The sequence below is a fragment of the Paraburkholderia ferrariae NBRC 106233 genome (assembly GCF_000685035.1).
GTDB classification, from domain to species: Bacteria; Pseudomonadota; Gammaproteobacteria; order Burkholderiales; family Burkholderiaceae; genus Paraburkholderia; species Paraburkholderia ferrariae.
Genome location: NZ_BAYB01000021.1, coordinates 1 through 57671 on the forward strand (window position 1 = coordinate 1; position 57671 = coordinate 57671).

The following is a 57671-nucleotide window of genomic DNA, read 5'->3' on the forward strand; positions in this document are numbered from 1 at the left end:
GCACCGGCGGGCCTTGCAGCCAGCCTTGCCGCCGGCTTTCCCGGCGCGGCGCAAGCCGCCGCCCATGCTGCTGCAGCGCAGGCTGCCCGTGCCGCCCACGCCAGCGCGGCCGACAGCGACGCCGCCGACCTCGATCTGCCGAGCCTCGACGCCAACGAAGCCGCCGCCGGCCGCCGCACGTGGCGCCCGGGCCAGGGCGCGGCGGCAGCCGCGTCGAGCAACGAAGCCGACCCGACCTACGAGCGCTCGAAGCTGAACCCGGTGCTCACCTTCGACAACTTCGTGACCGGCAAGGCGAACCAGCTTGCCCGCGCGGCGGCCATCCAGGTGGCCGACAACCCCGGCATCTCGTACAACCCGCTGTTCCTTTACGGCGGCGTGGGCCTCGGCAAGACCCACCTGATCCACGCGATCGGCAACCAGCTGCTGCTGGACAAGGCCAACGCGCGGATTCGCTACATCCACGCGGAGCAATACGTCTCCGACGTGGTGAAGGCCTACCAGCGCAAGGCGTTCGACGACTTCAAGCGCTACTATCACTCGCTCGACCTGCTGCTGATCGACGATATCCAGTTCTTCTCGGGCAAGTCGCGCACGCAGGAAGAGTTCTTCTACGCGTTCGAGGCGCTGGTGGCCAACAAGGCGCAGGTGATCATCACGAGCGATACGTACCCGAAGGAAATTTCGGGGATCGACGACCGCCTGATTTCGCGCTTCGACTCGGGCCTCACCGTGGCGATCGAGCCGCCCGAGCTGGAAATGCGCGTGGCGATCCTGATGCGCAAGGCCCAGTCCGAAGGCGTGAGCCTGAACGAAGACGTGGCGTTCTTCGTGGCCAAGCATCTGCGCTCGAACGTGCGCGAGCTGGAAGGCGCGCTGCGCAAGATCCTCGCGTACTCGAAGTTCCACGGCCGCGACATTTCCATCGAGCTGACGAGAGAAGCGCTGAAGGACCTGCTGACGGTGCAGAACCGCCAGATTTCGGTCGAAAACATCCAGAAAACGGTCGCCGACTTCTACAGCATCAAGGTCGCCGACATGTATTCGAAGAAGCGCCCCGCGAACATCGCGCGGCCGCGCCAGATCGCCATGTACCTCGCGAAGGAACTGACGCAGAAGAGCCTGCCGGAAATCGGCGAGCTCTTTGGCGGGCGCGACCACACCACGGTGCTGCACGCGGTGCGCAAGATCGCGGACGAGCGCGGCAAGGACGCCCAGCTCAACCACGAGCTGCACGTGCTGGAGCAGACGCTCAAGGGCTAAGGGGCGGGCAGCGCCCCACCCGGGCGGTCCGGGCCTCGCCGGCCTGTTTATTTCGCGGATCAGCCCCAATTTAGGGAAACGGGCCGTTTTCAGGCACAATATGGGTTTAACCGTCCGGCTTTCCCCGGGCGGAATTCACGACGCGGCCAGTGCCATGGGCGGCTGCCCGGAATGACGCAACGGCTCACGCAACGGCGTGCGGCGAGGCGCTTCGGGACGGGGTGCGCAGGCCGTCACTTCAACGAAGGAACTCTATGCAACTGGTCAAGACCGAACGCGATAACCTCCTCAGGCCGCTGCAAACGGTGAGCGGCATTGTCGAACGCCGCCACACGTTGCCGATCCTCGCCAATCTGCTGATCACCAAGAACGGTTCCGACGTTTCGTTCCTCTCGACGGATCTCGAGCTGCAGATCACCACGCACGCCGACTTCGGCGTAGGTAACGACCAGGTCGCCACGACCGTGGCCGCCCGCAAGCTGCTCGACATCCTGCGCGCGATGCCCGACGGCCAGGTCACGCTGTCGCTTGCCGACAAGCGCCTCACGGTGCAGTCGGGCAAGAGCCGTTTCGCGCTGCAGACCCTCGCCGCCGACGAATTCCCCACGGTCGCCCAGGCCAAAGACTTCGGCGCGAACCTCGCGGTGCCGCAAAAGACCTTCCGGCAACTGCTCGGCATGGTGTATTTCGCCATGGCGCAGCAGGACATCCGCTATTACCTGAACGGCATGCTGCTCGTCGTGGACGGCGACCAGCTCATGGCTGTCGCGACCGACGGCCACCGCCTCGCGTTCTCGTCGATGAAGATCGAAGGCTCGTTCGCGCGCCAGGAAGTCATCATCCCGCGCAAGACGATCCTCGAACTCCAGCGCCTGCTGGAAGACATCGACGACGCGCTGAAGATCGACATCGGCTCGACCCAGGTGAAGTTCACCTTCGGCCAGGTCGAACTCGTTTCGAAGCTCGTGGAAGGCAAATTCCCCGACTTCCAGCGCGTGATCCCGAAGGCGCACAAGAACACCTTCCAGATCGGCCGCGAAGAACTGCAGCGCTCGCTCCAGCGCGCGGCCATTCTCACGTCGGACAAGTTCAAGGGCGTGCGCTGCATCATCGAGCCGGGCCAGCTCAAGATCATGTCCACGAACGCGGACCAGGAAGAGGCTCAGGAAGAACTGGAAATCGCCTACCAGGGCGACACCATCGACATCGGGTTCAACGTCACGTACCTGCTCGACGTACTCGCGAACCTGAAGGTCGACACGCTGGAAGTGAGCCTCGGCGACGCCAGTTCCAGCGCACTCATCACGATTCCCGAGAACGAGGAATTCAAGTACGTGGTGATGCCAATGCGCATTTAAAAAGCGCGACAGAAGAAAAACTCCAGGGGGCGCAGCGCCCCTTTGGCGTTTTTATGGCTTTTCGAAAAGCACCGAGCAGTAACGCTGGCAGTACAGCAGAACCGGAAAAATTCCATGACTGATACGAACAACTCGCAACCCGACAACAGCTACGGCGCATCGTCGATCCAGATCCTCGAAGGTCTGGAAGCCGTGCGCAAGCGGCCCGGGATGTATATCGGCGACACGTCGGACGGCACCGGTCTGCACCATCTCGTCTTCGAAGTGCTGGACAACTCCATCGACGAAGCGCTCGCAGGCTACTGCAACGACATCCACGTCGTGATTCACGCCGACAACTCGATCTCCGTCACCGACAACGGCCGCGGCATTCCCACGGACGTGAAGATGGACGACAAGCACGATCCGAAGCGCAGCGCCGCCGAAATCGTGATGACCGAGCTGCACGCGGGCGGCAAGTTCGACCAGAACAGCTACAAGGTCTCGGGCGGCCTGCACGGCGTGGGCGTCTCGTGCGTGAACGCGCTGTCGAGCCTTTTGCGCCTCACGGTGCGCCGCGGCGGCAAGAAGTACTTCATGGAATTCCACCGCGGCGTGCCGCAGAACCGCGTGCTCGAAGAGCGCGACGGCGTGATGGTCTCGCCGATGCAACTGCTGGGCGACACCGAGCAACGCGGCACCGAAGTGCACTTCATGGCCGACGAAACGATTTTCGGCAGTGTGGAGTACCACTATGACATTCTCGCGAAGCGCATTCGCGAACTCTCGTTCCTGAACAACGGCGTGCGCATCCGCCTGACCGACCAGCGCACGGGCAAGGAAGACGACTTCGCGTTCGCGGGCGGCGTGAAGGGCTTTGTCGAGTACATCAACAAGCAAAAGCAGGTGCTGCACCCGAACATCTTCTACGTGCAGAACGAGAAGGACGGCGTGGGCGTGGAAGTGGCGATGCAGTGGAACGACAGCTACAACGAAAGCGTGCTGTGCTTCACGAACAACATTCCTCAGCGCGACGGCGGCACCCACCTGACGGGCTTGCGCGCGGCGATGACGCGCGTCATCAACAAGTACATCGCCGACAACGAAATCGCCAAGAAGGCCAAGGTCGAAACCTCGGGTGACGACATGCGCGAAGGCCTCTCGTGCGTGCTCTCCGTGAAGGTGCCGGAGCCGAAGTTCAGCTCGCAGACCAAGGACAAGCTGGTGTCTTCGGAAGTGCGCGCGCCGGTGGAAGAAGTCGTGGCGAAGGCGCTCGAAGAATTCCTGCTGGAAACGCCGAACGACGCGAAGACCATCTGCGGCAAGATCGTCGATGCGGCCCGCGCGCGCGATGCCGCGCGCAAGGCTCGCGAAATGACGCGCCGCAAGGGCGTGCTGGACGGCGTGGGCCTGCCCGGCAAGCTCGCGGACTGCCAGGAGAAGGACCCGGCGAAGTCGGAAATCTACATCGTGGAGGGCGACTCGGCGGGCGGCTCGGCCAAGCAGGGCCGCGACCGCAAGTTCCAGGCAATCCTGCCGCTGCGCGGCAAGGTGCTCAACGTCGAAAAGGCGCGCTACGACAAGCTGCTGTCTTCGGAGCAGATCGTCACGCTGATCACCGCGCTCGGCTGCGGCATCGGCAAGGACGACTACAACCTCGAGAAGCTGCGCTACCACCGCATCATCATCATGACCGACGCGGACGTGGACGGCGCGCACATCCGCACGCTGCTGCTCACGTTCTTCTATCGCCAGATGCCGGAGATGATCGAGCGCGGTTACGTGTATATCGCGCAGCCGCCGCTCTACAAGCTGAAGGCGGGCAAGGACGAGCGCTATCTCAAGGACGACGCCGACCTGAACGCGCACATGCTGCGCCTTGCGCTGCTGGGCTCGGAACTCGTGCCGTCCGAAGGCGAGACGCCGATCGCCGGCGACGCACTGGGCGAACTCGCGCGTTCGTACCAGCTCGCGCGCGGCGTGGTGGATCGCCTGAGCCGCCTGTATGACGAGCGCGCACTCGAAGCGATCATGGACGGTGTGTCGATCGATCTGTCGAGCGAAGAATCGACCGAGGCTTCGGCCCGTGCGCTGGAAGCGCAACTGCGCGACGATCCGCTCAAGCCGGAAGTCTCCGTGGTGCCGATGTACGACGCGGTGCGCGAGCAACGTTCGCTGCGCGTGGAGCGGCGCCATCACGGCAACGTGAAGGTCTCGGTGATCGACGAGGAGTTCCAGCTCACCGCCGATTATCAGCAGCTCGTGAACACGTCCAATACGTTCAAGGGGTTGATCGGCAAGGGCGCGGTGATCAAGCGCGGCGAGCGCAGCATGGCGGTGAACGACTTCAAGAGTGCGATGAAGTGGCTCATTGCGGATGCCGAGCGCAATGTTTCCAAGCAGCGCTATAAGGGCCTTGGCGAGATGAATCCCGGGCAGCTTTGGGAAACGACGATGGACCCGGCGGTGCGGCGCCTGCTGCGCGTGCAGATCGAGGACGCGATTGCCGCGGACGGGATCTTTACGACGCTGATGGGCGACGATGTGGAGCCGCGGCGCGCGTTTATCGAGAGCAATGCGCTGCGGGCGGGGAATATTGATGTTTAAGGGCTTGTTGGTATCGTAGGGCGCCAGAGTAAGTGCGACTGGCGCCACAGTTTTGCGACTGCGCGACGCAGTTAATGCTACTGCCCTACAAGTCGGCCAAGTAGGACACTAGAGGACTTGCGACGGTCCTACCTGCTGCGAGCTCCAGTCCTGCTGGCCTTGAGTCCGTTGGCCACAGCTGCGGATCTCGTACGGTCCACCAAGCAATTCAAAGGGTTACAGTGCATTTCGGCTGTAGCCCTTCGTCGTTTTTGGAGACGTGTAAGGACTGCCTAGGCAGTTCGTCGGGTGGACGCCCGACACTATCGGGGCTGACGCCATTCACAATTCTCTAGCTGTCGCTTCGAACCGGGCATGGTGTAATCGAATCTGCCCTGTGTGGTTTCGGTTCGGAAAGCGTAATCTTCCGGCCTTAACCGAACCGGATCATGCCAACTACTCAATCAGAGGTGGGCGCCGGTATTGAGCCAGACTAGCTAGACGCGCCTTCGGCGGATTGCAGCAGCTGAAAATCCTCCCATCGGTCGGAAAGTGCGGCCGGATCGGGACCAGATGTGCCATTTAGGAAAAGGGGCTTGCCGTCAAATTCCTCATAGCCCGCTGCCAGCACGTCAGGATGCAACTTGACGGTCAGGTTCGCGGGATCGATAGCCAGCAGGTCGAGATCGAACAGGGTGTGCAGGTCACTTCTCAGTAGCAGTCCGTTGTGCGCTCCGTTGTCATGCGTCTCGGCATATGGCCGAATGTGAGCGGCTTCTACCAGTCCCGGGAAAGCGCAACGGCTTATCTGACAGGCGGCGTCGTATCGGGCAATAAGCCGATTTCGAAACTTCATCTGTCCGCGTCTCTGATTCACTTCCCGAAGTACCCGTCTCCGCGCTTCGATGACCGAGTGCGGTGGATCATCGTCCGTAGCGTTGCCCACGGTATCAATGTCGATGCCGGTGACGAACTTTTTCACCAACGCGTTGCAATCGGGATCATCTCGTAGCCACGGTTCTATCCGCGACAAGTCGATTTCTTTAATCGACATCTGGTCGTTGGGTCGAACTACCGCGGCAGCCAACCGGTCCAGCGTCAGACCGGATGGTGCGGGCCGGAACGTGTCACCGTAATGCGCAGCGAATGTATCGACTGTCACTTTCTCACGCGCCGGTTCCACGAATTCGTGCCGGTTCCGGCAGATCCACGGCGGTTCGATTGTCGTCCGACGCTTGATATCGCTGACGGCACAGATTGGACAACGCTGCCGCTCCTTCTCACCCTTTCCGGGTTCAATGTCGGTGATCTGCGCGACGCCAAGCACCCCCGACGATGACCGAATGACGACCACGTCCTTTTTTTTGACTTGCTGATGGTTTGCGACGAAGCTGTCGTATCGATACACCTGCGACGGATCGTCTTGGTAGCCGGTGTTGCCGCCGTATTGTCGGGCGCCATCAACGGCGAGTAGGGACCATGCGCGTGGATTACTCATGGATTTTAGCTTCATTGTTCGTGGAATGATGGCGCACTCGTGGCGGCACTCGGCTTACCGTTCGTCTTCGTCAGACTGAGGTAGCGGGCATTCCACCGAGATCAGCCGCTTCCTCGCAACCGCAAGCTGTTCCTCCGTGAACAAATCGCGCCATGGCGTCTGAAGAACGAGATATTCAACGCTCAGGCGGAGATTCTCTCGGCCTCGGAGAAAAAGCTCAGTGAAACCCTCTGACGGCTTGTTCGTCGCGAGCAGCCGGTTAGCCGTTTCCTTGCCGCCGTGTTCGTTCACCATCCGGAGGAAGTAGGCTGCGCGGTATGGTGGCTTCAATTTTAGGGCCGCGTCGTAGATGCCGCGCATCGCTTGGTCGAATTGTTCGAGGGTCCGGTCAGTCATGGTCTCTCCCGCTGTTGATGGTCAGTACGATCTTATCGCGACAGGCATGCAACGACATGGCAAATCAAGTTGCTGCCGCAATGCGGAAATCGATGTTCGGGGAGTGCCTTCCCGGTGTGTGGTGTAAGCGAACTTGTGCGGTTCCGGTTCAGAGCGCGTAATCTTTCGGCCTTGTCCGTTGTGGGACGTACATATCCAGTCCGATTTCAGTGCGTTCGGTGCGGACGAGTCCGGCGACATCATGTCCGAAATCGTTAAGACACAATGACTTTCCATGAGGCGGAGGCTCGCCGCGAGCGGCAGCACGCGACCCACAATGGCCGATGCCTACCGCGCACTTCCAACGGCCACTTGCAAGGTAGAACTGCCGTTCGTTTCCGATTCGCCACACGATAGGCTTTCCCCGGTGTAAATAACGCAGTGGTCACCCGATGTAAGGCACAACGTAAGAAGATCGAATTCCCGACTGCTGCCACCGCGAAGCAGGTGCATAACTTCACCCTGCCGTACCGGTTGATCCGAAGCGACAAATCCGCTACCGTTTGCCGGATCAACCAATGCGAGTTACGTAGACGGAAATGACGTAAGACACTGAGCGCAACGGGGTAACGTCGAAGTCCAATGGTCCGTGATTTTGTGAGCAACTTATAACGAGAAAATGGCGATGCAAGAGATTCATTTCACAGATCCAATAGCTGCAACCAACATTGCAACGCTTTTTAAAGGTTCGCGACTTATCCCCTTTTTAGGGGCGGGTTTCACCAAGGGGTTCCGTGCAAAAAATGGCAAGGTCCCTGACGCCAACGCTTTGACAAAAATTATCACAGATGTTGCCAGCGAAAAATCGGGGTTGTCTGCGAATGATATCGATCAAATTAAAGAAATTAAAGATTTAAAAACGGCTTTCGAATTGCTTGCCGATCCGGAGTACATTTCCGCGAATCAGGCGCAAGCCCTATTGGGAAGCCTATTCTCCAAGGTCGATATTGCCGACAACTCAAAAAAGACGTTTCTCAAGCTAGATTGGCCTCACATTTTCTCTTTCAATATCGACGACGCCATCGAAGGCTCTACGAACCGGTATCGAATCTTGGTGCCAAATCGCGAAGTATCGCGTGAATTTATAAATTCAAACGCGTGTTTATTCAAAATACATGGCGATATCGAAGAATTTTTGGCTTACAAAGATCCAAATTTAGTTTTTACATGGCGCGATTACGCTCACAGCATCGAGAAAAATAAGGCGATGCTTACATTTCTTGAGAATCAGGCGAGACATTCAGCGCTCATGTTTTTAGGCTGCAGTCTGGACACCGAAGTCGATTTGCTTCACCTCTCTCACTTAACAAATTTTTCGGGTTCGATATATTTAAAACGAGGAAAACTTTCGATCAAAGAGAAGTTAGTCTTGAAGACTTACGGCATAGAGCAAGTCATTTTCTTTGATACCTATGATCAAATTTGCCCTTGGATTAATGAAACGCTGAAGGGGATTGTTAGAGAGAACCCGTTTCAAGATATTTCAATTGACGACGCGGTCGTCAAAAACAGCGATGCTATAACCCTAATTGCGAATGGCGGCCCCTTACTTGTAACCGAGTCGAATGGTCACAGAGTGGCGAGAAAACCAAAAAATTTCGCAAATCGAACTGCGCTAGCAGCGGCACTCGCACAACTGAGAACGCATGAGTGCTTGCTAGTGACAGGGCGGCGATTCAGCGGAAAGTCGATCTTTCTTTATCAACTGATGGATTCGCTGAAGCAATATGGTTCCAACTATTATGCTTCGACAGACATATACTACCCCGGAGTTCGGCGACTTGTCGCAGGCAGCGAGAACACTGTTTTCTTTTTTGATTCAAATTATCTCAACTCGCAGAGTCTCGAGGAAATCTTGACGGCGCAATTGCCCTCCACCAGCAGACTGATAATGTGTGCGAGTGGCGGTGACGCGGAGATCTTCCGCTTTAAGCTGGAGGGGAAAAACGTCAAGTTTAGCGAAATAAAGCTTCCCAGCGTGCTCGACGATGACGAGACTGCCGAGCTCAACGCCGGGCTGACAGCACAAGGGTTGCCGAATTATATAAAGCCAGAAACGTTGCTGAGCTTTGCGTTTCGGTATTACAACGAATTTAAGACAAAGCTTAAACGCTCAGAGATTTTTTATAAGAATATAGACGGGGCATTTTTATCTGTTCTGGTTCTTATCGCGGCATTTGGGAAGGCCGAAGGCGCTCAGATGGAATGCCTGCATGGTTATTTTGATTCGACCGCTTTCGTCAGTCAAAACGAAAAAATATTCGAAAAGGAGTGTGCCTCTGGATCCACTGACTACGTTATTACGTGCAACTCCTCGGCGTGGCTAATTACTACCCTCGGAAAATACATTGCCCGCGAGAAGGAATCGGTCGTTCGCGTTTCAAGGATAATTAAAGCGCTTTCGAAAGATGGATTTCATGTTGCTGCTCGAAACTTGATCAGTTTTGACAAGCTCAATGAGCTTGGGGGGACGAATAACGTCGATTCTTTTATCCGCGGCGTGTACGTCGAAATCCAAGACACTTACAGTCACGAGCAACATTATTGGCTCCAGCGGGCAAAATGTGAATTGATCTCCGGTCGCTCGTTGGAAGATTTTGAATCTGGAATGCGTTATGCCAGTAAAGTTAGACTCGATTGCGGCGAGGAACGCAATCAGACTTACTTCAGTGCGACGCTGGTGATGGCTCAGCTGTGCGTGCGATCGTATAAATTCAGTACGGATAAAATTTATCTTCTTCATATGTTGGACTATTTTTTGGAGTCCGCGAAGAATTATCACAATAATAAACGGCATATGGACAAAGCAATCGCTCCTTATTTTAGCCATCATAGTGACTTACACGCGGCGCTCATCGCGCTTTTTAATGGAAGCGGGCTCGAATTTCTCGCGCGACGGAACGACATTGACGAACTTCGTAGCTTCCTTGAGTTACATCGCCACAGATAGTGCCCGGGCTGGGATTGCCGGGGCGAGGCGCGCGGGTTCGTCTGGGTCGTCTCGGACGATCAAGAAAGCTCGCGATTCGGTGGCGTTCCGGAATCAGCTGGTAGCGGTGCATTGTCAAGGAATTGGCAGCAAGGCAAGATAGTGTCCACCGGCTTTGGGCATCTTGGACTGTCTAGGCCGCTAATTGCTGTCTGCGTCCAAACGTTCCCGATGACGATCCTTGGAATGACATGAGCAATCGATGTGAAATATGCGATCGGAGTTCACTGCCATGCAGCGTCCCTCAAGCATACCGGAATTCGGGGGCTGGCACCTCAAGCCACTGGGATGGCCAATCCCGTACCCGCCGGTTAGTACCGGCGATCGAATCACGCAGTTCGTCGCTCATTCGGGTTGCCGAAAGAATGCAAGATGAGACGTTTCACAGCCCATATTTCCGTAGGCAAAGTGAAATTTGTCGACTTGTGCGGCAAGGACTCCGTTGGGCGTGGCCAGATAACAGCTATATGGTCGCGCCTACCCTGTGAGGCGAATGACATGCTAGTCGATAGGCGATGAAACCTCTTCCATCATGAAGCGACCACCTATGGCAAGGATACGACTCGCAGCCGGTTGATTCTTTGCTCAATGCGGGCTATGCACCGAGGTAGATCTGACTTGATTTCATGTTCCCAAACGCGCACTACTGACCAGCCTTCTTTGCGTAGCCTCGCCGTGTGTCTGAGATCGCGCGCGCGGTTGCCTGCAATTTTCTCTTTCCAGTATGGGGCTAGCTTCATCTCCCATTCGTCGAATCTCCATCCGTGCCAGAAGTCTCCGTCGACAAAAATCGCGAGCTTGATCCGGGTGAAGACAATGTCCGGTTTTCCCGCGAGCCACGTTGCATTAACCCGGAAGCGGTGTCCGCGGCGATGAAGTTCGCTTCTAACGAGCAGCTCCAGTTTGGTGTCGCGTCCTCGAATCTTCGACATCGTGGCGCGCCGTTGCTCGGGCGTCATGTTGTCTGCCATCGCGTCTCTCAGTTTGGTTTCTGCGTCGTCGCAAACAACTCCGCGACCTTTTCAAAAATCTGGGCAACGTGCAGGTCAAGGCTTTCCGCTGAGATCGATTCTAAGCTCACGAACGACGACAGTCGAAGGAGCCGCTTTTGCGCTTCACGCATCAGGTGCCGCCGGGCAAGCCCCTCGTATTTGATGCGTGCATCTAGCATACCGGCGGCCACGGCTGCCGCAAGCCCCTCGATGCCTGCCAGCGATGGCCGTTCTGTAACTTGGACCAGTTCGTCTTCGCCGAGTGCATGTACGAGGTGTTCGACGCTGTAGCTCGCGTGCGGGCGTGTGCCGAGATAGAACGCTCGCCACCATAGTCGTTGAAACGTATTTCTGCGGCCAGACAGGTAACGCTCAAGAGACGTTGCCGAGTCGGCACTGCCGAAGCGCCAACGCACAATGTCCGGTAGGACGATGCACGCGAGGAATGTCCATACCCCACCTCTTGCCGCTTCAGCAGCTGCGATGTGCATGCGCGCGAAAAGCATCAATGTGACTCTAGCATCGAACGTTGCGGCCTGAAGCTGATTGGGAAACTTTGGGTAGCCGTGCGCCCTGGCCAAATCAAGGACCTCAGTGCGCAGGGCTGTGATGACTTCAACCGTCGCGCGTGATCCGCCCGTAGGGGTATATTCGCACTCGTCGCATTCAAAGTGCGCCTGCGCAGCCAATTCTTCGACGCTGGTATTGCAGATCGCTGTGGCCGTCTGCAGTGCAGCGTGATGGGGCAATTGTGGAAAGAGAAGGGTGCTCAAGGGTAGAAAACCCGAAGTTTGCCCTGCAGATCGCTGCCAAACTGTTCTGGTCGCTGTTCTGCGGCGCTTTTCAGCCCGTCAAGCCCGTCGCCTGGGAAGAGGAGCTGGAGAAGTGTATAAATCGCCCGACCACAGGTGCCATCGCCGTAATTTCCTTCCCGAGACACAAACTCGTCGTTCCTCAGCGCTCCGAAGATAAGGCTCCTTGCCACATCGAAATAGATGGCGTCACGGATGGCTTTTGCTTCGGGCGAAGGAGGTTCGCCGGACACTGCTTGAACAACACGTGCGTGGCCCGCATTGACGAAAAGCCGAACCGACCGAAGAAACGGGGCCTCCATATCAAGGCTGTTCCAAGAAAGGCGCCAACCTGCCTCGGGGTTGGCCCCAAAGCCCCCGCTGAAGTCGACGATTTCAACCGGGAAACGGGATGTCGATTCGTCCAGACACACGGTGTGGCGATCACGTACCAATACGCTTCCTGCGTATTTCGCGATGAGAGCAGCAGCCTGCTTGTTGTCGCGCGCGAGCATGATCGACGTCTCAATCTGAAGAGTTCCGGCGACCTCAGATCCCGGTATATCACCAGATAAATCGATGTGCTGATGAATATCCTGGTCGCTGAGCTCGATTTGCGCGAGGCGCCGTTTGACAAAAGTGCCGGCACTTGACCAGCTTGCCGAAACAAGCAGGGGCACGTGCTCGGTGAGGCCACAATCTCGCCGCACTCCCTCTGCATCAACCGACAGTTGCCGTCGAACCTGGATCGTCGACAGGTAGTCTATTTCAATTGGGCTGGACGCGGTCGCTCCCGGGGTACCGGCAGAGACGATTTCCCACGAACCACCGCTAAGCCGGGCGGAGTTGGCGCGTCGATAGGGCGTAGTTGTGGCGGCCTTCATGATCCAGCCTCGATCTCGAGTGCAAGCGTTGTCATTGCATCGGAAGGTATACTGACTTCCACGCTCCACGTCCCGCTGGCAACCTGAACGGTACAGCTTGATTCCGTTGAGCACACTGAGCCATCGGGTGTCCGCCAGGCCAGCACGCGAGGAATATCTGCTCCTTCGGGAGGTTCTGTTTCAAAGCCGTCAGCAACCATTACGCGGGAAAGAGCCTTGATAGTGGCGGTCCGCCCGGGCCTGCCAAGTACTTCGAATCGGGCCACCATCGCCGGGATACCATTTATCAAGGCAAGTTCGGGTTCGCCGACGAAGTTTGTGCGCGCATCGATCGGGGAGGCAGAAGGATGCCGCCGCGGCGTTCTGCCATTCCTTGATGCAGACGGGGAATCGTCATCGTGGAGGGAAGGCACCAGCCCACCCAGCATGCTGGAAAATCCAAGCACTGAGCGTGCGTCAGTCGTTCCTGGCTCAACGCTGAACGGCGCAGCGAAAGCCTCAACGAGTTCCTTGAGGCGACGCTGCGCTACGCGGACGTACGTTCTTTCCGCCGTAGCCTCCAGCAGGTCAGGCACCCAGTCATCGTGCGTTGGCGGCTCCGACCGCGCAAACGCAGCATCAGCGCCGGAATCCACACGGAATACGCCAGCGTATTCTGCAAGACCATATGGAGCGGGAGGTCCCTCGATGTACTTGACTACAAAGTTGGGCGCCCGCATGAGCGCAATATGGCGGAGTGGAAAATCGACAACTCGCCTGCGAGATATTGGCTCCGCACTTTCACTGGTCGTGCGGCCACCGACGCTGACCGAATTGGCGGGCCTACGCATCAACGCAAGCTTTCCCAAATCCTGTCGGGGCCTTTGCGACGAAATGGAATGCACCTGTCCGAAATCTGTCGACGTGCCACTCGACGCTGCAAGAAATGCTTGGCTTAACAACGTCCATTGAGGCTCGTTGATTGGCAGCGCAATGTCGTGCCCCAGCCACTGCAGGCCGAACGTCATCGAGGGCGTGCCTTCGACCCCGTCAATCAACTTTGGCCAGAAAAACTCGACGATGGTTCGCGCCATTGACGCGAACACGCTCTCGGGCGAGGCATCCCCAAACTCGGGACCCAACACATAGATAGTCGTCCCCGTGGCATTAGACTCCCGAATTGCCGGGTCAAGCAGTCGCGCAAGTTCGTCTGCGTCACGCCCTATGACAGGGTCAACAACGCCGTCGGCCGCTTGCCCGCCCCACCAGTGGCGTCCGGTGTAGCGTCTGCTATCAGGGCCTACCGTCTCGAACTGGGGGCCGAGCGCGGAGGCCATGAACCTGGATTCCACGCCTGTTGCGCCGGTAAAGCGCGTATGAACACAAATCGTGCGGAGAGAACTGGCGAGAAAGTAAGCGGCTTTGCCAAAGCCATATGTGCCGCCCCCGTACGTTCGGTTGGGCGGCCTGCCCGAATAGCGCATAAAGTCAACGAAGTTGGTTGGCTCGCCTGGACGCGGAACGATATTTCCGCGTGTCGGGCCGCCCAGTCCTTTTGTCCCAAAATCGCGGATTGCCAGGACCGGAAAATCTGAGCTGTCGGCCAATCGTGTCCTGACTGGAAGGTTCGTAGGGGCGTCATGGAATATCGTGGCCAGCAATGCTTGCCGCGCATCATGTGGTAAAAGACGACCGGTTATCTCGAACCTTACGCCGCCTGTGGCGTCGAGCCTTGCGTCCCAGCTGTTCTGAATGGCCTCCCGCACAAGAAGCGTGAAGCGGTCGACGCGTGGGCGTCCCAGCTGATTCGATATACCCTCAGCCGAGGCGCCACCCGTTGCTGGAAAAACCTCAGAGTGAAGGCTTAGCGGAAAGGTCATCCGGGGTCCTTGAATTCTTCACCAAGACGTCGAGTAACTCGTCCAAATTGGTGCGCGTCAACGGCGTTGCCGGGTGAGTTGCGAGGTCTACTGTGTAGTCGATCTCCGTGACCCCGGGCGGGGGACCCGAAACGCCGAAGTCGGCGGTCGTCAGTCTTGGAAAGCCATCTACGACCTGGTGCAGTCGCAAATCGAGCAACTCGAACCTGAACTGTTCGTAATGTATCTGGTCCTTCAAATGGTATCCCGCTTCTGCCAGCATGGTGACGAACTCGTGGCGGTCTACACCCAGATCGAGGATATGCTGGACAAGGGCCGGCACAGTGATTCCCGCTGCGCCATTGAGTTCCAGCCGCATGGCACAAAGGTACAGCGATGCACCTGCAGGTACATCAAGCTGTGTAAGGCCGTGAATGCGAAACATCCAGTGGCTGCGGCGTAACGTCGTTTTCACCTCGAGAGCGACGCCTGCCGCGCTGAAATCATGGCGCGCACCTCGCGGCCCTTGCCAGACGCGTAGGCCAGCTGGATCCCGCTCCGCAATTGCCCGCATATGCCACAGCTCGCCGAATAGCCCGCACAGCGCTTCGGTCGTCATGACAGGCGAGGCCTCCCGGTCCATGAGATCGCGCCAACGTTGCAGCGTGCGCCGGCAGGTCTGAAAAGCGTCGTCGGCGTTCGCGCCAAGATCCGCAAGCACCTCGTCTGCCATATGGCCAAATACTTCGTTTAGATGCTCCTTCTGACAGGCCAGGTCGATGTATTGATGTTGCCCTGCGTCATCAAGCAGAGGACGAGTGACAAGATGAACACCGCCGCTGCGCCGGTCGTGTACGGCTTCAAACGCGTCGGGTGCTGGCGTCAGCAGGTGACGAAGGCCCACCCCATCAATGGCAAGGAGCACGTTCCCGTTTGCGGTGGAAATCCCTGTATCGAAAACGCGGAATTCCCCCCTGACCGGAGTCGCTCCCGGCGACTCCAACTGCTTCCATGCGACATCGGTCGGCCATGCAGTGTCACGCGTCATTGCTTAATTTTGTCTATGGTTATTCGGTTTCGCCCATGTCTTCCAGATCGTCTATGTCGATCAGTTCGGCACCTGTATCAGGCAACTCGACAGTTACGTAGTCCTGTGGCGTGAGGTCCTCCTGCGGCACATCGGGGAATGCAAGTGCAATGCCCATGACGTGCTGTACGGCCCCCAGCGGCGCCCTGAACTTACTGTCAGGGTTGGGCTGCGAGTCTTTGCTGATGGGATAGATGATGAGGAGCCCTCGATCGGCGGCGTGCTCATTGCGCAACTGCCTGAGCGCCTCCCGGTCGCGATTGCGTAGCTCAGAAGCCGGTACAGGAACATCAGCTGCTACGTCTGTTTCAGACATCAGGGCCTTGATGTCCACGACCTCCGGGTTCCTGTCGCGCAAAAAGCGCGCGCGGTTGACCAGTGGCACCTCGAGACCCGCTCCCAGATCGATCGTTCCCAGTTCGGGCCGTGGGTTAGCGCGTGTCGCGACGGCCACTGACCATCGGGTGATGTGCCCTCGCTTGTTCTGAGCAGAAATATAACCGCGCAGCAATGCCGCTTCCATTTCACTGTTGCTCGGATCGATGGCATAGCGAGTGAGGAAATCCATGATCATCGACACAGGTACGCCGCGAAACACGTGGTGAGGCTTTCCCGCGAGCGTCGTTGGCTGGATGCCGGCTACCGTCATGTCCTGTACGAGATCTCGAACCGCCTTGATGTTGGTATCAAGCCAGTCCTTATCCTCGTGCCGGAACACGATCGTTTGCACCTCACGTGCGTTGTATGCCATCTTGGCTTTTACCGCGTGCTGCATCTTGAGTTTTGCCGTAACGGCTAACGCAGGATGTGTGCGGATGCGTACGGCAAAGTCGAGCGGCGTTATCGCTCCGCTCTTGTAATGCGTAATATCGGACCGAATCTCCTTTTCGACGCTGGCAAGATCGTAGAAGTAGTCACGAAGCTCCTTGGTTGTCCAGACCCGTGGGAGGTCGGCATACCCAGGTCGATAGCCGAACCACCGGCCCATTTGGAGCAACGTGTCGTAGGCGGACGCAGACCGCACAAAAAAGCTGACGGTCAAGCCCTCGAGTGTCAAACCTCTCGACAGCACGTTGCCGCCGATTACGATGTACACCCGGCCATTGCCTTCGGAGTCTACCTCGTAGTCCACGCGGTCGAGCGTCGGGCTCTTGCCGTTTTCCACCTTGACCTCGGTGAGTTGTACTACCGTTGGCAGATGTGCGAGCACTTCCTCAAACGGGATCGGGCGTTCGCCAAACGTCTCTGCAGACAGCTTCGCCTGCTCGCTCGTCCACAGCTTCTTGAGTTCATCAAGAAGCTGCGCCGAGCCCTTGTCAAGCAACGGACGCAATGCGTCGCGGAAGCTCTCGAGAACCGGCTTCGAATTCAGATGCACAGCGGCATACTGGGTCGTATGGATGAGCATCGAGGCGTGCTTCGACCGCTGGCCACGCGCATATCGCGCAGCCGTCGCCATCCAGAAGTAGAGCATCGCTTGCCGAAGCGTTGGCGTAATCTCAATTGCAAAGTTGAAGCGTGCTTCGCGGCTGGGCGGCTTCAGCAACGGCACCTCGTCGTCCGGCACCTGCCGAAACACGTCGAGTCCGTCGACGGGCTCATCATCCTCATCAATAGGCGCGCGCCCGAAGATCTCTTCAGCACCGAAATATCCTTTGCCTTTGGGCAAGTCGACGATGAAGTCGCTCGGATATAGGTCTTCGGGTGTCGTCGGATCGATGAGCAGATTGGCAAAGGGCGTTGCCGTATAGCCGACGTAAGCCGCCTTGGGAAGGTCCATCAGCAGCTTGACGATCAGCTTGTTGATCTTGGTTCGCTCTTCCGGATCCGGGTGTGCATTGGGGCTTGCCTGATCGGCCTCGTCGTCGACGATCAGAACTGGGCAGCTCCGCAGCACTTCCGGGCGCGCGCCCGTAAGCCACTTGTGAAGGCGGGTGAGCCGGCTGCTGTTTTTCTTGACGACCCCTAGAACCTTCGTTGCGTGCCTGTCAGTCAGGAAAGAATTGACATTCCGATTCGCATTGAAGTCGTCTTCAGTGTCGGTAACGGTGATCCAGTGTTCGGGGTTTGCCGCGATCAGATCCTCGTCGATCCGCATCTGTGTTTGATAGCGCAGAACGTTGTTGAGCCCGGCCAGCACGATGATGAACCGGTAGCCGACATCGGCCGCCTTCGCGACCACCGCGGTAAAGCTCGCCGTCTTGCCACTCTGCACATATCCGATGACAAGTCCACGGGTTCGGATCTGTGCCTTCTGTGGTGGGTCCATCAGCGAGACAATGCGCGTCGATGCATCGTCGATATCCTTGATGGTGTCTTCGCTCCAACCCTTTTCGCGGAGATATTTCGCATAGGAATGCCACAACCGGTCGGACGGATCGGGGCCCAGGTACCATGGGTCGAAATGCTTTTTATGGATACTGCCCGGTTCCTTCATCGTCCAGACGCGCCGGGCGGCGTCGCGGTATCGTTGCAGCGCCTGCTCCACAAGGTCCGCTTTCGCAAACGCCGCAAGGCGCGCAGCAGCTTCTTCAGGCGTACGGCCGGCCCGCACTGCGTCAAAAATTTGCTCCGCCATGAGGCCGATCTGGTCATCGGGTCCATTACTCAGTGGCATATAGCAGTCCTCCCAGTTACAGGTCGAGAATGAATTCAGCAACTGCCTTGGTGACGCTCGGACAGACAGCGTTTGCTAGCTGCTGTTGTTTGTGCATCAGACCACCGGCGGCACCTGTCGGTGTGCCTGCAAAACGGAACCAGTCGGGAAAAGACTGCAGGCGCGCAGCTTCGCGCAGCGACAGTCCCCGATGCTGGGACGGATGAATCAACATGCTCTTACGGTAGTGCCCAATCGTAATCGCGGGCTCACTCCAGGCAAGCCGCCTGTAGATATTGCTGTGCGTACGCTCCACGTCTGCATAGTTTGTCATAAGCTCTCGCGCGGCCTGCCAGTTCTTGCCCTGCGGTATTGCCCGATAGCGCTCGATGACATAGTCCGCGTGGCGCGAAGTCACATGGTCCCAGATGGTGTCCGCTGGCGCGCCTGCACGCATCGCCTGCAGAAATGCGTTCTGCGAGAGCCGTGCCTCATCACTCACATATGGTCGCTCATCGATTTCGTCGCCGTTGCCCAGTTTGGGCAGATCGGCGATAGCGTCCCGAACCGTGACAAATGCCTTGCCCGTGCCCGGCCCATGCGTCGGTTTCGGAAAGGGGCCCCATGCTCCGAACTCTTCGTTGCTGTAGCCAAGGTCCGTATGAATTCCGAGCAGAAAGAAACGATTGCGGTTCTGCGGTGCGCCGTACCAGACTGCATCAAGCAGCTTAGGAAACACCTGATATCCCATCGCTCCCAGTCGTTCAAGTACGTGAGCAGCCACGCTTAGGTCAGACGAGCTTTCGTCGCGCGGCGTCCACAGAATGCCCTGAACGTTTTCCATGAGCAGGACTTTCGGCGCCATGTGTTGCACACAATCGAGGAAAGCGTCTACCAGCCGGTTATTTGGATTCGAACTGGACCAGCTGTTTCTGTTTGCGCTTGAAAATCCTTGACAGGGCGGGCCACCAATGAGTACGTCGACATCTCCCTGCGTCCTTGCCATCGACTCCAGTCGCTCGCGGACCTGTCTAGAGCAGAGGTCCATTGGGGCGTACTCGGCGGGCGTAGATCCAGGTCGCACTAGACCAGTGGACTGCATGTAGGCGTGGTTCTGTCTTAGTGTCTGAGTGTAAATCGGCTGAATTTCTGCCGAACCCGTGATCCGGTAACCACGTCCGCCGGACCCGTGTGCCCCCAGAAAGCCTAGGCCCATGCCGCCGGCACCAGCGAACAGTTCGACCACGTTGAGGATTCTCTTTCCCTGAGTCAGACGGCGCTTGAGGTTCAGGGGGCGATCGGGGAGCAATGAGCGTTGCTGGGCATCCCGCTTGTCGCGACCTTCTGCAGTTCGCCGGTTTGCCCTGAAAGAGATATCAACAGTTGCCGGCTTTGAACGTGCCTCATCGGCAAAGACGCTCGTGGACGATGTTGGCACTTGCCGCTGACGGTTTGCACGCCTGACGGCAAGACGGATCCAGCGTGTCCACGCAAGCAGCTGTGCTAATTTTTTGAGCGTGTCGTCCAATTGGAGCGACGTGACGCCGGTCAGCATGCCGCGGCTGTAGCCCTGAATTCCGCCGATTGAAAGGGAGAAGCACGTCAGATCTTCTACTTCACCTAGTTTTGCCTTCCCAAGGTTAGCCGCGAAGCATTCGCTGTTGCCTGCCGGACGGCTTAGCGCAACAGGCAGCCAACTGGCGGTCTTTGCGCGCTCCCTGGCAGTCACATTGCGCTCGCCTTCGCGTGCGCGAGCGAAGGCGAGCCGGCGCGTTGCTTCGACTTCCAGCACGTAGTGCAAACGTACCGCGTCAGCTTCAAGGCGCGCGGCAAGCTGCACGGCGGAGGCCGTGCGGTGGCTGCAAACAAGTACTCCCATGGTCGCCTTCGCGCGTGCGAGTAGCGACATGACTAGGTCGACGCGCGACCCCTCTTGGTCAAGAGCCAGTTCGTGAAGTGACGACAGCGTGTCCCCTTCGAGCCGGTAAAGGCGCAGAGTCGCAGGCTCGCGCGTTTTGCTGGTGCTGCGCAAGTGGCCCGCGACCTCCTCGACGATCCAGATGGGGCCGAATTCGTCGGTCACGGCACCCACGCCATCGAGAATCTGCGTGGAAAGCGCCGGTGCGGCGCGATGAGCTGATCTATCCAGCGCTAACTGTGTCATGCGTTTGCTATCCGTGCTGGAGATGTGTCAATGGACAACGGAAATTGAAGTGAAAGCTGGTCGTCGGACGGGAAACTGCTGGCCCATGCTGACTGCAATTGTTCGGCAAAGGTGCGCATGGGAATAACGATCAGCGGCGTTATAAAGTTCGCGTCCCGATCGAGTACGCGCACCGAGCCGCTCTGGACGTCGACGATTAACTGACGGTCGGTCAGAAGCGGCCAGCTCGTACTGCGGCAAAGCGAGAACAGATCGGTCGAGGCTGGCGCGAGCGTGGCAACGCTGATACCCATTGTCTTAACAAGGTGTCGCACGACCAGAAGGGCCAACGCGTCGCCCGGCGAGAAGCAAGCCGCGTATCCGTTTAAACCTACGAGCGGGGGCAACACCTTCCTCCAGTGCCGGAGCGTCTGGTCGGGTAGCTGTGCCACCTCCGAAACCTGTTGTGGGGTCAGTTTGAGCATTTTGATATTTTATGCTCATTTATCTTGTTGCCGGCAACAATTTAAAGTGTTGGCGCCCTTCACATCTATGAGTTACGCGCGCGGCAGGCGATCTAAACCCGCCCAGGTCTCGGGAGGTACGCAGGGCTACTGTCCAATTGTTGCGCCGCATGGTCGGTGCCAACAGACTAGTGCTACCTCCGCACTATTGTCGCAGCTCACCCCGTTCCACTTACCAGTTCGACTGGTACATGAGTTTGCTGCACGGGCCCCAGGGCATTGAATTTTGCTTAAAACACCAACCACACGGACCTGTTCTGTGCCATCTGAATTCCGACAGACGTCCATCGCGGAGTTCGATGGCCGCGGAGTCGATCCCCTTGCCCACGTTCCCGACACCGTGCGCTAGGTTTGTCCGAAAGGTGGACATGAATCAAACGAATGCGGTCGCCACGGCTTCGAATAAAACAAGCTTCTGTATGTTGCCACCCTTCGATTGCAAAAAAGTCTATTTAATAGCATTGAAAAGAATAGATCTGCGTAAGATGAGTTTGTATCGGAATTGATGCAAAAAAAATATATAGATCAAATTTTGCCAAAGGACGCAAATCCGGCTACGCTCACCGCATTCATAGTCAAAAATTGCGAGACGGGTTCTATGAGTGCGCTCGGCGACTTCATTCGAGCTAGGCGGAAAATTTTGGGGCTCACCCAGACTGCGCTGGCGATACGTATTGGCGTGGACGACACCTACATAAGCGCGGTGGAAACAGGAAAGCGGACGCCAGACGGCGAACAATTCCTGGAAATGATGTCCGTGGCGCTAGAACTCACGGATGAACTCAGTCGTTCATTAGTTGCGGTTGCGCGCAAATCGCAACGCATTTTCCGATTGCCAGCCGAAATCTCGACTCGGAAGCATGAAGTGCTTCAAGCCTTGGCATTAGACGTCAGTCTCTCAGATGAAGATATGGGAGCGTTTGCAGCAATTCATGCTGCGCTCACTCGGGGGAGGCGCATAGTGCGGGCAGAAAGCTCCACTTCTACTCAAGGAGGTTCCATGTAACGAAAAAGCGCCACGAACCCGCAGGCCCGTAGCGCTCGTTCGATCAGAACCGGTAGCGGTTCGACTCCTAGACAAAGCCGAGTCTCCACCGATCTGACTTCAGCGTCAAGAGCTTCCTTTCGCCTGCGATTTCTATTCCCTCGGGATTCGAACATTCGTGATCGAGTCCGTGGCATCGCTCGCCCGTTGCCCGGGCTTATTCCGACTGGTTAGTGTCGGAGGGGGAGTCATTTTCGAAACGTAAGCGTCTTCAGCGGACGCGACGGAGAGAACTCGTGCCCAAATTTTCTCAAACTTTAGCAAGCCCTCCTTCACCTCGCCGACCGCGCCGCATCGTGACTGTCTCTGGTCGCGGCGTGCGCGGCACCTTCCCCACCCGCAAATCAGAAAGGCTTGCTCAGTTTGATAGCCTTAACGAAGCGAGAGCATTGCTGGTGCTGGAGGTCGCCCCATCCGTCAGGTCGATCTCAACGCAGCCGCAGGTTTTGAATATCTGCACGACGAGCGCCCGCGACGTTATACGCCTGACGTCAAAATCGAGACAGACAGTGGCCATACGTTCCTGGAGATCAAGGACGACGCGGCACTCGTCAAACACTCTCGAGAGATCATCCGGCTGAAGAGTGCGGCGAAGCATCTTCGGCAATGCGGACATCGTTTTTGTATCGTCCTGCGCAGCGACCTCATTGCAAATGATCTCCCGGAGAGGCTTCAACTACTCCTCTCCGTACGTCCCGCGCGCGGCAGATATCGTCCCGGCGTCAACGCGGCGCTCTGGGATCCGGAAAACGGAAGCTCGCCTTCCGCCGAAATGCGCGAGAAATGGGAAAGTGCGAAGCGCGAGTGTGACGATCTGCTTCATCGGATCATGAAACGCGATCCCGATGATTTACTGCCTGTCCCTGTTCGATAATGGGGGCACCGACATGGCCAACTTCACGAAAGAACAGATCGTTTTTCGCGGCGAGGGGAAGTACCGCCACATTCGTACCCAGAATGGTGTCGCCCAACTTGAAAACGTCGAGACTGGAGAGTATTCCAGCCACCATGAAGCAGATCTTCTGGAGGAGTATGTCCGCGGATATCTGAGAACTGCCAACTCCAGGCTATATCGACGGCCGCCGATGAACAATGCGATTGGCGGCAGCCTCGAAGCGGGCACCCTGCAATACCCTGACACCCAAGGTGACACCGGAACACGTCGGCGTGCGAATTATCTCGTCATGCTCGAGCGACTGGGTGCGTTTGGTCATTCTCGACATGTACTGCGTGGCGCAATACGCAAGGTCGCTAATGATCTGACCGATCCGAAACCACCCCATGAGACAACGGTATACCGCTGGCGTCGCCGGTACCGCATCGCGCAGTTGGATATCCGCGCGCTGCTTGGCCAAACAGACGCTCGTGGTGGCAAGGACCAGTCAAGGCTGGATCCTGTGGTGGAAGCGATCATCCACGAAAGAATCGAAACGGCCTTCCTGAGCAGCAAGCGAGGAACGGCTGAGGATGTTCATAACGCCGTGTTCCTCGACATCCAGCGACTAAACACCACCCGTATCGAGTCGGAGTGGCTCAAGGTTCCAGGGCTTCGAACCATTGAGCGGCGCATCGCGCGTGTCCCTGCGTTCGATCGCGCTGTGGCGCGTTACGGCGAGCGCGAAGCCCAGCGCAGGTTCGCCGACCAATCCCGCGCCCGGCACGTCTCCCGAATCCTGGAACTCGTCGAGATCGACCACACGCCGCTCGACGTCATGTACACGGATGCCAGCGGAAGGACCATCGACCGACCGACCATCACCATCGTGTTCGACCGGTTTTCCCGATGTGTTCTCGGTTTTTGCCTGAGCTCCGCGGGACACGGCGTCCATGCCGTGTTCGAGGCGCTTCGGCACGCGATGCTGCCGAAAAGTTACCTGCGAGAACGGTTTCCCGAGCTCTCGCTGGAATGGCCGTGCTACGGCTGGTTCGACCGTCTGCTCATGGATAACGGCCGGGAGTTCCACGCCGTTGCCATCATTGACGGATTGATGAACCTGGGGGTGATCTGCGAATACGCCGCATCGCGAGATCCGAACGACAAGCCCTTTGTCGAGCGATTTCTGAAGACGCTGAACTACTACTTTGTTCACAAACTCCCCGGCACGACCCTCGCAAAAGCTCACCAGCGCATAGGCTTCAAGGCCGAAGACGAAGCCTGCCTTACCTTCGACAAACTCAATGAAATGATCCACATCTGGATCACCATGGTCTATCACCGCAGGCCTCATCGCGGTCTGTCCGGGCGTACGCCGCTGGACGTATGGAATGAGAGCGCCTCAGCACATCCGCCCCAGCTTAAATGCAATGCCGCGGATCTCAGTATCGAATTTGGCGAATACGCGGAACGCGAGCTTCAACATTATGGAATCGATTTCGACAGTTTTCGTTACGTATCTTCAGAGTTGCTTATGTTGCGTCGAATGTTGCCGGTCAAGCCGACGGTGAAAATCAAGGCTCCCTATGAAAACGTGGGTTTCATCTGGGTCTGGAACGAAATCGAAGAAGAGTATATCCAGGCCTACAACACCGATGAGCGGTACAACAATCTGACGCGCGAGCAAGCCCGGTTGTTCAGAAAGCTGCACAAGGCTTCCGACACCCACCAGCGCACTCGTGCACATGGTGAGGAGGTCATCCGCGACATGAGCAACGAAGCCATGCAATCCAAGAAGCTCAGCGTGCGACGCAGGGGCGCACGTCAAGCCCATGTCGCCTCGAAATCCCGCAATCGCCCGCAATCCGGTGTCGCCACGTCGCAGATCCGCGCTTTGCGTTCCCCATTGGCGCCCAGTTCGGATGAACTTCCTGTATTCGACATTGAATCTGTGAACGATGAGGTGGGCCATGAAAAATAACGCTGCTTCAGGCAAAACGGTTCGGGATATGCGGACGAGTTTCATCAAGTTCCCCCACATCACGCATATCCTGGACTCGATGGACCGTTTGTATAACTACCGATGTACTAATGAGGAGCCGGAACATCTCACGCTGCTTGGTGAGTCAGGCGTCGGAAAATCGACCCTGCTCGTCAAATATCGGGATGAGCATCCGGTCATCGAGCATGAAGAGCTCACGGAAGTGCCGGTCCTTTATGTCGCAATCGGCCCATCACCCACCCCAAGGGCGCTCGCGAGCGCGATCCTCAGGGCGCTGGGTGATCCAAAGTGTGACGTCGGCAAAGAGGTCGACCTGACCTACAGACTTCTCCACCTCATCAAGCTGTGCCGGGTACGGCTGGTGATCATCGACGAGGTCAATCACCTGATTGATTCGGGCGGCGAGAAAACACATCACGTAGCGGCGGACTGGCTCAAACGGCTGGTCGACGCGACGCGGGTGTCTTTCGTGCTCGCCGGCGTTCCGAGAACCTTGCGACTCCTTGAAAAAAATGACCAATTGCGCAGCCGGTTTCGGGAGGTCATCGAAATCGAGAGATTTTCTGTCGAAGGTTCCGCGGAGCTGGAGTTTCGTGGTGCGCTCAGGGCTTTCAAAGAGCATCTGCGGGAACTGCCCGCGCTGGATATTTCGGGCGCTGTCATGGCTCACCAGTTCGCATTCGCAACCGATGGGCGTCTACGCGATATCCGTCGACTCCTTGTGCGGGCGGTGGAGCTTGCCTACCGCGAGCCCCAGCCTCGATTGACAGATGGCATCCTGGCTGAGGCCTTTCGTACGGTTATCTATCCGGGCGCGCCGGACAAGCGTAATCCGTTTCACAGGAAATTCGACGGGTTGCCACTTGTGAAGGCCGGTGAACCTTTTGCCCCTGTGGAGCGATGAAATGACGATCTGCGCTGCTTCCCCTCTACCGCTGTGCCGCCCCAAGCGTCTTCCAGACGAATGGACCGAAACGTATCTCTTCCGTGTCGCGAGGGCAAATGGCATTCCTCGTCCGAGGCTAAGTGACATCGAGCGTTTTCGTCCGATGCTTCCCGTCACAGCGTCGAGCAAATCTGATGGGTATCCGGTGTGGAGTGACACCCCACTGCCTAGATGGAGCGTCGTCACCAGAGTGAACAAAATCTGGTATTGCCCGGCATGTATGGTCGAGTCCAGACATATTCGTTCGCGCTGGCGCCTCACGGTATTCGAGGTTTGCACACTTCACCAAATCCGTCTGAAGGACAATCTCGCCGAACGCGTCATGACGCGAGGCTATAAGCAGGATGGTAAGTACTTCGTCACCGATGTCTCTGACGAACAGCTCTGGGAGGGGGCTGTGTGCCCAATGCCTGGAGAGCGGGAGCACGTCGAGCGAATGTGGTCCGGCTTCGAGCAGTTGGTTGTTCAGGGTGACCCGTCCGGCGCGTTCGAACATCTTGTCTATGTCCTGTTTCTGGAGGCGTTGCTCGATGCCATTGCGTACGCCACACCGGAGTCGGACTTATTGCCCATTGACGCTCCGCGCTCAACCCGTCTGGCCGGATTGGCTGCGAAGTACCAGTTCACCGTCGCCCCCGACTCGAACTGTATTGGCGACTTTCTGAGGCAGATCACCGCCCCCCACATCGCGATGCAGCGCTTGCACGACTACGCCGCATGCTGCTTGATGAAGCCCAGAGGCCCACATGCCTTTCGCGTCTACCGATTTCGGATTTGCGAAGGCGCCTCTTGATGGAGGGTGGCAAGAGTGTGACGCCGCAAACCAGAGGGGAACTCCATCCGGACCGGAACGTTCCCGATGGGTACGTCAGCTTCGAAAAGGCTACTTCGCTCATCGGATGTACCAGACACGTTCTCAGGCATGTCATCGCGGAGAATATCTGCCCCGGTTCTATCACTGTCGAGCATGGTAGAAAGCGCCACCGATATCTTTCGCTTCCCGAAGTGGACGCGGGTCGGAGGTGGTACGCATCCATCGTGACCCGCGAGCAGGTGATGAACGAGCTATGCATCACGCGGCACGAGTACGCCACCTTGGTCAATTCGGGGTTGTTGCAGCCACAGCGAGCCAGAGGGTGGACGTATTTCTATCGGGCACATCTAGCCGACCTGTCTCGCCGGCTCGACGCGCTGTCTCAACCTTGTCCGATCAACACCGCATGTCTGAAACCGTTATTCGGTATATGGCTGCAGTGGGGTGGTCGCGATATCTCAAGCTCACGCGAGGTGTTGAAGGAGGTGTTGGGTGGCAAATTTCCCATCTTCCGCTGGCCAGAAAATCCGGGCTTGTCTGCGTACCTTGTCGACTGGACGGCAATTGAACACCTGCGCAGGTTCCAGAGGAGCGCAGCTACCCGGCGGGCCCGAGGGAAAGAGGTGTCGCAACAATTTTTGCTCCTGCCAGAATGAGCACCCGGTCAATTCATGGCGAGAGCTGGCGCAGTCGGGGAGCCACCCTGTTTACCGGGCGGCTCCTGGTACGACCCGCAGCACTCCCGGGCGAGAGCTTCCCCGGCTATCGCCTGCGGGTCGCGTTTGCAAACGGGCTGTCCAACCCAGGCTGGCTGGACGGTCCGGATTCCGGTTTGCCCAAGGCTCACGGTATCGCCCGCTGGTGTCCGCATTGCCTGGCCGACGCCGGGGCCTACTGGCGCGAAACATGGTATTCCGGCACGGCCGCATGCCTGGAACATCGCTGCTGGCTCACCTCGACGTGTACTGCCTGCAACCGGATGTTGCACTGGAAGCAGGTTCGCTTCAGCCTTTGCAAATGCGGGGCACCATTACATGAGGCGGCCACTCACCCATTTTCTGACGAAGTCCTGACACTGGTTGATGAACAGACCATATCGAGTTCTGCATCGCTTTCTGATGGCGAGCGCTGGAACGTAGCCCGTTACCTCGGGGCGCTCTCGCAATACGGGCTTCACGGCAAGCCATTGAAGAAGGCTTCACGTCGAACGGAGGACGTCGAACGACTTCTTGTGACCGCCGGAGCGTCGCTGATTGCGGATTCGGAGGCGTGCTTCGAGATGTTTGACCGTCTGCGCGTTCCGCAGCTCGGCACGAATAGCGTTCCTCTGTTTTCGGAAGCCTTTCCGCAATTACTCGCAATGCTGCGCAAGCAGCTGAACGAGACGGAGCGTAGCTGGATGCTGGATCTGTTGGGCGCATACGTTGCGAACTCGTCGCGCGCTGGATTCCCGGTACTGTGGGAAAGAAAGGGCTGCGCGGGTCAGGTTTGCGGCGAGCCGTATGGCCGGCCGAAGGTACGAAATCCGGGCATTGCCAGAATGCTTGCGCAGACGGGCGAATCCGCGCCGGTCAGACGAACCAGAGCCGGGCGGCGTAAATTCGCGATTGGCGACGAGCACCTGCTCCGCCTTCAGACAGATCGGCATTCGTTCGCCACCCTGAAGGCCGCAGCCCGCTACGCCGGGATGTCGTGCAGACGTGTTCAGGCGCTGACGAAGGCAGGGCTGATTACTTCGCGCGGTGGATGGATCGACACCCGGTCCGTCGACCGTCTGCTCCGTGATATCGCGACAGCGTGCGCTCGAAACTCAACGGCGCTTGAGAACCCGGTCAGCCTGGCCGAGGCCTTGCGTTTCCACGTTTCCGTCGAGGCATCGGCGTCATTCTTCGATGGTGTCATGGCCGGCACGGTGCGGCTTCTGTTCAACGGCGACGGCAGGCCGACATTGCGGAACATGTTCGCCGAGCGCAGCGATGTCATCGCCGTTGTCCAGAATTCGGTCGCGCCCGAACGCTCGATATCCATTGCTGAAGCGGCCAGTCGGCTCCGCGTGAAGCAGGAAGTGATGTACCACCTTGTCAATGCAGGGCTTCTCAGGACACGGACCTGCACATTGGGGCGCCGGGCGGCGCGTGTTGTTGATGACCTGAGGGAGTTTGATGAACAGTTCATGCCTCTGGCCACCATCGCAAACGCAATGGGAATATCCGCTCGCAAAGCGCCCGAGTGGGCCATGCGGCACGGCATTGAAATCGTCTCCGGGCCCAAGGTCGATGGCGGGCGGCAGTACTGGGTTCGCAGGAGTACCGTCGCGCCGGATCGCCGGAAAACGGAGCGTGGCACATGAGTGTAAATCAATCAGGATTCCTGTGAACAAGTCGTTTTCGATACCGCGCTAACCATCTGGAGGAGTCATGCAACCACCGGATTTTCTGAATCTTCGTGAAGTGATTGGTATTTTGACGCGAGGCAATGCATCCGATAAGGACGATAGTCCCCGGACCAAGCGCTGGATGACGCCGTTGATCCAGCATGCTGTAAAAACCTTCGGTGCGCGAGGCAGCGATACAGTCAGCGCCGGACTCAGCGAACTCGCACAACACCATCCCAACTTCGACGGCGTAATTAGCTGGATTCAGGCTGAGCTCGCCTTTGCCTCTGCTATCGGACATGGGCTCGATTATCAGCGAATCCTGCTGGTCGGGCCCGCTGGTACCGGCAAGACCACTTTCTGCATCGAGCTGGCCCGGGTGCTGGGACTGCCCATCGATGTCGTGGCAATGAACAACCGGCAGACACATGCGTTCCTCGGCGGGAGTGAAACATACTGGAGCAATACGCAACCGGGTGCCGTGTTTAAACTGCTGGTGCGCAGTCCTGTGATCAATCCTGTCATTGTGCTGGATGAAATAGACAAGACAAGTTCATATCACTTTGATCCCCTTTCGAGCCTGTACACGTTACTGGAGCGGCGCACCGCCACGCAGTTCTCCGACGCCTCCTTCCCGGACGTGCATATCAATGCTGCACATATCAACTGGATTGCCACGGCGAACGATATTGACCGGCTAACCACCCCACTACGATCGCGCTTCAATGTCTTCGAGATCCGCCCGCTTGACGCAGATGAGATGGTGATCCTGATTGGCCGGATGTACAGGCAATTGCTGGAGACTCATCCTGGTGTTCAGGAGCTCATGGCCCCGGACTTGCCTGAGTCGGTCCGGGAAGCGTTGTTGGTCGTGCTGGAGAGCGGTCGGGATGTTGATCGATTGCTGCGCACGATGATCGGCAAGGCTTTGAGCAATGGTGGCCTGCTCACGGCGGACATGATTTCAGAGGTGAGGCGTGAACGAACAGGCGCACGCATGGGATTTATCTGATGGGCATGCGCGATTGCCAGGCCGCTATGGGCACAGGCCCACGAGCGTACCGGACATGAAATGCCGATGAGGAGGCGACGTCCATGGACAAGCCACTAAATGAAGTGCTGGAAAACATTGAAACAGAAGAGCTGATCTCGAGCTCTTCGACAGATGCAAAATCTGATCGGTCAACGGAACCAAGATTGCGCGTACTCGAGGAGAAATTTGAGAGCTTCTCCCAGAAAACTGACGCGGCTTTCGACGCTTTTATGCTGCGCCTGGATCATCTCGAAGCCGATCCCGCCGAGGGGCAGCCGCAGACAGAAAAGTGGGGCGTCAAGCGAGGCGTGTCCACCGTCAGCTCCCAGATGAAGGGGTGGCGTAGATGTCCCCTGGACAAACCACGCGACATGTCGATCGAAGCCATGATCGAAGGGGGTGAACGGTTTGTCCTGATGAGCCACGCGCATATTCAGGCGTATGGCGATGGGCGCCTCGATTATCCGGCCAGAGGCGAAGAGATCGACATTCCCGATTTCCTTGTTCTTGACGCCTTACCTGGCGTACTGCTGCATGCGTTTCTAGAGCGATTCGCGCCGGTTGCGAGTTTGATCCGGGACGGTGGAGCGCCGCATCTGTCGCTGGCTCGGTTCGAGGACTGGCGGGTGTTTGCCGGAGAACTCATGGAATAAACGGCAACCGACGGACTGCTCTCAACCCAGCCCATATCCCAAAACGGACAGCGCGAGTAAATCTGAGCATTGTTTTTCGATCCTGCCGTTCGGGGCGGTTTCCTTGCTGCGAACTCTCTGCTGGCATGCGCAGCGATTCATGTTTGATAGGAGGCGACGACACTGTGTCCGCGGTAGCCGGTCATTGAATGACAGCGTCGCTTTTCTCTTCCGTTTCGGATTCGCTGCAGTTCCCCCACTTTTTATCGTGCTCCTTAGAGCGAGTCCCTCGCCTGGTGCCGCTGATGGTGTCGGCGAGATTTTCTAGAATGCGAGGAGACGATGCCCCCAAGATTCCGAATGCCACGAGACAGGCACTTGTGCAATGTGGGTAGAAGGATGCCGCTAAGGAGGACATGACAAATCCCGACGCAATGCCTATCGTGAGACGTCCCCTGAGGTAAGCAATATGCCCGTCTCGAGCGGGACCGCGGCCACGTTCGTTCAATGTTAGCGAATTGTCGTCGAGCATCAGTCGATATACGTAGGGAAATATGCCGATAATTCCGCCGAATACACCGTGTGACAGCCCGCGCCAATCCGGCGACGACCAGTGCAGAACGAAGTCCGCCAAGCATACGACCGATATGATCGCGATGACGGACAGCAGGTTGCGCGATGCTCGCTGCTGGGATGCTGTCAGGCCATCTGGAAGTCGCTGCTCGCGAAAATTCTGGTCATTCGGGTCGACACGGTGCCGCATTGTGATCTCCTGCAAGTTAAGTTCGATAGCCAACTATTCGGCCATTGCACCTGTAAGCCAACAAATCCACTCAGCATGGCTATCGCCCGATGGATAGCGTAAATTACCGCGGATGAATGATAGTGCACTGCGAGCGCGAACGGCGATTTGTTTAGAATTCCTTTGTAGTGTCTAGGATATCGTTATTCGACAAAGGCGGCACACCTTTCACTTATTAATAATAAAGGCCGGGAATCAATACTAAATTTTCGTGCGAATGTGTCGATATCCACGTATCGTCGTTTTTTCGTCCCATTATCAGGATCTAACATGAAGTGGATTGGACGTTCGCGTAGAATCAATGCGATTAAAACAAGATCGCGATGGCAGCAATCCGCCGACTGGCTCGAACAGTCAACGGGAAAGAAACTTCTCGTGGCCATCGCCGCGCTCATTGGATTCACGTTGTCAACAGCGCAGGCGGGTTGGTCAGTATATAAGCAGTATCAGGAGTCCCGGCTGGTGGAAACTATCCGCATTGAGGGACGTACCTCGTATCCGATTGTTGTGCCGGCATCGATGGATCAGGTGTTAGCTATTACGTTCCCGGAGCCGGATGGAACTATAAAGCTGGGCCCTCGAACGCCAATGCCTTATTATCCCGTCGATCTCGTATTTCAGAATCCGACGTCGCGGCGCATTTCGCTTTCCGACTGCAAGCTGAGAATTCATTTCTTTCAAAGAAAGGTGGCGTATGAATCACTGAGCTACCTGGTTGACAAAGACCTTCGGCCAACGGAGATAATTCCTGCTCCCAATGTTACCGTAGATAGTGGCGAGACTGTCCAGGTTCGGTGGCGTTTTTTCTTCCTCCCGACCCCCGATTTTACTCGTCTACTTCAAGATAAACAGACACAAGCTACTCAGTTTGAAGCGTCCTGCGTGGACGAGCGAGGTGGACTGATTTCGTCGCAAAAGTACTGATGCCAAAATACGTCGCGACGCGGTGTAGATGTCGGGGATCTTGTTAGCGGTGTCTCCGCGCGGTTCCATCCGTTCCATGATGTAACGTAACCGGCTGGATCGCATTCACATCACCAGCAGGTGGCACACGACTTGTGGTCATCGAAACATGCCAGGAAAATGCTGGACCGTACGACCCTGGCCTCATTATTGTCGGGCGTGTCGCGCCCGTCGCGCATCCATCTGCCCCAACAGCCCCTCCAGGGTCGAAAGTTGATTGAGCAGGCGCGGAATGACGTCCATGAATTTCTGCGCGCCCGCATAAAATTCAACCGCAATTCTCGCAACTTCGAATTCGTCAATTTCGATGATGTCGCGGTATTGCTGGATTGCGTCCGGATCGCGGTGAGCAATCGTTGAGTGTCTAAGGTAAGCAAACTGATGTTGGGCTTGCGACTGAGCCTTACGGATGGCTCGCAATGCATCTGTGACTGAGTCCCTCAATGGGCCCGAGATCTTTCCGTCGGACAACGCTTGTCGTAGGCTGTGTCCTGCGGCCTTGTCGACTTCGAGTTCATGGAGAGTCAGCAAAATGACGCGTGCAGCGAGCTTCCGTTTCCAAGGATCTGGATGCGTTAAAGCATCTATTTTTGCGGCGTGGATGTCGCGCTCGGCAGTCAGAAAGTAAAGGCCGAGATTTAAGACGCACGCTGATGCGTCAAATCCGAGTCGTCGCACGCGAACGGCCTCCGCGTATACGGTTCGCAATGTCGAGTCCAGAACCTTCTTTCTCTTCCGTTCAACCCATTGGAGCTTCGGTCGTATGATTCGCCGTGCAAGTGCACGAGAGATTTTGCTCTGCTTCCGGTGCACAACCATGCGCACGTAACGACGGACGAGATCCGGGCTCTGATCGAGTAGCTTTCTGCGCGTAGGTCTCATGCTTTTCAGGATTTGTTCTAAACCGGCAACAATATAGAATCCTTTCTTGCAAAAAGTTGAAACACATTCCGATGAAGCTTGTGACCTCTAGCCTCGCAGGTATTCGTCCAACGCAAGCGACGATCGCAGTGGAATCGGGATCTGTATGCCTTTTGAAGGTCAGTTAGAAACCACGCGCCAGCGTGCACGCCAGATCTCACTTCGTCGGAAAGGAGATCGCGAAAATTGCTGCTACTAGTCTACTATCGTTTGTTGGGCGCCTGAATTGGCGCAACGAGCAGGAGGGTTGCCAAATATGTCTGCTGCGAACAGTACAAGATATTTGATGTCGACAGTTATCAACAGCTTTCACTATCTCTATCAAGATGCAGAGTATTTGATGTCTGCGACTAAGCTCACCAGTGTGACAGGTTCGTTCCAAGTCACGCGGATCTGCCGAAGCGCGATGCTGTTATACATACTTAGCCTCGAAGGCTTGGTGAACCGCGCTCTCGATCATTTTGTCTCGATACCGCATCACGATTTTTTTGTAGAACGGGAGGAGCGCTTTCAACTCTTCGACAAGTGGAAGCTGTTATTCCTGCTCGTACCTGCGCCTTCTATCGAGATCGACGCAGCTGGGTATCCGTGGAGTCACCTAGCGGAGCTCATAAGGATTCGCAACGACTACGTACATCCGAAGCATGACCGAAAAGGGTATTACGAATTTTCTTCAGTACATCCGGAGACGAAGGTACCGAAGGACATGAGGGCACTGAACTGGAAGGACATTCCAGATGGAGCTGGCGTCAAGGAAAAGGATTTGGTGTACGGTCAAACAAAACTTCCGAAAGATCCGTACCAGCTGACGATCGACCACCTTCAAACGGTCAAACAGATTGTGGATGACTGCGTCGCCAAGGCAGACCAACTCCTGTCCGGCCGCCTTTCGGAGAACAACTGGGTGCGTACCGAGCAAATGACGGTTTTCTTTCCTCCGGGCACGACGTTCGAGGAAATCAAGTAGCCAGCTCCCTGCCGAGGAACCGCGCCGGCGAGGCGCTATCCGTTTGTGCCCACCCGCGGTACCGTTTGGGCAACATCGGCGTGTGTTTTTGTCGGGCGACGTATGATCGCCGCGCTTTCGAGGCTCCGGACGGCAGCCGCGGATACTGTTGTTGAGAATCACCGCCGACCGCATGGCGGTCAATATTAAGTCAACAGACAATGGACTTCTATCTCGTGTCCTGCGTCGGCAAGAAGTGTGATCGCGCGATGCCGGCGAAGGATCTGTACGTCTCCGAGTGGTTTCTCAAGGCGCGTGACTACGTGGAGCGCCATGCGGACGTATGGTTTATCCTTTCTGCTAGGTTCGGTCTGGTTAAACCTGAGCAGATTATCGAGCCATACGAGCAGACGCTGAACAGCATGTCGATCGGCGAGCGCCGTGCCTGGGCGCACCAGGTGCGCGCCCAGATGGAGGCGCAGCTGCCTGTGCAAGGCAGGTGTGTCGTGCTGGCAGGTAGCCGCTATCGCGAATTCCTGATGGAGTACCTTAGTAGCCGCTTTACGACCGAGATACCGATGGAACGCCTCGCGATCGGGAAGCAGCTTCAGTGGCTCGGCGCGAACCGATAATCAAATGAGGCAAGTGCCGTATGGCTAACGGGGAACGTATGGAGATCGAATCCGGTCTATTTACTGCGCGGCACGTCAAAAAGGCTGGCGCGATGTGGCGGAAACAACCGGGATATGGCGGGTTCCAGAATGCGCGTCACTATGAAGTCGTGATCGACGGCGCTGGATACCCGGTGAAGGCAATTGTGGCCATCGCCCTCGAGTTGGCCGGTGAGCGCCTGCTAATGCCTTCAGATTTCCCTGGCCGCTTTGACGGCCGCTGGCATCGCGAGCTGAAAGCGTTGGGCTTCGAGATTCGTGCTAAGCGCGATGGGGCGTTCGACATGTCTTCTCCCTCGATCACAGCCGCCGAGCTGCTGAGCATCATCACGAGCCTGGGCGCCCCAGTAGTCATCACAAAGAACCACAAGCGGACATCCGAGAAAAACTTCCACGTGGATCCATCGAATCCGAAACAGTGGCTCGATGGAGACTGGAAGGGCGTCCCTCAAGAAGTCGAACCGAAAGATGCCTATGTACTGCATTGGGTGGTCCACAGGTCGCTCGTCTGCATTGGCCGCTACCTTGGCACAGTCGCGGTTGGGCCCGACAGAAATTGCCTGATTCTCGACCAAGCGTACTTCTACGAAATAGCCGACGCAAATGGGACCACGGAAGCGCATGAGCAATTCCGAGCCATCCTGAAGCAGCCAGGCCCCGTCACGTATTCGTACTATAGGCCTGACGTATCCGCCCAAATCGGAACGCCAACGCAGCGGTACCGACGGGCCTTGGCTCGGCTACAGCAACCGGCGTTCCGGGAGGCGGTGATTGCGCATTACGGGCATAAGTGCATTGTGACGAGTTGTGCAACGGAAGCGTTGTTGGATGCCGCCCACCTGCCGGGCCGAGACTGGCGATCGGGGCACAACAAGGCGTCCGACGGGATCCCCCTGCGCGTTGATCTTCACCGCGCGCTGGACCGCGGACTTATCAAGCTCAACTGGAAACATGAACTGATCTGGACGAGTCCCGAACTCCACGGCATATACGACGAGTATCTCGTTAAAAGCAACGGCGATCGGGGCTCGTGAACGTAGCTGCCAATAAACGCGGAGTCCAGTAGGCGCGATGCTGCGCCAGTCATGTTAAGTCGAAGCCTCAAGCGCAGTTTGATCCAGGGCTATCGTTCTCACAATCGCCTGGAACTCGGCGAGAAGGTCTACCTGCTGTGCTCTCAGGTATTGGCGCACCGATTCATTGTCGAGTAGCCTCGCAAGATAGCCCTTCGCGAGCACGAGGTTAAGCACATCCTGTCCGTAGGTTTGCTCTACGAGCTTGTACTGTCCCTGCAAATTGCTCATCTCCCGCTCCATCTTCACCATTTGCTCGGGGCCAACGTCGGTCAGCTTCCGAGGCTTCTTCCCGTCCACAAGCAATGAGGCCGGTGTCGCAACAAGCAGTGACTCGCCGTACGACACGGACAGGTTGTTTGCAGCGGTCATCAACTCCACGCATTCGACCTGTCTCGTCGGTTTCATCTTGCGGAGCGCACGGACCAGTTCTGGCGAAAACTGCCGATCCTTTAGCAGTTCTACAGCCTCGGCGCACTGTCCGTCCAGCAACGCGATCTTCTTCAGGATAAGGGAGACGTCGACGGCGAGTGCCTTGGCCAGCCGTTCTGGTGAGACACCGCGTTCGACGGCTCGCCGGATCATGTGATGCTCCTGGATCGTCGCAAGCCGGTTAACGCGATTGTTGAAGGTATAACTCTCGTCATCGGTTGCGACCAGGCAGTATGCTGTTTCGAAGCGAAGGTCCTGAAGCGCGGCGAGACGAAGATGTCCGTCGAGGAGCACGTGATGGCCCGACGTGGGATCGGCGGCCATCACCGACAGTGGCTCGATCATCCCCACTTCCTCAATTGAGCTTTTGATCTGTCTGAACTTGCGCGATGCTATCGCGCCGGCCGAAAGCCGTCTGGACGGAAGAACATTCGAGATCGGAACCATGAGCGGTTCCGGAATGAAGCCGAGTGCGATGGTGCTCATACCGGTCCCCCGCTAGGCCAAACGCGTTCCGCAAGATACTTCGGCAACGTCGCCAGCCCTTCCGCGCGCAGCAGATTGACGAAGTTCTCGTCAGCGAACAACTGCCGGAGCGCACCGACAACGAAAAGTAGCCGCTGTTGCGTAAATTCGGCCTTCTTTATCATCGCCTTCTGGCGGCCCACTTCCCGCTGATAGGTCCGTACGAGACTGGAGGTCGTCACGTCCGGGGCCTTGCGGGACATGTTCCGGCCAGCCATTCTGCCCAGGACCTTGCGACGCTCAATGATCCGTCGTGCGTCCATCAATTGCCGTCCTCGCAGCTTGCCGGAATCGTACGCTTCCTGCAGGGCGGCCTGGATGGCTTCGTCATTATCGCCGGCGCCGACGATCGAAAGTGCGGCATTCAGCGGGATCTTCCCTTTTTCGACCGCGATGACTAGCCGCTCCTCGCCGTGGCGCAGAAGGGTGAGGATTCCCTGCACATTGAGCCGACAGCCCGGTCTTCTCTGCGATGGCCTTTGGCGCGTAGCCGCGGTCCTGCAGGTCACGGATACCGGTGAGCAACTCGAGCGGACGGTATTGCCTGCGCGCGATATTCTCCGTCAGGCTCGTGATGAAAGCGTCCTCATCGCTCACGCTGACGACGAGTGCGGGAATGTTCGACTCGCCGAGCGTGCGGAACGCTTTGAGTCGACCCTCGCCGCAAACCAGCAGATATCGTTCGACTCCGTTTGCGGTCGCTCGCGGCGTAACGACAATTGGCTTCTTCAGGCCAATCGCCTTGATGTTGCCGACGATTTCCTCGAACGCGCGCGCGTTCCGTTCACGCGGATTGATCACCTCGATCTGTTCAATCGGCACCATCCGCACTTCGACGGGCTTCTCCTGCGGGTTCATGCGGCTCTCCTCAGGCGAGCACGCTGCGCCATGCCGTACAGGTAGTCCAGCGTGTCAAAGTGATAGCTCTCAAACTCGACGGGATTCCAGTCGGCGAGATTGATACGCGGCTGGCCGAAATCGAGTCGTGGCAGCAGGTAGTAGTCGAGTGTGGTCTGGTTGCAGCTGTCCAGACGAACGGCAACCGTGATGTCAGGCAACAGGCTGGTATCAAACCGGACCTTCCAGTGATTTCTGCCGGAGCCGTGCGCCTGGCAGCGCGAGAGGACGATACACGCGGTGAATTCGCTGTTCACGGTGAGCATGTCGGTCGCCGGATCGCGTGTAACGGCGCCGCCCAGTGCAGCAATACGTGTCTCGGTTTCGGCAACGATGCCGGGGTGCAGTTGCCGGAGGAAGCGGTTAGTCTCGATATATTGATAATCGCGGCCCGGCGTAAACCCGACCGTCTGGTACGCGCGGATCAGGCTGCCGAAGTGATATGCATAGACTGAGGCGGAGGGCATGCCCTCCGTTTCATCAATAACAAGGCCGGACAGGAAACCGCGACTGCGATACAGGTTCCGCAGGCGCTCGATCAACTCCTCACTTGAGTAGCGCCGGGCGCGCGCCCGCATCATGCCCTGCGCCGCGTAGAACGTTTCTGCCGGAATGATCGGCTTGAATGCCCCCTCCTTGCGGATCCACATCTCGGGCGGGTTCACGACGCGCGTCTTCTTCAGCTTGAACGACACGCGGTTGTAGACGTTGTTGCCGATGTACTTCTCGTTGATCAGCACCTCCCGCACGCTTGCCCGCGTCCAGTCGCGACCGAGATCCGTCTGGATATTCATGCCGTTCAGGCGCGCGGCGATCTCATACTCGTTCAATGATTCGTCGATGAACCAGCGATAGATCAGGTTAACCGTCCGTACCTCGCTCCCGGGGCCCGGCATCAGGATGACCCGGTCTGTCTGCAGGCACTTGTGCTCGCTGCGCTGTAGTTCGCTCTTCATGAGCCCATGCTGGTCGACCAGTATCCGGCGCAGACCATAGCCCGCCGGTCCGCCTTGCCGGAAGCCCAGTTCGATGAGCCGGCACTGTCCGGCGAACACCTTCGCCGACAACTCGCGGCTGTATTCGCCAGCCATCGCACGCTTGACGCCCTTGACAATGGTCGAAACCGGTGAGCCATCGTTCTCAAACTGTTCCGCGCAGTAGGCTACCTGGATGCCGGCGCGCCGGCAGATATATTCATAGTAGGCGCTCTCATCCGCGTCCTGGAACCGATCCCAGCGACTCACGTCGTAGACAAGGATCACCCGAAACTCGGCGACGCCGCTTTCGACGTCCCTGATGAGCGACTGCAATGCCTGTCGCCCGTCAATGCGCAGGCCACTTTTTCCCTCGTCAGCATAGGTGCGCACGATTGTGAGGCCGCGTTGCGCAGCGTAGTCGCGTATCCGGTCGCGCTGATTCTCCGTGGAGTATTGCTGATGCTCCGTCGACATCCGGACGTACTCGGCCGCGCGTACCGTAGTGGTCTGCGTGGCGACTGGTTCTGCTGCGCAATCGATGTCCACGATCCTGCTCCAGGCAGCAACGGTTTCTCGCTCGCCGCCCCGGCGCCGTCATGGCAATCGGATTCCTGTTGATGTCAGCCAGCGCCGCAAATCGGGCAAGGCTGATGCGAGCACACACAAGACAAACGTAGCAGGTGCCCGGCCTATATCAATCACGTCCTCTCTTTGCAATCACGCCGACGAAGGTCGAGGAGCAGAAAGGACGGCAATATGGACGGTCCACGCGTTCATCTTTGCAATACCAGCCTCGACCGCATCGCAAAGGAGGTAGAAGCCCGACGCCAGCGGTTTGAAGGGAGACGACGTGCCCATCTTTCCAACGAGTTCAGCATTTCGCCGCGCATTCCGCTGGCGCTGCATCGCGCGATTGCGTTCGCGACACGCCGGATGGGTTTCGCGGTATCGGCGCCAGTAGTCAGGATGGCGGGCGCGCCAGGTGGCCTGGGCCCTGGCCTGATTTGCCCGATAGTCGGGATCCGAGCGCATACGTTCGTGTTGCCAGGCCCTTCGCCGTGCGAGCTGGCAGGCCCTCGACGAGCAGAAGCGTTGACTCGGAACGTGAGCAAGCGGAGTGAAATGCGCGCCGCAGGCGGCGCAGGTGCGGTCCGGTTTCATGGCGGGCTCCACGCAGATATCGCAGGAGGGCCGGTCACGTCAGGTGGCGGGAGCAACTCGATGCCGGGTCCGCGCCGGCCCACCCTCGACGATTTTCCGTCTAGGGCGTGCTCGCCAGGCTTTTTGCCAATACAATTGGGGTCGCACTCAAACGCTACTACTTTGGCGCGGGCGTAGGGCAGTCGCGCCAACTCTGTCGCGCCCGACAAGACATCTGTGGCGCGAGTTCGTGTAAGTCTTTGATTTTTGGTAGACGCGGTCTCACTTACTATGGCGCTCTACGGGTATAAATAGCCTCATAGCCTTAGAAATGCGGACCCATAAGCTGAAAAGCTTATGGGTCTTTTCTATTGGCAAGGCCAACCCGGCGTACCCACTTCGAAACATCCTTATTCCCGATCAGCCTCAGAACCGGCAATTGCAAAATAACAATCCCGCCATTCGCCACTACACCCAATCCCCATGCCCGAAATCCACCTGACCCGCGTCACCCGCTCCGACGCCCACGACCTCATCGCCGCCAACCGCGAAAGCCAGTCCTACCACCACCCATGGGCCGCCTCCTTCACCGACCAGGCAGGCTTCGACGCCTGGTTCGCGCGCACGCTCACCGGCCCCGCCATCGGCCTCGTCGCGCGCGAAGCCGAGTCGAACGACATTGTCGGCGTGGTCAACATCAACGAAATCGTCGCTGGGGTGTTTCAGAGCGCCTATCTGGGCTACTACGGCATGCAGCGATACGCCGGACGCGGCTACATGACCGAGGCGCTGCGCGCGGCAATCGACTACGCGTTCAGCGACCTCGGACTCCATCGCCTCGAAGCGAACATCCAGCCCGGCAACGAGGCGTCGATCGCGCTCGTGCGGCGCCTGGGTTTTCAGAAGGAGGGATTCTCGCCGCGCTATCTTCGCATCGACGGCGAATGGCGCGATCACGAGCGCTGGGCGCTGCTTGCCGACATGCCGCGCTAGCGCGCGGACCCGCTATCCACAGCGCCATGCGGATAACTTGCGGACAACCCGGCTGAATGCTTGTGAACCGAATGGGGACAAGTAAAGCGGCGCGGCGCGGTCCGAAAAGTTATCCGCCGCCGCGCAACGTTGTTCACGCACGCCGCCCGTACTTATAAAACGCCTAGCTCTTTGACAACCCAATAGTTTTTCCCGCTTATCCACAGGAAATCCAGGGGCTTGTTAACTACTACTACGTTTATATACAAGTAAACAAGAAAACCTTAACGACATCGCCAAAGCAGGCCGACCGAAGCTCGCTCCAGCAGCAGTACCGAAAAGCACCGAAGCGACGGGACTCAAACCAGCGGCAGGCAAAGCTCGGTCAGCAGCGCTTCGGGCGCCACCTCGTCAGGCGTATTCCGGTACACCTCGAACGAAGGCACGCTGAAATCGGCCTGTTGGCCCGAGTTCGGCAGCCACTCGGCGTAGAACCACATCCAGGCCGCCTTCAAACCTTCGTACGGCCCCTTGTGCAGCAACACCGCGTGCTTGCCGCCGCGCAATTGCATGTGTTGCACGGGCGAGGCGGGCGCGACGCTCGACGGATCGGCAAGCTGGATCGCGGCCTTCGAACGCAGCTTCGAAGCCTCGACGCGGTCTGGATCGTCGTAGAAGATGCCCACCAGCTTCGAACCCGCCGTAGACACATTGCGCTGGCCGAGCCACTGCGCGAGCGTGGCGTAGGCATCGCTGATCTTCGGGTACGGGCCGATGTGCTCCACGGCGAGGAGATCCATCGGCTGGAGGGTGACAATCTTGACATCGCTCGCTTGCATGGCGGTGCCTCCGTAAAGGTGGGCGGCGCGGCCGCCCAGGCAGGAGGACTGACGATAGCACCGCCGCGGGCGAGGCGCGCGGCGGGCGTCCCGCAGGCGCAGGCGCGTCACGCATCCGCCCGCGCGACCGGGTGTTCGGCGAGCCATGCGTTTTCATCGTCGTCGAAAAGCCGCGAGCGGGTGAGAAAGCGCAGGCCCGTCGGGCGTTCGAGCGAGAACATGCCGCCGTTGCCGGGCACGGCGTCGATGACGAGCTGCGTGTGCTGCCAATACTCGAACTGCGCGGCGCTCATGTAGAACGGCATGCCGCCGATTTCGCCGAGGCGCACGTCGGAGCCGCCGACCGAGAACTCGCCGGCCGGAAAGCACATTGGCGCACTGCCGTCGCAGCAGCCGCCCGACTGGTGGAAGAGCAGCGGACCATGCTGGCTCGCGAGTCCCTCGATCAGCGTGAGAGCGGCGGGGGTGGCAACGACGCGGGGAACCGTGTTGGAAACAGCGGGGGGAACCATGCGAGGCTCGCTCCTTGCGTGAAAAGACGACGCGGGCGGCGATCGCAAGCTCTCGCCACCCGCGCGCCGGATCAGAACGATCAGAAGAAGCCCAGCGGCTTGTCGCTATAGCTGACGAGCAGGTTCTTCGTCTGCTGATAGTGGTCGAGCATCATCTTGTGGTTCTCGCGCCCGATCCCCGACTGCTTGTAGCCGCCGAACGCCGCGTGCGCGGGATACGCGTGATAGCAGTTGGTCCACACGCGCCCCGCCTGGATGGCGCGCCCAAAGCGGTACGCGCGCGTGCCGTCGCGCGTCCAGATGCCCGCGCCGAGGCCATAGAGCGTGTCGTTGGCGATTTCGAGGGCTTCGTCTTCGGTCTTGAACGTCGTCACGGAAACCACCGGCCCGAAGATCTCTTCCTGGAAGATGCGCATCTTGTTGTGGCCGCGGAACACGGTGGGCTTCACGTAGTAGCCGTCGCCCAGTTCGCTGCCCAGTGTGTTGCGCTCGCCGCCGATCAGGCATTGCGCGCCTTCCTGCTTGCCGAGGTCGATGTACGAAAGGATCTTCTCCAGCTGCTCCTGCGAGGCCTGCGCGCCGATCATCGTTTTCGGGTCGAGCGGATGGCCCTGGACGATCGCCGCTACGCGCTTGAGCGCGCGTTCCATGAAGCGGTCGTAGATCTTTTCGTCGATCAGCACGCGCGACGGGCACGTGCACACCTCGCCCTGGTTCAGCGCGAACATCGCAAAGCCTTCGAGCGCCTTGTCGAAGTAGCTGTCGTCTTGATCGAGCACGTCGGCGAAGAAGATGTTCGGGCTCTTGCCGCCCAGTTCCAGCGTGACCGGAATGATGTTCTGGCTCGCGTACTGCATGATGAGCCGGCCCGTCGTGGTCTCGCCAGTGAACGCGATCTTCGCGATGCGTTTGTTCGAGGCGAGCGGCTTGCCGGCCTCGAGGCCGAAACCGTTCACGACGTTGAGTACGCCCGGCGGCAGCAGGTCCTGGATCAGTTCGGTGAGCACGAGAAACGATGCGGGCGTCTGCTCGGCGGGCTTGAGCACGACGCAGTTGCCGGCGGCGAGCGCGGGCGCGAGCTTCCACGCGGCCATCAGGATCGGGAAGTTCCACGGAATGATCTGGCCGACCACGCCGAGCGGCTCATGGAAGTGATAGGCAACGGTGTCGTGATCGATCTCGGAGATGCCGCCCTCCTGCGCGCGCACGCAGCCCGCGAAGTAGCGGAAGTGATCGGCGGCGAGCGGGATGTCGGCGGCGAGCGTTTCGCGCAGCGGCTTGCCGTTGTCGATGGTCTCGGCCACCGCGAGCTGCTGCAGATTCTGGTCGATGCGATCGGCGATGCGGTTCAGGATGTTGGCGCGCTCGGCGGCCGAGGTCTTGCCCCAGGCGACCTTCGCCTTGTGCGCGGCATCGAGCGCGAGCTCGATGTCGGCTTCGCGTGAGCGGGGAATCGAGGTGAACGGATGGCCCGTGATGGGCGAGATATCGTCGAAATACTCGCCGCCCAGCGGCGCGACCCATTCGCCGCCGATAAAGTTGCCGTATTGTTTCTTGTAAGGGAATGCGATGTTCAGGAACTGCATCTCCGAGTGATTCATCGTCGTGCTCCTCTGTATTCTCGATGTCGATATGGACGGGCGCGGCATGCCGCGCTACCGGCACGCGCTTACGCCAGAAGCGTGCCAGTGCGTCCGGCACGCCGGCGCATCAAGGCGCCGCGCGCCTGAGGAGACGATGTGCGGGAGACGGGGACGATGAGAAACGCCGAGAGGTGCGCCGGGATTGAGCGGTCCGGCGCGGTACTGTTCAAAAATTGAACAACGGCGACAGGAAGTTGGGCAATCGGGCCGCCAATGCTGTAGTCTTGGCGGCCGTTACAGTCAGGAGAGTCTGCATGTCCGCATCATTCGTTTGCCGCAACCAGTCGTGCGGCACGCCCTGGGAACAAAGCGACGTGGTCATCAAGAACGAAGGCCAGGGGCCGTTGTTCCGCTGCCCGCTTTGCGGCGCCCGCAACTACCTCGAACAGTTCGAGGACGACGACGGCAACGTTGTCTACGAGCAGGTGGACGGCAAGCCGTTCCTGTGAGGCTGTAAGCGTTCGCGGCTTTGTGGCTAGAGGATCTCGGTTGCGAGCGTGACGCCGAAGAAGAAGCCGGCGACCACACCGAGCGCGCGGCCAACGAGCAGCGAGTTCAGGTCTTCGTCCAGCATCAGCGGATCGCGCCGGCTGCGCAGCACGGTTTTGAGCAGCAGGGGGCGGGCAAGGACCGCGCACGCCGAAATCAGCAGCGGCACCGCGAGCCGGAGCGCGGTGCCGACATGCTTTTCGGGCGGGATATCCAGCCAGATCAGAAGCAGAAGAGCAAAAGCCGTGACGATCGCGCCGGCGAGCGCCCCCGACACGAGCCGATCGGTGGAATGACCGTGCAGCATGATTGACCTCGCAGGAACAGTGAACCTGATCATCATCAAGTTTTGGTCGGAAAAGTCCTATGGGAGCAGTCCGAAAGGCGAGGGGGGAAGCGGATGGCGCGCTCGGATTTGCGCGAATGCGCCCCTATTTTTACTCCGGATTACGCCTACCTACCTAGTCAGGTAGGCTGGCTTCTGCGCCGCAGCGTCCTACAGTACCTCCATACGATAAGAAACCAGCTTGGACGTACGGGGGAAGCCATGACATTCGTCGAACAGGAAATTGCGCACATCGCGCGTGTGATGCCGCCGTCGCTCACCGGTGACTTCGAAACGCCCATCATGGGCGTCGCCTACTGGCGCAAACGGCTCTATACCTTGCTCAAGCAGAACCACCTGACTCATGTTCAACTCGGCACGGTCGATACGCTGCTGCGTCAGCTCGACGGTTTCGAGGCGCGTGGGCGCTGGATGCCGCAGCGCGCTACGAAGGCGCTTCGGGTGAAGGCACTGGCTTGAGTGATGGTGCGGGGCGGATTTTTGAAAGCTTTGGTCGGGCGTGAGTGGGTTGAACGCTCGATTACTCGCTCAGGAGGCGCTTCACTTCATCAAGGAAAGAAGCGGTCGTATGACCCCATAAAACAGGATCAAATTGGCTGCCATATCTTTCATTGAATTCTGAATCAAGCGTATCTGGAAAATCTGCTTTGAATGAATCTATATCAGAAATGAGTGCATCGATTTCGCTCTTCGGCATTTTTTCGATGTAGGAAGAAACTAGTTCTTCCACCGAATTTCCAAAAATATCAAAATCTTCGTGGAAGCGAGAGCGAATCAAACCTGTCAGATAACCATATTTGTCATTGTCAACCATACTGTAATCCTCACTCCAGATACGATGTCACAATATAATACGGCATCCCGTTGTATGTCTTATATCGCAGCACGACTGCAACCTTTTGAGCTTCGATTCTTTTACCCGTACTCCGGATAACCGCAAAGCCAACATTTTTCCCTACGTCCTTTGCCAAGTCCAAATCTCGTGAGGGTGCTTTCGTCCACGCACGAATTGCCAGTGCATTTACCGTCATCGTTTCGGATATGGCCCATTCGGCGGCGTAATGCTGCCTGCGCGTGCCGCCTTGATCGAGCCGGCGAAGCCGAACGGCACGACCATATCCAGCGACAGGCCGATATTGTTCGCCATGTCGGCTCTGACGTTCATCGCCTGGGCCAGCTTCGCTGTGCCCTGCCGGGTAAGGGTGTCGGTATCGAGCCCGGTCCATACCTGGCGCAGACCCGCTGCCGTCGTATCCGAGCCATGTACGCCGAACACCACGCATCCGGCTTTGCTGGCCATCGTCGGTTCCGGCAGCACACACAGCGCCGCTGCCCCGACCATTTCCAGCACCCCGCCGACAACCTGCAAGCCGCCCCATAGCCGGTTGGAAAGCATTTCGGACTGGCTGATCGACTGGCGGGAAAGCACCGCTGCCAGTTGCGGCGCACTGAGTACGACACGCACGCCATCTGAATCCTGCTGGTACGACATTCCGCACTCCTCTGTATCTGCTGGGGTCGTCAAGCTGGCAAGCGACCAGGGGGATCGGGAATGGGCGATGGATGATTTCGGGGTTTCGCTACGATTAGCGCAATGTCTGCAGTTGTCCTTGTCGGAATGTGCAGTCACGCCCAACCGCCTGCACAAACTCTGAGATTGGTGTCACGTGCGTACGCGCTTTTCTACCGGATAGTTAAGGTTGGCCGGGTTATTTCCGCCCATAAAAAGGTGGGCGTAAGTGCGAAAACACTTGGCGGAAAAACCCCCACCAACTTCCTGATTGAGACCCTGCCAGCTTGCGCGGGCCTTCCAGGGACTATCTGCACTGCGGGTGCGAAGACTCGCGATTTTCGGCTAGCCAATACCTCGTAAAGTTGTTCGCACCCTGCTGCGCATTTCGCGAGATCCGAGACTGGCCTGCCTTTGCGGCGGGACGTGCGAACACACAGACGAGCAGAAATGCGAACACCACAGCATGAAATGCGAACATCGCCGCGCATGGATGCGCCGGACGGCATGGAACCGCCCACACGTGGTGACAGGTGAACTACTTTAGGAGACGCTTCAATTCCTCGAGGAAAGAGGCGGTCGTGTAGCCCCATAAAACGGGATCAAAATCATGCCCATAATCCTTTTCGAACGCGGAATCCAGATCATTAGGGTGTTCGCTCCTGAACGAGTCTATTTCGCGAACCAGATTTTCATAATCGTAAGGGCAGTCTTTCTTGTAACACGCGACAATTTCCAGGACGGTTTCTCCGAACAGGTCGAAATCCTGGCCGAAATACGTATTAAAGAGATGGTCCATTTCTGGATAGCGCTCTGACGAACTCATTTCTTTCTCATCCAACGTAAGCGGTAAGAATGTAATATGGCATGCCGTTGTAGGTTTCGTATTTCAGCGTGACGAAAACCTTGTTCATTCGCGTAAGTTTGCCAGTCTCCCGCGTCACCCCGTAGCCAATGTCGCCGGAAACGACTTTGGTTACTGTTTCCGTAACCCTTCGTGGGGACTGCGCCCACGCCCTGATTCTTGTGGCATTGGTCTGCACTGTTTCCGAAATGGCGCGTTCGGCCTGCTCAAGGTTCGTGAATGAAGATACTCTTTTTCGATTTGGCTCAAGTCTAAGTCTTTCGCGCAACTGCGCTTCGGTCCGTCCTGCGTGCTTTTCCAGTGTATGCCCGCCAATCCGGCTACCCGCTTTCGCTTCGTGCTCCATCAGGTTGATCTCACCCATCGTGATACGGGCAGCCCGCACGGCCCTGATCGAGCCAGCAAAGCCGAACGGCACCGCCATATCGAGCGACAGGCCAATACGGTTCGCCATGTCAGGACTAGCCTTCATCGCCTCGGCCAGCTTCGTCGTACCCTGCTGCGTAAGGGTAGCCGTGTCGCGCCCCGTCCAGACCTGACGTAAGCCTGCCGACGCCGTATCCGAGCCATGCACTCCGAAAATCACACATCCGGCCTTGCTGGCCATCGTCGGTTCCGGCAGCACACACAGCGCCGTTGCCCCGACCATTTCCAGCACGCCGCCGACAACCTGCAAGCCGCCCCATAGCCGGTTGGAAAGCATTTCGGACTGGCTAATCGACTGACGGGAAAGCACCGCTGCCAGTTGCGGCGCACTGAGTACGACACGCACGCCATCTGAATCCTGCTAGTACGACATTCCGAATTCCTCTGTCGCTGTTGGGGGCAGTCAGCTTGGCAGACGACTACAGGGGAAGGGAATGGGCGATGGATGATTCTGCGATTTCGTTGCTGTCAGTGCGCCAGTGTATTTGGGTGGCAGTCAGGCCGCCGTACAGACGTGCTGCGCCTACGCTTCCATCATCGGGCGCCCCCGCTGCGTCGAGGATGGCACGCCCGACGACTGGCAACGCCGCCATGGGCGGTGAAGGGCAGCGCATCGCGCGCTGCAACAGTGGGGATGTTGTGCCGCTGTGTTGATCGAATTTGCCTGCACAGCGCCTGCACGGGTTCAGAAAGCAAAAAGCCCAGCCGGTTAAGGCTGGGCTTTTTGCTTGAATTCTTTGGTGGGGCGTGAGTGACTCGAACACTCGACCTACGGATTAAGAGTCCGCTGCTCTACCAACTGAGCTAACGCCCCAACAGAAGCGAAATTATGCAGGATATTTTTCGTCCTGCCAAGCCCTTTTCGCAAAATTCCTGAAAAAAGCGACCCGTGGGGCCGCCGCCCCACGCATGACGGCACGCCCCAGAGACGCCCCACCCATCGCCCTGTATCCGTTTCCCCGCTGTACCGCGCTGTCCCGGTATGATGTCGCCACTACTTGGATCTTGAGCCGCGCGCCGTCCATCTTGCTTCCCTGGAGCCGCCGCCCGGCCTGCATTCTGAAAGGCAATCAATGGACGAGAAGGCAATTCACGCGCTGCTCGCGCGCGTGCTTGCGCCGTGGGTGCGCGCGCTCGGACTGACGCCCGTCGAAGTCGGCGAGGACAGCGTCACCCTGCGCCTGCCGTTTTCCGGCGAACTGCGCCACGCGGGCGGCGCGATCAGCGGCCAGGTGTTCATGGCCGCGGCAGATACGGCGATGATCGTCGCCGTTTCGGTGGCGCTCGGCGAATTCCGGCCGATGACCACGGTGGCCCTCAACACCAGTTTCATGCGCGCCGTGCGCAAGGGCGACGTGCTCGTCACCGCCCGCGTGCTGCGCATGGGCCGCAACCTGGTGTTCGGCGAGGTGGAACTCTACGACGAAGACGGACGCATGGCCGTTCATGCAACATCCACCTATGCGCTGCTCGACGAGGCGCGATCGTAGCTCATTGGCTGGAAGGAAGCTCAACGCATGTTCGATCAGGTCGTTTTCGCCGGCGGCGGCAACCGTTGCTGGTGGCAGGCTGGTTTCTGGGATATCGTGCAGCCCGAACTGCAGGTGCGCCCGCGCGTAATCACCGGCATTTCGGCGGGTGCCGCCACCGCATGCATGCTCTACACGCGCGACGCCGACTGGGTGATGCGCTACTACGAAGAAGCGCTGCGCCACAACAAGCGCAATGCCTACTGGGGCAACCTGCTGCGCGGCGAGTCGGTGTTTCCGCACTACCGCATCTATCGCCAGGCGCTGCTCGACATTTACGGCGAGCGCTTCGGCAAGCTCAAGGATGCGCCCGAAATCCGCATCGGCGTCTCGCACATGCCGCGCTGGCTCGGCGCGCGCAGCGCCGTCGCCGCGGGCCTGATCGCGTACAACATCGAAAAGCACATTCGCAAGACGCTGCATCCCACGCTGGGTCGCAAGCTCGGCTTTCGTCCGGAGTTCGTGACTGCGCAGACCTGCGAGAGCGTCGAAGCCCTCGCCGATCTGATCCTGCAGTCTTCCTGCACGCCGCCGTTCACGCCGGTTCTGCGCCGCAACGGGCGTCCCGTGCTCGACGGCGGCATGGTCGACAACGTACCGGTGGATGCCCTCGACGAAACGCCGGGCCGCGTGCTCGTGATGGTGACGCGCCTCTATCCGCGTCCGCAGATGTTCGTCGTGCCGCATCATGGGCCGCAGGGGGAGCAGCAGCGCCTCTACGTGCAGCCCTCGGCTCGCGTGCCGATCTCGAGCTGGGACTACACGAGCCCGCATCAGATGCAGCACGCCTACAACCTCGGCCGCGTGGACGGCGAGCGTTTCCTCGAGCGCCTGCCCGAGGTGCTCGAAGCCGCCGCGCACGTGTAAGCGGGTTTTGAGGCCGATATAAAAACGTGGGGCGGGCCCGTCAGCCGCCCTCGTCAGCGTGCGCTTACTTGCGCCGCCCGCCGTGCAACGCGTCGGGATTCGCGCAGCTTGAGGTATCGCCCGAATCGAACGCGATGATGTTGCGGAACGCCGCGCTGAAGTACAGCTCGTAGCTTTCGCGCTCCACGTAGCCGATGTGCGGCGTGCAGATCACGTTCTCCATGCGCAGCAGGCTGTAGCCCTGCAGGATCGGCTCGCTCTCGAACACGTCGATTGCCACCATGCCCGGCCGGTTGTGCGACAGCGCGCCGAGCAGCGCGTTCTCTTCCAGCAGTTCCGCCCGGCTCGTGTTGACGAGCAGCGCCGTGGGCTTCATGCGCAGGAGATCTTCCTGTTTCACGATGCCGCGCGTGTCGTCGTGCAGACGCAGATGCAGCGAGAGCACGTCGCTCTCTTCGAACAGCGCCTCGCGGCTTGCCGCCGCTTCGTAGCCGTCCGCGCGCGCGGCTTCGAGCGAATGCTCGCGGCCCCACACCAGCACGCGCATGCCGAACGCCTTGCCGTAGCCCGCCACCAGCCGGCCGATCTTGCCGTAGCCCCAGATGCCGAGCGTCTGGCCGCGCAGCACCTGGCCGAGCCCGAAGTTGGGCGGCATGGCCGAAGTCTTCAGCCCCGACTGCTGCCAGGCGCCTTGCTTGAGGTTGGCGACGTATTGCGGGATGCGCCGCTGCGCGGCCATGATGAGCGCCCACGTGAGTTCGGCGGGGGCGATGGGCGAGCCCGTGCCTTCGAGCACCGCGATGCCGCGCTCGCTGCACGCGGCGATATCGACGTGCGATCCGACGCGGCCCGTCTGGCTGATCATGCGCAGATGCGGGAGCTTGTCGAGCAACTGCGAGGTAATGCGCGTGCGTTCGCGAATCAGCACGAGGGCATCGATTTCGGAGAGGCGGCTCGCGAGCTGCCCGAGCCCGCGCACGGTGTTGTTGAAAACCTTGACCTCGTGGTCGGCGAGCAGTTGAAAGCAGTCGAGCTTGCGGACGGCGTCCTGGTAATCGTCAAGGATGGCAATTTTCATGGCACGAGTTTTGGGTGTGCCGCACCGTTGGCGGTGCGGCTCGGTGTTCATCTGGTGGTTATCCCACTATGCAGCGCGCCGAAGGCTGGTATGAATAGGGGAAGCCTTCGGGGCACGCGTTCGCGCGCAAGACCCGGAGCCGTTTTCCGCTCGTTGCGGGCACCACCGTTGCGCTGATGCGCGATGGTTTCCGCGCGGGCCTTGCCGCGAATATTGCCGCGAATAATTTACAACTTTTAACAGCTTGTCGGGCTGCGATGCAAGCCGCTTTACAGACGGTTTCGAACCCCAGGCTGAAATGCCCTTGACGACCTGCCCAACCGTGCGAATCGACAGAACATTGATTGCCGTCAAATGTCGCTTTCGCAGGAGTTGCGCCTCTCGCCAGCAGCGTCGAAAAGGGCCGAATCCTCTTTTACAACCCTAAAATTGGAGACTGCTCGATGAACCATCCCGACTTGAACGTCCAGGCCGCAGCGCAGGTGCCTGCCTGGGTGCGCCACCGAAAACTGGTGGAATGGGTGCAGAAGATTGCCGCGCATACGCAGCCGGAGCGCATTGTCTGGTGCGACGGCTCGCAGGAAGAATACGACCGCCTGTGCCAGCAGATGGTCGATGCCGGCACCCTGCGCAAGCTCGATCCCGCGAAGCGGCCGAATTCCTACCTCGCCTGGTCGGATCCCTCCGACGTCGCGCGCGTGGAGGACCGCACCTTCATCTGCTCGCCGCGCAAGGAAGACGCCGGCCCGACCAACAACTGGATCGCGCCGGCCGAAATGCGCGCCACGCTGGACGGCCTGTTCGCGGGTTCGATGCGCGGCCGCACGATGTACGTGGTGCCGTTCTCGATGGGGCCGCTCGGCTCGCCCATCGCGCATATCGGCGTGGAACTGTCCGACAGCCCTTACGTGGTCGTGAACATGCGCATCATGACCCGCATGGGCCGCGCCGTGTACGACGTGCTCGGCGAGGACGGCCCGTTCGTGCCGTGCGTGCACACGGTGGGCGCGCCGCTGGCGGAGGGCCAGCAGGACGTGCCGTGGCCGTGCAACGACACGAAGTACATCGTCCACTTTCCCGAAACGCGCGAGATCTGGAGCTACGGCTCGGGCTACGGCGGCAATGCGCTGCTCGGCAAGAAGTGCTTCGCGCTGCGCATCGCTTCGACCATGGGCCGCGACGAAGGCTGGCTCGCCGAGCACATGCTGATCCTCGGCGTGCGCTCTCCCGAAGGCCGCAAGTACCACGTGGCGGCGGCGTTCCCCTCGGCGTGCGGCAAGACCAACTTCGCGATGCTGATTCCGCCGCCCGCCATGAACGGCTGGGAAATCACGACGATCGGCGACGATATCGCCTGGATCAAGCCCGGCGCCGATGGCCGCCTCTACGCGATCAACCCGGAGGCGGGCTATTTCGGCGTGGCGCCCGGCACGAGCGAGAAGACCAACTACAACGCCATGGCCACGCTCAAGGCGAACGTGATCTTCACGAACGTCGCGCTGACCGACGACGGCGACGTCTGGTGGGAAGGCATGACGGATACGCCGCCTGCGCATCTGACCGACTGGCAGGGCAAGGACTGGACGCCCGCGATCGCAAAGGAAACGGGCCGCAAGGCGGCGCATCCCAATGCGCGTTTCACGGCGCCGGCCTCGCAATGTCCTTCGATCGACGCGCAGTGGGAAGACCCGAAGGGCGTGGCGATCGACGCGTTCGTGTTCGGCGGCCGCCGCTCGACCACGGTGCCGCTCGTGACGCAGGCGCGCGACTGGACCGAGGGCGTCTATATGGCCGCCACCATGGGTTCGGAGACGACGGCCGCGGCCGCGGGCCAGCAGGGCGTGGTGCGCCGCGATCCGTTCGCCATGCTGCCGTTCTGCGGCTACAACATGGCCGGGTACTTCGATCACTGGCTGAAGGTGGGCGCGAAGCTCGGGCAGCTCGGCGCCGCGCTGCCGCGCATTTTCTGCGTCAACTGGTTCCGCAAGGGGCCGGATGGCAAGTTCGTATGGCCGGGCTTCGGCGAGAACATGCGCGTGCTGGAGTGGATGGTGCGGCGTATCGAGGGCGGGGCGCAGGGGGAGGCGCACGCGTTCGGCGTTTCGCCGCGCTACGGCGATCTCGACTGGCGCGGCCTCGACTTCACGCCGGCCCAGTTCGAGCAGGTGATTTCGGTCGATGCCGAAGCCTGGCGCGCCGAACTGGCCCTGCACGCCGAGTTGTTCGAGACGCTCGCGCATGGGCTTCCGCAGGCGCTGCAGGAAACGCGCGAATCATTGGCGCGACGTCTCGACGCATGACCGAGCCTCGCTTCCGTTGAATGTGAGCGCTTACCAACAGAAAAGAGCTGCCCGGGAGCGGCCTTTTCTGTTCGTCCACTGCGGCGCTATGTCGCTGCATTGCGGAAAATTGTTTCTTGACGAGAAACAATAAGCCTTCTTCGCCTTCTTTCCCCAACACAATCGAAGAAAATATCGAGAAAACTACGCCTTCTGGAGCAACTTCTGCACGAATTCTCCTGTCGTAGGAGAATTCGCGGTTCGCTTCGCTGATGTCGGCGAGCTGTAACACAAGGCAGGAGTTGTCTCATGGATCATTTGCAGTCGATGCGGGTATTCGTCAAAGTGGCCGACCTCGGCAGTTTCGCCCGGGCCGCCGCCGCGATGGATATCTCCAACGCGGTCGCCACGCGTCATGTTGCCGACCTCGAAGGCCGGCTTGGCACGCGTCTGCTCAACCGCACGACCCGCAGCCTTTCGCTCACCGAGTCCGGTCAGGTTTATCTGGAACGCGCCCGCCAGATTCTCGACGAGCTCGAAGACGTCGAACAGATGGTGGTCGCACGCAATCACGAACCCGTTGGCACGCTGCGCATCGTCGCGCCCGTCGTATTTGGGCTGCACAATCTGGCCCCGGTTCTTCAGAGCTACACGGAGCGTTATCCGCAGGTCGTCCCCGACGTCACGCTCGTGGATCGCCAGGTCGATCTGGTGGAAGAGGGGTTCGATCTGGGCGTGGTCACCGCGCGGCAGATGCGCAGCGCGAGCATCGTCACGCGGCGCCTCACCACGGGCTGCATGATGGTTTGCGCCACGCCGGCCTACCTGGAAAAGCACGGCACGCCCACGCGGCCCGAGCAGTTGATGGAGCATCCGTCCCTCTCGCTGCCCTCGGAGTTCTGGGGCGACGAGCGCGTGTTCACGGGCGCGGACGGTGAGGTTCGCGTGCGCCCGACCAACGTGATCGTTGCGAACAACACCGAAATGCTGCGCCAGTTCGCGCTGCTCGGCATGGGTATCGCGATACTGCCGAGCTACCTGATTGGCCGCGACATGGCGCGCGGGCGCCTCGTTCGCGTGCTTGGCGACTACCGTCTGCCGCAGATCGAGATCAACATCGCCTACCCGAGCCGGCGCCATCTGCCGGCCAAGGTGCGCACGTTCATCGACCATCTGGTGGATCATTTCAGCCAGGCCGGCGAATTGCACGATGGCCTCGTGCGCCCCACGGCCGCGCCGGTACGGGCCGCCGCGGCGCGTACGGTCGCGCCGGAGGTATTCGACGGATCCGAGCCGATCGCGAATCTGCTGGATGGCGAGCGTGCGCCGAAGTCGGCGCGCGCCTCGGCGCCGCGCACCCGGACTTCGGCGATCTCCCCGCTATAAGCTGTCTATTTGCGGCTAAGGGTGGCGAAAGGCAATAAAAAAGCGCGATCTCGTTTGAGATCGCGCTTTTTGTTTTGTTGCTAGGCAGCGGGGCTGCTTTACCGCCGCCCGATGCTCACGAACCGGTTTTGCGAGCAGGCGTCTTGCGAGCGGCGGTCTTGCGCGCCGCCGTCGTGGACCTGGCCGCGGTCGTCTTGCGGGCCGCCGGCTTGGCGCCTTCCTCGGCGGCATCGTTTGCGGCTTCTCCCGCCGGCGCCGCGTCAGCCGAAGTGGCCGACTTGCGGGCCGCCCCCTTCGCCGCCGTTTTCGCGCTGGGTTCCTTCTTCTCGAACTCGAAGCCGATCTTGCCGTCGCTCTGGTTGACGAGGAACGCCTTGAAGTTGCGGCCCGTGCGCGAGGACTTGAAGTTCGTCAGCAGGTCCGTGCGGCCTTCCGCGAGGAGCTTCGCCATCTGTTCGCGCGTGATTTCCTGCTGCAGGATCACCTTGCCCGATCGGAAGTCGCAGGTCTTCGGATTGGCCACCGAATGCTCGCAGACGTAGCTCATGCCGTGCTCGAACACGCGGCCGCGGCACTTCGGGCAGGCGCCCACCGGTTCCTGCTCCGAGAAGTCCGGCGCCTCGCCGTCTTCGCCGCCCTGATCCTGGCCGAAGTCGAACTCGAGCTTGTAGTTCTTCGTTTCGTCGTCGAACGAGAGCTTGAGGATGGCCGAGAACGGCCGCCCCATCTTGCTGCGAAAGCCCGAGAGCGGACCGATGGTCTTGTTCTGCAACAGCTCTTCGACCTCGGCGATCTCGAACTGACGGCCGCCCGGGATCTTCGAAATCGAGAACTCGCACTTCGTGCACGCGAAGCGGCGGTAGTTCTCCTTCACCTGGCCGCCGCAATTCGGACACGGCGTCTGCAGCGTCGCGTAGTCGCCGGGGATGGTGTCGGAGTCGTATTCCTTCGCGCGTTTGACGATGGTCTGCGTCATGCGGGCGATTTCCTGCATGAACGCATCGCGCGGGAGCTTGCCGCGCTCCATCTGCGAAAGCTTGTACTCCCACTCGCCGGTGAGTTCCGGCGCCGTGAGTTCCTCCACGCCGAGGCCGCGCAGCAGTGTCATCAACTGGAATGCCTTGGCGGTCGGGATCAGGTCGCGGCCTTCGCGCACGAGATACTTTTCGCCGAGCAGCCCTTCGATGATCGCCGCGCGCGTGGCCGGCGTGCCGAGGCCCTTGGCGGCCATGGCCTCGCGCAGCTCTTCGTCGTCGACGAGCTTGCCCGCGCCTTCCATGGCCGAGAGCAGCGTGGCTTCGTTGTAGCGTGCCGGCGGCTTGGTGACGAGCTGGTGCGCAGCGACCTTGTCGGTCTTGACCTTCTCGTTCTTCTGCACCGGCACGAGGTTGGCGTCGTCGCCGCCCGCGTCGCGGCCGTACACCTGCAGCCAGCCCGGCTCGACCAGCACCTTGCCTTCGGTCTTGAAGTGATGGCCGGCCACCTCGGTGATGCGCGTGGTGACGCGGTACTCGGCTGCCGGGAAGAACACGGCGAGAAAGCGCTTCACGACGAGGTCGTAGAGCTTCTGCTCCGGCTCGGAGAGCGACTTCGGCGCCTGCAGCGTGGGGATGATGGCGAAGTGATCGCTGATCTTCGAGTTGTCGAAGATGCGCTTGTTCGGCTTCACCCAGCCCTTGTCGAGCACCTGCCTGGCGTGCGGCAGGTAGTTGTTGCTCTCCTTGAGCATCTCGAGCGTGTCTTTCACGGTGTCGATGTAGTCCTCGGGCAGCGCGCGCGCGTCGGTACGCGGGTAGGTGAGCACCTTGTGCTTTTCGTACAGCGCCTGAGCGAGGCCGAGCGTGTTCTTGGCCGAAAAGCCGAAGCGGCCGTTGGCTTCGCGCTGCAGGCTCGTCAGGTCGAAGAGCGCGGGCGAGAGCTGCGTGGACGGCTTCGATTCCTCGGTGACCGTGCCTTCGCGGCCATGGCAGGCCGCGACGATCGTTTCGGCGGCCGGCAGGCTCCAGAGGCGCGAGTCGCGCTTTTCCGGATCGAATTCGTCGCGCTTGAACTTGGGGTCGAACCAGCGGCCTTCATAGAAACCGCCCGCGCAGACGAATTCGGCGCGCACTTCCCAGTAGTCGCGCGGCACGAAACGGCGGATTTTCTCTTCGCGTTCGACGACGATCGAGAGCGTAGGCGTCTGAACCCGGCCGACGGTGGTCAGGAAGAAGCCGCCGCCCTTGCTGTTGAACGCCGTCATGGCGCGCGTGCCGTTGATGCCCACGAGCCAGTCGGCTTCGGAGCGGCAGCGTGCGGCGTCGGCGAGCGGCTGCATGTCGTCGTCGCTGCGCAGCCGCGCGAAGCCGTCGCGAATGGCGGCGGGCGTCATCGACTGGAGCCACAGGCGCTGGACCGGCTGTTTGGCCTTCGCGTGCTGCGCGATCAGGCGGAAGATCAGTTCGCCCTCGCGCCCCGCGTCACATGCGTTGATGAGGCGGTCCACATCCTTGCGCTTCATCAGCTTCGTGAGCACCTTGAGCCGCGATTCGCTCTTGGCGATCGGGTTCAGGTCGAAATGGGGCGGAATGACCGGCAGGTGGGCGAAGCTCCATTTGCCCCGCTTGACCTCGTACTCTTCCGGAGCGGCGATCTCCAGCAAATGGCCGACCGCCGACGAAAGAACGTAGTCATCGCTCTCGAAATATTCGTCATGCTTGGTAAATCCGCCCAAAGCGCGCGCGATGTCGTTCGCGACGGACGGCTTCTCGGCGATGATCAGAGCTTTCGACATGACTTGTATAAGTGGGTGAATCCGGTTTAGCGGCGCTAGTTAACGACGGCTTTATAGCACATGGCGCGCCGGGGGCGATTTTCGTCTCTATTCGTCTCTATTGGCTGCCGGGGGATGGCCGGGGCCG

Annotated in this window: 47 protein-coding genes, 1 tRNA gene and 2 pseudogenes; 22 read left to right on the plus strand and 28 right to left on the minus strand. The window is 59.0% G+C overall.

Annotated elements, in window-relative coordinates:
- From dnaA to gyrB, 3 genes are all read left to right on the plus strand, one after another.
- Positions 1 to 1263 (plus strand): chromosomal replication initiator protein DnaA (gene dnaA / locus BFE01S_RS21285; RefSeq protein ID WP_028227240.1); only part of this gene is annotated, 1263 nt, incomplete at its 5' end.
- Between the two features lie 254 nt (positions 1264 to 1517).
- Positions 1518 to 2621: a DNA polymerase III subunit beta gene (gene dnaN, locus BFE01S_RS21290; RefSeq protein ID WP_028227241.1), complete on the plus strand. Its 1104-nt coding sequence runs from the start codon at positions 1518 to 1520 to the stop codon at positions 2619 to 2621.
- A 114-nt stretch (positions 2622 to 2735) separates the two neighbouring features.
- Positions 2736 to 5207, plus strand: coding sequence for a DNA topoisomerase (ATP-hydrolyzing) subunit B (gene gyrB, locus BFE01S_RS21295; protein WP_028227242.1), 2472 nt, complete (start codon positions 2736 to 2738; stop codon positions 5205 to 5207).
- Positions 5208 to 5679: 472 nt separating this feature from the next.
- Here the strand turns inward: gyrB and BFE01S_RS45915 are convergent, their stop codons facing one another.
- On the minus strand, positions 5680 to 6684 hold the full coding sequence (locus BFE01S_RS45915) for an HNH endonuclease (RefSeq protein WP_028227243.1): 1005 nt from the start codon (positions 6682 to 6684) through the stop codon (positions 5680 to 5682).
- Positions 6685 to 6738: 54 nt separating this feature from the next.
- Positions 6739 to 7080: a hypothetical protein gene (locus BFE01S_RS21305; protein WP_028227244.1), complete on the minus strand. Its 342-nt coding sequence runs from the start codon at positions 7078 to 7080 to the stop codon at positions 6739 to 6741.
- Positions 7081 to 7744: 664 nt separating this feature from the next.
- Here BFE01S_RS21305 and avs5 point away from each other — a divergent pair.
- The gene (gene avs5, locus BFE01S_RS21310; protein WP_028227245.1) at positions 7745 to 10069 is read left to right on the plus strand and encodes an AVAST type 5 anti-phage protein Avs5; all 2325 of its coding nucleotides are present in this window, start codon (positions 7745 to 7747) and stop codon (positions 10067 to 10069) included.
- A 584-nt stretch (positions 10070 to 10653) separates the two neighbouring features.
- On the opposite strand, the gene BFE01S_RS21315 is transcribed toward avs5, so the two are convergent.
- The 8 genes from BFE01S_RS21315 to BFE01S_RS21345 are packed head-to-tail and all read right to left on the minus strand — an operon-like array spanning position 10654 to position 20924.
- On the minus strand, positions 10654 to 11079 hold the full coding sequence (locus tag BFE01S_RS21315) for a very short patch repair endonuclease (RefSeq protein ID WP_028227246.1): 426 nt from the start codon (positions 11077 to 11079) through the stop codon (positions 10654 to 10656).
- An 8-nt stretch (positions 11080 to 11087) separates the two neighbouring features.
- A complete protein-coding gene (locus BFE01S_RS42005; protein ID WP_156967106.1) occupies positions 11088 to 11873 on the minus strand; it encodes a DUF6339 family protein in 786 nt (261 codons plus the stop codon).
- Positions 11870 to 12775 carry a hypothetical protein gene (locus BFE01S_RS39575; RefSeq protein ID WP_042338168.1) on the minus strand — a complete coding sequence of 302 codons (906 nt, stop codon included), beginning with the start codon at positions 12773 to 12775 and terminating at the stop codon, positions 11870 to 11872. Before BFE01S_RS39575 ends, BFE01S_RS42005 begins: the two co-directional genes overlap by 4 nt.
- Positions 12772 to 14634: a hypothetical protein gene (locus BFE01S_RS44470; RefSeq protein WP_156967107.1), complete on the minus strand. Its 1863-nt coding sequence runs from the start codon at positions 14632 to 14634 to the stop codon at positions 12772 to 12774. Before BFE01S_RS44470 ends, BFE01S_RS39575 begins: the two co-directional genes overlap by 4 nt.
- The gene (locus BFE01S_RS21330; RefSeq protein ID WP_028227247.1) at positions 14606 to 15661 is read right to left on the minus strand and encodes a PD-(D/E)XK motif protein; all 1056 of its coding nucleotides are present in this window, start codon (positions 15659 to 15661) and stop codon (positions 14606 to 14608) included. Before BFE01S_RS21330 ends, BFE01S_RS44470 begins: the two co-directional genes overlap by 29 nt.
- A gap of 19 nt (positions 15662 to 15680) precedes the next feature.
- Positions 15681 to 18317 carry a Z1 domain-containing protein gene (locus BFE01S_RS39580; RefSeq protein ID WP_042338170.1) on the minus strand — a complete coding sequence of 879 codons (2637 nt, stop codon included), beginning with the start codon at positions 18315 to 18317 and terminating at the stop codon, positions 15681 to 15683.
- Between the two features lie 16 nt (positions 18318 to 18333).
- Positions 18334 to 20460 carry a DNA cytosine methyltransferase gene (locus BFE01S_RS43255; RefSeq protein ID WP_052420947.1) on the minus strand — a complete coding sequence of 709 codons (2127 nt, stop codon included), beginning with the start codon at positions 20458 to 20460 and terminating at the stop codon, positions 18334 to 18336.
- Positions 20457 to 20924, minus strand: a complete 468-nt coding sequence (locus tag BFE01S_RS21345; protein WP_028227248.1) for a MerR family transcriptional regulator — start codon at positions 20922 to 20924, stop codon at positions 20457 to 20459. Before BFE01S_RS21345 ends, BFE01S_RS43255 begins: the two co-directional genes overlap by 4 nt.
- A 544-nt stretch (positions 20925 to 21468) precedes the next feature.
- Here BFE01S_RS21345 and BFE01S_RS43260 point away from each other — a divergent pair.
- On the plus strand, positions 21469 to 21969 hold the full coding sequence (locus BFE01S_RS43260; RefSeq protein ID WP_245621163.1) for a helix-turn-helix domain-containing protein: 501 nt from the start codon (positions 21469 to 21471) through the stop codon (positions 21967 to 21969).
- Between the two features lie 397 nt (positions 21970 to 22366).
- On the opposite strand, the gene BFE01S_RS44475 is transcribed toward BFE01S_RS43260, so the two are convergent.
- On the minus strand, positions 22367 to 22684 hold the full coding sequence (locus BFE01S_RS44475; protein ID WP_028227249.1) for a hypothetical protein: 318 nt from the start codon (positions 22682 to 22684) through the stop codon (positions 22367 to 22369).
- 169 nt (positions 22685 to 22853) lie between these two features.
- Here BFE01S_RS44475 and BFE01S_RS21360 point away from each other — a divergent pair, with 169 nt between their 5' ends.
- The 6 genes from BFE01S_RS21360 to BFE01S_RS21390 all read left to right on the plus strand — a co-directional run bounded on the left by BFE01S_RS21360 (position 22854) and on the right by BFE01S_RS21390 (position 30704).
- Positions 22854 to 24863: an integrase gene (locus BFE01S_RS21360; protein ID WP_245621164.1), complete on the plus strand. Its 2010-nt coding sequence runs from the start codon at positions 22854 to 22856 to the stop codon at positions 24861 to 24863.
- The gene (locus tag BFE01S_RS21365) at positions 24853 to 25788 is read left to right on the plus strand and encodes a TniB family NTP-binding protein (RefSeq protein WP_084170099.1); all 936 of its coding nucleotides are present in this window, start codon (positions 24853 to 24855) and stop codon (positions 25786 to 25788) included. Before BFE01S_RS21360 ends, BFE01S_RS21365 begins: the two co-directional genes overlap by 11 nt.
- 1 nt (position 25789) lies before the next feature.
- Entirely contained in the window at positions 25790 to 26623 is an 834-nt protein-coding gene (locus BFE01S_RS21370) for a TniQ family protein (protein ID WP_156967108.1), read from the plus strand.
- A 673-nt stretch (positions 26624 to 27296) separates the two neighbouring features.
- Complete coding sequence (locus BFE01S_RS21380; protein ID WP_156967109.1) at positions 27297 to 28994, plus strand: TniQ family protein; 1698 nt, start codon at positions 27297 to 27299, stop codon at positions 28992 to 28994.
- A 67-nt stretch (positions 28995 to 29061) separates the two neighbouring features.
- A complete protein-coding gene (locus BFE01S_RS39590; protein ID WP_084170085.1) occupies positions 29062 to 30030 on the plus strand; it encodes an AAA family ATPase in 969 nt (322 codons plus the stop codon).
- 83 nt (positions 30031 to 30113) lie between these two features.
- Entirely contained in the window at positions 30114 to 30704 is a 591-nt protein-coding gene (locus BFE01S_RS21390) for a hypothetical protein (RefSeq protein WP_156967110.1), read from the plus strand.
- Between the two features lie 181 nt (positions 30705 to 30885).
- Here the strand turns inward: BFE01S_RS21390 and BFE01S_RS44480 are convergent, their stop codons facing one another.
- Positions 30886 to 31446, minus strand: a complete 561-nt coding sequence (locus BFE01S_RS44480) for a hypothetical protein (RefSeq protein WP_169742654.1) — start codon at positions 31444 to 31446, stop codon at positions 30886 to 30888.
- A gap of 309 nt (positions 31447 to 31755) precedes the next feature.
- On the opposite strand from BFE01S_RS44480, the gene BFE01S_RS44485 reads away from it, so the two are divergent.
- Positions 31756 to 32409, plus strand: a complete 654-nt coding sequence (locus BFE01S_RS44485; RefSeq protein WP_156967112.1) for a hypothetical protein — start codon at positions 31756 to 31758, stop codon at positions 32407 to 32409.
- A gap of 186 nt (positions 32410 to 32595) precedes the next feature.
- Here the strand turns inward: BFE01S_RS44485 and BFE01S_RS21395 are convergent, their stop codons facing one another.
- A complete protein-coding gene (locus BFE01S_RS21395; RefSeq protein ID WP_156967113.1) occupies positions 32596 to 33126 on the minus strand; it encodes a hypothetical protein in 531 nt (176 codons plus the stop codon).
- Positions 33127 to 33655: 529 nt separating this feature from the next.
- Here BFE01S_RS21395 and BFE01S_RS21400 point away from each other — a divergent pair.
- From BFE01S_RS21400 to BFE01S_RS21410, 3 genes are all read left to right on the plus strand, one after another.
- Entirely contained in the window at positions 33656 to 34336 is a 681-nt protein-coding gene (locus BFE01S_RS21400) for a hypothetical protein (RefSeq protein WP_156967114.1), read from the plus strand.
- A gap of 200 nt (positions 34337 to 34536) precedes the next feature.
- Entirely contained in the window at positions 34537 to 34947 is a 411-nt protein-coding gene (locus BFE01S_RS21405) for a DUF6884 domain-containing protein (protein ID WP_042338173.1), read from the plus strand.
- Positions 34948 to 34985: 38 nt separating this feature from the next.
- Positions 34986 to 36020: an HNH endonuclease signature motif containing protein gene (locus BFE01S_RS21410; RefSeq protein WP_174464464.1), complete on the plus strand. Its 1035-nt coding sequence runs from the start codon at positions 34986 to 34988 to the stop codon at positions 36018 to 36020.
- Positions 36021 to 36074: 54 nt separating this feature from the next.
- On the opposite strand, the gene BFE01S_RS21415 is transcribed toward BFE01S_RS21410, so the two are convergent.
- The 4 genes and pseudogenes from BFE01S_RS21415 to BFE01S_RS43270 all read right to left on the minus strand — a co-directional run bounded on the left by BFE01S_RS21415 (position 36075) and on the right by BFE01S_RS43270 (position 40051).
- Complete coding sequence (locus BFE01S_RS21415) at positions 36075 to 36977, minus strand: plasmid partitioning protein RepB C-terminal domain-containing protein (protein WP_028227260.1); 903 nt, start codon at positions 36975 to 36977, stop codon at positions 36075 to 36077.
- A pseudogene (locus tag BFE01S_RS39595) lies at positions 36974 to 37874 on the minus strand (plasmid partitioning protein RepB C-terminal domain-containing protein). Before BFE01S_RS39595 ends, BFE01S_RS21415 begins: the two are co-directional and overlap by 4 nt.
- The gene (locus tag BFE01S_RS21425) at positions 37871 to 39436 is read right to left on the minus strand and encodes a recombinase family protein (protein ID WP_028227261.1); all 1566 of its coding nucleotides are present in this window, start codon (positions 39434 to 39436) and stop codon (positions 37871 to 37873) included. Before BFE01S_RS21425 ends, BFE01S_RS39595 begins: the two are co-directional and overlap by 4 nt.
- Before the next feature lie 171 nt (positions 39437 to 39607).
- Entirely contained in the window at positions 39608 to 40051 is a 444-nt protein-coding gene (locus tag BFE01S_RS43270; protein WP_084170086.1) for a hypothetical protein, read from the minus strand.
- 462 nt (positions 40052 to 40513) lie between these two features.
- On the opposite strand from BFE01S_RS43270, the gene BFE01S_RS21430 reads away from it, so the two are divergent.
- On the plus strand, positions 40514 to 41023 hold the full coding sequence (locus BFE01S_RS21430; protein ID WP_028227262.1) for a GNAT family N-acetyltransferase: 510 nt from the start codon (positions 40514 to 40516) through the stop codon (positions 41021 to 41023).
- A 338-nt stretch (positions 41024 to 41361) separates the two neighbouring features.
- On the opposite strand, the gene BFE01S_RS21435 is transcribed toward BFE01S_RS21430, so the two are convergent.
- From BFE01S_RS21435 to adh, 3 genes are all read right to left on the minus strand, one after another.
- Positions 41362 to 41841, minus strand: coding sequence for an AraC family transcriptional regulator (locus BFE01S_RS21435; protein ID WP_028227263.1), 480 nt, complete (start codon positions 41839 to 41841; stop codon positions 41362 to 41364).
- Positions 41842 to 41948: 107 nt separating this feature from the next.
- A complete protein-coding gene (locus BFE01S_RS21440; protein ID WP_028227264.1) occupies positions 41949 to 42353 on the minus strand; it encodes a DUF779 domain-containing protein in 405 nt (134 codons plus the stop codon).
- Positions 42354 to 42433: 80 nt separating this feature from the next.
- A complete protein-coding gene (adh, locus tag BFE01S_RS21445) occupies positions 42434 to 43954 on the minus strand; it encodes an aldehyde dehydrogenase (RefSeq protein ID WP_028227265.1) in 1521 nt (506 codons plus the stop codon).
- 296 nt (positions 43955 to 44250) lie between these two features.
- Here adh and BFE01S_RS21450 point away from each other — a divergent pair, with 296 nt between their 5' ends.
- Positions 44251 to 44445 (plus strand): hypothetical protein, encoded by a 195-nt coding sequence (locus BFE01S_RS21450; protein WP_028227266.1) that lies wholly within the window; start codon positions 44251 to 44253, stop codon positions 44443 to 44445.
- A gap of 26 nt (positions 44446 to 44471) precedes the next feature.
- On the opposite strand, the gene BFE01S_RS21455 is transcribed toward BFE01S_RS21450, so the two are convergent.
- Positions 44472 to 44792: a hypothetical protein gene (locus BFE01S_RS21455; RefSeq protein ID WP_052420949.1), complete on the minus strand. Its 321-nt coding sequence runs from the start codon at positions 44790 to 44792 to the stop codon at positions 44472 to 44474.
- A 240-nt stretch (positions 44793 to 45032) separates the two neighbouring features.
- Between BFE01S_RS21455 and BFE01S_RS39600 the strand changes: the two genes are divergently transcribed.
- Positions 45033 to 45290, plus strand: coding sequence for a hypothetical protein (locus tag BFE01S_RS39600; protein WP_042338174.1), 258 nt, complete (start codon positions 45033 to 45035; stop codon positions 45288 to 45290).
- 61 nt (positions 45291 to 45351) lie between these two features.
- Here the strand turns inward: BFE01S_RS39600 and BFE01S_RS43275 are convergent, their stop codons facing one another.
- The 5 genes and pseudogenes from BFE01S_RS43275 to BFE01S_RS21480 all read right to left on the minus strand — a co-directional run bounded on the left by BFE01S_RS43275 (position 45352) and on the right by BFE01S_RS21480 (position 48446).
- Entirely contained in the window at positions 45352 to 45645 is a 294-nt protein-coding gene (locus BFE01S_RS43275; protein WP_084170088.1) for a contact-dependent growth inhibition system immunity protein, read from the minus strand.
- Positions 45646 to 45655: 10 nt separating this feature from the next.
- A pseudogene (locus BFE01S_RS39605) lies at positions 45656 to 46323 on the minus strand (RNase A-like domain-containing protein).
- Between the two features lie 556 nt (positions 46324 to 46879).
- Positions 46880 to 47167 (minus strand): contact-dependent growth inhibition system immunity protein, encoded by a 288-nt coding sequence (locus BFE01S_RS21470; protein WP_028227268.1) that lies wholly within the window; start codon positions 47165 to 47167, stop codon positions 46880 to 46882.
- A 7-nt stretch (positions 47168 to 47174) separates the two neighbouring features.
- A complete protein-coding gene (locus BFE01S_RS21475) occupies positions 47175 to 47978 on the minus strand; it encodes an RNase A-like domain-containing protein (RefSeq protein WP_028227269.1) in 804 nt (267 codons plus the stop codon).
- A 392-nt stretch (positions 47979 to 48370) separates the two neighbouring features.
- Positions 48371 to 48446 (minus strand) — tRNA-Lys (locus BFE01S_RS21480).
- Positions 48447 to 48705: 259 nt separating this feature from the next.
- On the opposite strand from BFE01S_RS21480, the gene BFE01S_RS21485 reads away from it, so the two are divergent.
- Together BFE01S_RS21485 and BFE01S_RS21490 are read left to right on the plus strand one after the other, a co-directional pair.
- Positions 48706 to 49122 carry a PaaI family thioesterase gene (locus BFE01S_RS21485; protein WP_028227270.1) on the plus strand — a complete coding sequence of 139 codons (417 nt, stop codon included), beginning with the start codon at positions 48706 to 48708 and terminating at the stop codon, positions 49120 to 49122.
- Between the two features lie 27 nt (positions 49123 to 49149).
- Positions 49150 to 50028, plus strand: coding sequence for a patatin-like phospholipase family protein (locus BFE01S_RS21490; protein ID WP_028227271.1), 879 nt, complete (start codon positions 49150 to 49152; stop codon positions 50026 to 50028).
- Positions 50029 to 50092: 64 nt separating this feature from the next.
- Here the strand turns inward: BFE01S_RS21490 and BFE01S_RS21495 are convergent, their stop codons facing one another.
- Positions 50093 to 51106 (minus strand): D-2-hydroxyacid dehydrogenase family protein, encoded by a 1014-nt coding sequence (locus BFE01S_RS21495; protein ID WP_028227272.1) that lies wholly within the window; start codon positions 51104 to 51106, stop codon positions 50093 to 50095.
- 443 nt (positions 51107 to 51549) lie between these two features.
- Here BFE01S_RS21495 and BFE01S_RS21500 point away from each other — a divergent pair, with 443 nt between their 5' ends.
- Both BFE01S_RS21500 and BFE01S_RS21505 read left to right on the plus strand, forming a co-directional pair.
- Entirely contained in the window at positions 51550 to 53406 is a 1857-nt protein-coding gene (locus BFE01S_RS21500) for a phosphoenolpyruvate carboxykinase (GTP) (protein ID WP_028227273.1), read from the plus strand.
- A gap of 288 nt (positions 53407 to 53694) precedes the next feature.
- Positions 53695 to 54771 (plus strand): LysR family transcriptional regulator, encoded by a 1077-nt coding sequence (locus BFE01S_RS21505; protein ID WP_028227274.1) that lies wholly within the window; start codon positions 53695 to 53697, stop codon positions 54769 to 54771.
- A gap of 115 nt (positions 54772 to 54886) precedes the next feature.
- Here the strand turns inward: BFE01S_RS21505 and BFE01S_RS21510 are convergent, their stop codons facing one another.
- Positions 54887 to 57544: a DNA topoisomerase III gene (locus tag BFE01S_RS21510; RefSeq protein WP_028227275.1), complete on the minus strand. Its 2658-nt coding sequence runs from the start codon at positions 57542 to 57544 to the stop codon at positions 54887 to 54889.
- Positions 57545 to 57671 lie beyond the last annotated feature (127 nt).

Coding starts and splice junctions, on each gene's coding strand:
- BFE01S_RS21345 (WP_028227248.1), bottom strand. CDS start 20,924: ATGCTCAAACTGACCCCACAACAGGTTTCGGAGGTGGCACAGCTACCC.
- BFE01S_RS21510 (WP_028227275.1), bottom strand. CDS start 57,544: ATGTCGAAAGCTCTGATCATCGCCGAGAAGCCGTCCGTCGCGAACGAC.
- BFE01S_RS43275 (WP_084170088.1), bottom strand. CDS start 45,645: ATGGTTGACAATGACAAATATGGTTATCTGACAGGTTTGATTCGCTCT.
- BFE01S_RS21415 (WP_028227260.1), bottom strand. CDS start 36,977: ATGAGCACCATCGCACTCGGCTTCATTCCGGAACCGCTCATGGTTCCG.
- BFE01S_RS21360 (WP_245621164.1), top strand. CDS start 22,854: ATGATTTACTGCCTGTCCCTGTTCGATAATGGGGGCACCGACATGGCC.
- BFE01S_RS45915 (WP_028227243.1), bottom strand. CDS start 6,684: ATGAGTAATCCACGCGCATGGTCCCTACTCGCCGTTGATGGCGCCCGA.
- BFE01S_RS21455 (WP_052420949.1), bottom strand. CDS start 44,792: ATGCTGCACGGTCATTCCACCGATCGGCTCGTGTCGGGGGCGCTCGCC.
- BFE01S_RS21485 (WP_028227270.1), top strand. CDS start 48,706: ATGGACGAGAAGGCAATTCACGCGCTGCTCGCGCGCGTGCTTGCGCCG.
- BFE01S_RS21405 (WP_042338173.1), top strand. CDS start 34,537: ATGGACTTCTATCTCGTGTCCTGCGTCGGCAAGAAGTGTGATCGCGCG.
- gyrB (WP_028227242.1), top strand. CDS start 2,736: ATGACTGATACGAACAACTCGCAACCCGACAACAGCTACGGCGCATCG.
- BFE01S_RS21410 (WP_174464464.1), top strand. CDS start 34,986: ATGGAGATCGAATCCGGTCTATTTACTGCGCGGCACGTCAAAAAGGCT.
- BFE01S_RS21400 (WP_156967114.1), top strand. CDS start 33,656: ATGTCGACAGTTATCAACAGCTTTCACTATCTCTATCAAGATGCAGAG.
- dnaN (WP_028227241.1), top strand. CDS start 1,518: ATGCAACTGGTCAAGACCGAACGCGATAACCTCCTCAGGCCGCTGCAA.
- BFE01S_RS43260 (WP_245621163.1), top strand. CDS start 21,469: ATGCAAAAAAAATATATAGATCAAATTTTGCCAAAGGACGCAAATCCG.
- BFE01S_RS39575 (WP_042338168.1), bottom strand. CDS start 12,775: ATGAAGGCCGCCACAACTACGCCCTATCGACGCGCCAACTCCGCCCGG.
- BFE01S_RS21380 (WP_156967109.1), top strand. CDS start 27,297: ATGAGCACCCGGTCAATTCATGGCGAGAGCTGGCGCAGTCGGGGAGCC.
- BFE01S_RS44485 (WP_156967112.1), top strand. CDS start 31,756: ATGAAGTGGATTGGACGTTCGCGTAGAATCAATGCGATTAAAACAAGA.
- BFE01S_RS21315 (WP_028227246.1), bottom strand. CDS start 11,079: ATGGCAGACAACATGACGCCCGAGCAACGGCGCGCCACGATGTCGAAG.
- BFE01S_RS21435 (WP_028227263.1), bottom strand. CDS start 41,841: ATGCAAGCGAGCGATGTCAAGATTGTCACCCTCCAGCCGATGGATCTC.
- BFE01S_RS21490 (WP_028227271.1), top strand. CDS start 49,150: ATGTTCGATCAGGTCGTTTTCGCCGGCGGCGGCAACCGTTGCTGGTGG.
- BFE01S_RS43255 (WP_052420947.1), bottom strand. CDS start 20,460: ATGACACAGTTAGCGCTGGATAGATCAGCTCATCGCGCCGCACCGGCG.
- BFE01S_RS21330 (WP_028227247.1), bottom strand. CDS start 15,661: ATGACGCGTGACACTGCATGGCCGACCGATGTCGCATGGAAGCAGTTG.
- BFE01S_RS21495 (WP_028227272.1), bottom strand. CDS start 51,106: ATGAAAATTGCCATCCTTGACGATTACCAGGACGCCGTCCGCAAGCTC.
- BFE01S_RS21365 (WP_084170099.1), top strand. CDS start 24,853: ATGAAAAATAACGCTGCTTCAGGCAAAACGGTTCGGGATATGCGGACG.
- BFE01S_RS39580 (WP_042338170.1), bottom strand. CDS start 18,317: ATGCCACTGAGTAATGGACCCGATGACCAGATCGGCCTCATGGCGGAG.
- BFE01S_RS44480 (WP_169742654.1), bottom strand. CDS start 31,446: ATGCGGCACCGTGTCGACCCGAATGACCAGAATTTTCGCGAGCAGCGA.
- BFE01S_RS43270 (WP_084170086.1), bottom strand. CDS start 40,051: ATGAAACCGGACCGCACCTGCGCCGCCTGCGGCGCGCATTTCACTCCG.
- BFE01S_RS21470 (WP_028227268.1), bottom strand. CDS start 47,167: ATGAGTTCGTCAGAGCGCTATCCAGAAATGGACCATCTCTTTAATACG.
- BFE01S_RS21370 (WP_156967108.1), top strand. CDS start 25,790: ATGACGATCTGCGCTGCTTCCCCTCTACCGCTGTGCCGCCCCAAGCGT.
- adh (WP_028227265.1), bottom strand. CDS start 43,954: ATGAATCACTCGGAGATGCAGTTCCTGAACATCGCATTCCCTTACAAG.
- BFE01S_RS39590 (WP_084170085.1), top strand. CDS start 29,062: ATGCAACCACCGGATTTTCTGAATCTTCGTGAAGTGATTGGTATTTTG.
- BFE01S_RS21450 (WP_028227266.1), top strand. CDS start 44,251: ATGTCCGCATCATTCGTTTGCCGCAACCAGTCGTGCGGCACGCCCTGG.
- BFE01S_RS21430 (WP_028227262.1), top strand. CDS start 40,514: ATGCCCGAAATCCACCTGACCCGCGTCACCCGCTCCGACGCCCACGAC.
- BFE01S_RS44470 (WP_156967107.1), bottom strand. CDS start 14,634: ATGACCTTTCCGCTAAGCCTTCACTCTGAGGTTTTTCCAGCAACGGGT.
- BFE01S_RS21440 (WP_028227264.1), bottom strand. CDS start 42,353: ATGGTTCCCCCCGCTGTTTCCAACACGGTTCCCCGCGTCGTTGCCACC.
- BFE01S_RS21505 (WP_028227274.1), top strand. CDS start 53,695: ATGGATCATTTGCAGTCGATGCGGGTATTCGTCAAAGTGGCCGACCTC.
- BFE01S_RS21500 (WP_028227273.1), top strand. CDS start 51,550: ATGAACCATCCCGACTTGAACGTCCAGGCCGCAGCGCAGGTGCCTGCC.
- BFE01S_RS21305 (WP_028227244.1), bottom strand. CDS start 7,080: ATGACTGACCGGACCCTCGAACAATTCGACCAAGCGATGCGCGGCATC.
- BFE01S_RS21390 (WP_156967110.1), top strand. CDS start 30,114: ATGGACAAGCCACTAAATGAAGTGCTGGAAAACATTGAAACAGAAGAG.
- avs5 (WP_028227245.1), top strand. CDS start 7,745: ATGCAAGAGATTCATTTCACAGATCCAATAGCTGCAACCAACATTGCA.
- BFE01S_RS39600 (WP_042338174.1), top strand. CDS start 45,033: ATGACATTCGTCGAACAGGAAATTGCGCACATCGCGCGTGTGATGCCG.